This is a genomic window from Pantoea sp. MT58 (assembly GCF_014495885.1).
GTDB classification, from domain to species: Bacteria; Pseudomonadota; Gammaproteobacteria; order Enterobacterales; family Enterobacteriaceae; genus Pantoea; species Pantoea eucalypti.
The window spans coordinates 2,402,868-2,460,538 of the sequence record NZ_CP061083.1 but is presented as its reverse complement, the minus strand read 5'-3'; the positions used below and the strand labels follow the sequence as shown (position 1 = coordinate 2,460,538).

44 protein-coding genes and 3 pseudogenes (2 of these 47 cut by a window edge) are annotated in these 57,671 nt (G+C 51.1%); all 47 read left to right on the top strand.

Features of this window, described 5'->3' with window-relative positions:
• A protein-coding gene (locus IAI47_RS11600) for a type VI secretion system accessory protein TagJ (RefSeq protein WP_003853287.1) crosses the window boundary here: on the top strand, positions 1–72 show its final stretch. 756 nt of this gene lie to the left of the window's left edge; the window shows 72 of its 828 coding nt (coding positions 757–828); its start codon lies beyond the left edge, outside the window; its stop codon occupies positions 70–72.
• Positions 62–637, top strand: a complete 576-nt coding sequence (gene tssE, locus IAI47_RS11595) for a type VI secretion system baseplate subunit TssE (RefSeq protein ID WP_003853285.1) — start codon at positions 62–64, stop codon at positions 635–637. Before IAI47_RS11600 ends, tssE begins: the two co-directional genes overlap by 11 nt.
• A 2-nt stretch (positions 638–639) precedes the next feature.
• Positions 640–2,511, top strand: a complete 1,872-nt coding sequence (gene tssF / locus IAI47_RS11590) for a type VI secretion system baseplate subunit TssF (protein ID WP_003853283.1) — start codon at positions 640–642, stop codon at positions 2,509–2,511.
• Positions 2,508–3,554, top strand: coding sequence for a type VI secretion system baseplate subunit TssG (gene tssG, locus IAI47_RS11585; protein ID WP_003853282.1), 1,047 nt, complete (start codon positions 2,508–2,510; stop codon positions 3,552–3,554). The genes tssF and tssG overlap by 4 nt, the downstream gene beginning before the upstream one ends.
• Before the next feature lie 54 nt (positions 3,555–3,608).
• Entirely contained in the window at positions 3,609–6,218 is a 2,610-nt protein-coding gene (gene tssH / locus IAI47_RS11580) for a type VI secretion system ATPase TssH (RefSeq protein ID WP_008925986.1), read from the top strand.
• Between the two features lie 27 nt (positions 6,219–6,245).
• Complete coding sequence (locus tag IAI47_RS11575; protein ID WP_008925987.1) at positions 6,246–7,748, top strand: serine/threonine-protein kinase; 1,503 nt, start codon at positions 6,246–6,248, stop codon at positions 7,746–7,748.
• Between the two features lie 16 nt (positions 7,749–7,764).
• Positions 7,765–9,696 carry a type VI secretion system Vgr family protein gene (locus IAI47_RS11570; RefSeq protein WP_187961134.1) on the top strand — a complete coding sequence of 644 codons (1,932 nt, stop codon included), beginning with the start codon at positions 7,765–7,767 and terminating at the stop codon, positions 9,694–9,696.
• Positions 9,696–10,115 (top strand): DcrB-related protein, encoded by a 420-nt coding sequence (locus tag IAI47_RS11565; protein WP_003849020.1) that lies wholly within the window; start codon positions 9,696–9,698, stop codon positions 10,113–10,115. The genes IAI47_RS11570 and IAI47_RS11565 overlap by 1 nt, the downstream gene beginning before the upstream one ends.
• 2 nt (positions 10,116–10,117) lie before the next feature.
• Positions 10,118–14,641, top strand: a complete 4,524-nt coding sequence (locus tag IAI47_RS11560; protein ID WP_008927162.1) for an RHS repeat-associated core domain-containing protein — start codon at positions 10,118–10,120, stop codon at positions 14,639–14,641.
• Entirely contained in the window at positions 14,641–15,051 is a 411-nt protein-coding gene (locus tag IAI47_RS11555) for an immunity 22 family protein (protein WP_008927163.1), read from the top strand. Before IAI47_RS11560 ends, IAI47_RS11555 begins: the two co-directional genes overlap by 1 nt.
• Positions 15,052–15,263: 212 nt before the next feature.
• A complete protein-coding gene (locus tag IAI47_RS11550) occupies positions 15,264–15,575 on the top strand; it encodes a hypothetical protein (RefSeq protein WP_008927164.1) in 312 nt (103 codons plus the stop codon).
• 448 nt (positions 15,576–16,023) lie between these two features.
• Entirely contained in the window at positions 16,024–16,461 is a 438-nt protein-coding gene (locus tag IAI47_RS11545) for a hypothetical protein (protein ID WP_008927165.1), read from the top strand.
• A gap of 533 nt (positions 16,462–16,994) precedes the next feature.
• Complete coding sequence (locus IAI47_RS11540; protein WP_187961133.1) at positions 16,995–18,944, top strand: type VI secretion system Vgr family protein; 1,950 nt, start codon at positions 16,995–16,997, stop codon at positions 18,942–18,944.
• A 2-nt stretch (positions 18,945–18,946) separates the two neighbouring features.
• Complete coding sequence (locus IAI47_RS11535) at positions 18,947–19,741, top strand: DcrB-related protein (protein ID WP_187961132.1); 795 nt, start codon at positions 18,947–18,949, stop codon at positions 19,739–19,741.
• Between the two features lie 3 nt (positions 19,742–19,744).
• Positions 19,745–21,082 (top strand): PAAR domain-containing protein, encoded by a 1,338-nt coding sequence (locus tag IAI47_RS11530; RefSeq protein ID WP_008927181.1) that lies wholly within the window; start codon positions 19,745–19,747, stop codon positions 21,080–21,082.
• Positions 21,079–22,170, top strand: a complete 1,092-nt coding sequence (gene tri1, locus IAI47_RS11525) for an ADP-ribosylarginine hydrolase Tri1 (protein WP_008927182.1) — start codon at positions 21,079–21,081, stop codon at positions 22,168–22,170. The genes IAI47_RS11530 and tri1 overlap by 4 nt, the downstream gene beginning before the upstream one ends.
• 394 nt (positions 22,171–22,564) lie before the next feature.
• Positions 22,565–24,144: pseudogene (locus IAI47_RS11520) on the top strand (type VI secretion system Vgr family protein).
• Positions 24,145–24,261: 117 nt separating this feature from the next.
• Positions 24,262–24,606 carry a hypothetical protein gene (locus IAI47_RS11515; RefSeq protein WP_105100193.1) on the top strand — a complete coding sequence of 115 codons (345 nt, stop codon included), beginning with the start codon at positions 24,262–24,264 and terminating at the stop codon, positions 24,604–24,606.
• A gap of 55 nt (positions 24,607–24,661) precedes the next feature.
• Positions 24,662–25,027 carry a hypothetical protein gene (locus IAI47_RS11510; protein WP_003854915.1) on the top strand — a complete coding sequence of 122 codons (366 nt, stop codon included), beginning with the start codon at positions 24,662–24,664 and terminating at the stop codon, positions 25,025–25,027.
• 26 nt (positions 25,028–25,053) lie between these two features.
• Positions 25,054–25,434 carry a hypothetical protein gene (locus IAI47_RS11505; protein WP_003854912.1) on the top strand — a complete coding sequence of 127 codons (381 nt, stop codon included), beginning with the start codon at positions 25,054–25,056 and terminating at the stop codon, positions 25,432–25,434.
• Between the two features lie 346 nt (positions 25,435–25,780).
• Positions 25,781–27,730, top strand: a complete 1,950-nt coding sequence (locus IAI47_RS11500; protein WP_153574568.1) for a type VI secretion system Vgr family protein — start codon at positions 25,781–25,783, stop codon at positions 27,728–27,730.
• Between the two features lie 2 nt (positions 27,731–27,732).
• Positions 27,733–28,527: a DcrB-related protein gene (locus IAI47_RS11495; RefSeq protein WP_153574567.1), complete on the top strand. Its 795-nt coding sequence runs from the start codon at positions 27,733–27,735 to the stop codon at positions 28,525–28,527.
• 3 nt (positions 28,528–28,530) lie between these two features.
• Positions 28,531–29,790: a PAAR domain-containing protein gene (locus tag IAI47_RS22055; protein WP_008927175.1), complete on the top strand. Its 1,260-nt coding sequence runs from the start codon at positions 28,531–28,533 to the stop codon at positions 29,788–29,790.
• Entirely contained in the window at positions 29,790–30,047 is a 258-nt protein-coding gene (locus tag IAI47_RS11485) for a hypothetical protein (RefSeq protein ID WP_008927176.1), read from the top strand. Before IAI47_RS22055 ends, IAI47_RS11485 begins: the two co-directional genes overlap by 1 nt.
• A gap of 140 nt (positions 30,048–30,187) precedes the next feature.
• Positions 30,188–30,544 carry an immunity protein Tsi6 family protein gene (locus IAI47_RS11480; RefSeq protein WP_008927177.1) on the top strand — a complete coding sequence of 119 codons (357 nt, stop codon included), beginning with the start codon at positions 30,188–30,190 and terminating at the stop codon, positions 30,542–30,544.
• Between the two features lie 95 nt (positions 30,545–30,639).
• Positions 30,640–30,960 (top strand): hypothetical protein, encoded by a 321-nt coding sequence (locus tag IAI47_RS11475; RefSeq protein ID WP_008927178.1) that lies wholly within the window; start codon positions 30,640–30,642, stop codon positions 30,958–30,960.
• A 184-nt stretch (positions 30,961–31,144) separates the two neighbouring features.
• A pseudogene (locus IAI47_RS11470) lies at positions 31,145–31,524 on the top strand (IS1-like element transposase); the annotation flags it as partial.
• Between the two features lie 381 nt (positions 31,525–31,905).
• Positions 31,906–34,053: a type VI secretion system Vgr family protein gene (locus IAI47_RS11465; RefSeq protein ID WP_187961131.1), complete on the top strand. Its 2,148-nt coding sequence runs from the start codon at positions 31,906–31,908 to the stop codon at positions 34,051–34,053.
• Positions 34,054–34,055: 2 nt separating this feature from the next.
• Positions 34,056–35,210: a DUF2169 domain-containing protein gene (locus IAI47_RS11460; RefSeq protein WP_008927152.1), complete on the top strand. Its 1,155-nt coding sequence runs from the start codon at positions 34,056–34,058 to the stop codon at positions 35,208–35,210.
• Positions 35,203–36,501 (top strand): DUF4150 domain-containing protein, encoded by a 1,299-nt coding sequence (locus IAI47_RS11455; RefSeq protein WP_003852271.1) that lies wholly within the window; start codon positions 35,203–35,205, stop codon positions 36,499–36,501. Before IAI47_RS11460 ends, IAI47_RS11455 begins: the two co-directional genes overlap by 8 nt.
• Before the next feature lie 9 nt (positions 36,502–36,510).
• Complete coding sequence (locus tag IAI47_RS11450) at positions 36,511–37,257, top strand: ankyrin repeat domain-containing protein (RefSeq protein ID WP_003852272.1); 747 nt, start codon at positions 36,511–36,513, stop codon at positions 37,255–37,257.
• A 786-nt stretch (positions 37,258–38,043) separates the two neighbouring features.
• A complete protein-coding gene (locus IAI47_RS11445; RefSeq protein ID WP_008927154.1) occupies positions 38,044–38,697 on the top strand; it encodes an ankyrin repeat domain-containing protein in 654 nt (217 codons plus the stop codon).
• Positions 38,698–39,238: 541 nt separating this feature from the next.
• Entirely contained in the window at positions 39,239–43,276 is a 4,038-nt protein-coding gene (locus tag IAI47_RS11440) for an RHS repeat-associated core domain-containing protein (RefSeq protein WP_008927155.1), read from the top strand.
• A gap of 1 nt (position 43,277) precedes the next feature.
• Positions 43,278–43,634 carry a hypothetical protein gene (locus tag IAI47_RS11435; RefSeq protein WP_008927156.1) on the top strand — a complete coding sequence of 119 codons (357 nt, stop codon included), beginning with the start codon at positions 43,278–43,280 and terminating at the stop codon, positions 43,632–43,634.
• A 236-nt stretch (positions 43,635–43,870) separates the two neighbouring features.
• Positions 43,871–44,563: pseudogene (locus IAI47_RS11430) on the top strand (RHS repeat-associated core domain-containing protein); the annotation flags it as partial.
• Between the two features lie 292 nt (positions 44,564–44,855).
• Positions 44,856–45,449 (top strand): hypothetical protein, encoded by a 594-nt coding sequence (locus IAI47_RS11425; RefSeq protein ID WP_008927158.1) that lies wholly within the window; start codon positions 44,856–44,858, stop codon positions 45,447–45,449.
• 10 nt (positions 45,450–45,459) lie between these two features.
• Positions 45,460–45,624 carry a hypothetical protein gene (locus tag IAI47_RS11420; RefSeq protein ID WP_187961130.1) on the top strand — a complete coding sequence of 55 codons (165 nt, stop codon included), beginning with the start codon at positions 45,460–45,462 and terminating at the stop codon, positions 45,622–45,624.
• Between the two features lie 23 nt (positions 45,625–45,647).
• Complete coding sequence (locus IAI47_RS11415; RefSeq protein WP_223296470.1) at positions 45,648–46,085, top strand: hypothetical protein; 438 nt, start codon at positions 45,648–45,650, stop codon at positions 46,083–46,085.
• A gap of 285 nt (positions 46,086–46,370) precedes the next feature.
• Positions 46,371–47,168, top strand: a complete 798-nt coding sequence (locus IAI47_RS11410; protein ID WP_008927160.1) for a hypothetical protein — start codon at positions 46,371–46,373, stop codon at positions 47,166–47,168.
• A 191-nt stretch (positions 47,169–47,359) separates the two neighbouring features.
• A complete protein-coding gene (gene tssI, locus IAI47_RS11405; protein ID WP_187961129.1) occupies positions 47,360–50,077 on the top strand; it encodes a type VI secretion system tip protein TssI/VgrG in 2,718 nt (905 codons plus the stop codon).
• Positions 50,055–50,651, top strand: a complete 597-nt coding sequence (locus tag IAI47_RS11400; protein WP_223296451.1) for a hypothetical protein — start codon at positions 50,055–50,057, stop codon at positions 50,649–50,651. The genes tssI and IAI47_RS11400 overlap by 23 nt, the downstream gene beginning before the upstream one ends.
• A 17-nt stretch (positions 50,652–50,668) precedes the next feature.
• Entirely contained in the window at positions 50,669–51,100 is a 432-nt protein-coding gene (locus IAI47_RS11395) for a hypothetical protein (protein ID WP_223296452.1), read from the top strand.
• A gap of 58 nt (positions 51,101–51,158) precedes the next feature.
• Positions 51,159–51,599 carry a DcrB-related protein gene (locus tag IAI47_RS11390; protein WP_008926136.1) on the top strand — a complete coding sequence of 147 codons (441 nt, stop codon included), beginning with the start codon at positions 51,159–51,161 and terminating at the stop codon, positions 51,597–51,599.
• 3 nt (positions 51,600–51,602) lie between these two features.
• Positions 51,603–55,994: an RHS repeat-associated core domain-containing protein gene (locus IAI47_RS11385; protein ID WP_187961128.1), complete on the top strand. Its 4,392-nt coding sequence runs from the start codon at positions 51,603–51,605 to the stop codon at positions 55,992–55,994.
• A gap of 14 nt (positions 55,995–56,008) precedes the next feature.
• The gene (locus IAI47_RS11380) at positions 56,009–56,278 is read left to right on the top strand and encodes a hypothetical protein (protein WP_008926138.1); all 270 of its coding nucleotides are present in this window, start codon (positions 56,009–56,011) and stop codon (positions 56,276–56,278) included.
• A gap of 350 nt (positions 56,279–56,628) precedes the next feature.
• A complete protein-coding gene (locus IAI47_RS11375) occupies positions 56,629–56,877 on the top strand; it encodes a hypothetical protein (protein WP_008926139.1) in 249 nt (82 codons plus the stop codon).
• 310 nt (positions 56,878–57,187) lie between these two features.
• A protein-coding gene (locus IAI47_RS11370) for a hypothetical protein (protein ID WP_008926140.1) crosses the window boundary here: on the top strand, positions 57,188–57,671 show its 5' portion. Its footprint extends 479 nt past the window's final position; 484 of the gene's 963 nt are visible here — the first part of the coding sequence; its start codon is at positions 57,188–57,190; the stop codon falls past the right edge of the window.

Below are 57,671 nucleotides of genomic sequence, written 5' to 3'. Positions count from 1 at the left end.
AGCGCGGAATTCTCGCTGCTGAGCCTGCAGCAGGTCACGTTCGACAATACAGAGTCTGCCGATGAGTCATGATTCAGGCGCGCACAATGATGGCTATGCCCAGCTGCACGGCGGCTTTCGCGCGCGCAAAAAGCGCGATGCGTTGACCGCCCGCGACAAGCTGCAATCCTCATTGCTGGATCGCCTGACCGACAACGCGCCGGACAAGCAGCAGGAGGCGGAGAACAGCATGCTGATCAGCCACAGCACGCTGCGTCGCCACGTCCTGCGCGATCTGCAGTGGCTGTTCAACACTATTAATAACGAAGCGCAGCAGGATCTCAGTGGTTTCGATCAGGTGCAGCGCTCGGTCTGGAATTTCGGCGTTGCGCCGCTGGCCGGGCAGAACGTCTCCGATATTGAATGGCAGGATATGCAGCGCAAAATGACCAACGCCATTCTGCACTTCGAGCCGCGTATTCTGCCGCAGGGGCTGCAGGTGCGCTGCGTCAGCGATCTCGGCTCGCTCAGCCTGCACAACGTGCTGTCGATTGAGATCAAAGGGCGGCTCTGGTGTGTGCCTTATCCACTGGCGTTTCTGTTCCGCACTCAGGTTGATCTGGAGAGCGGCCATTTCGAACTTCAGGATGCAGGATAACCATGGACAGCAATCTGCTCGACTACTACAACCGTGAACTGGCCTACCTGCGCGAGATGGGGGCAGAGTTTGCGACGCGCTACCCGAAAGTGGCGGGACGTCTTGGCATGCATGGTATTGACGTGGCGGATCCCTATGTGGAACGGCTGATGGAGGGGTTTGCCTTCCTGACGTCGCGCGTGCAGCTGAAGATGGATGCGGAGTTTCCGCGCTTCTCACAGCGTCTGCTGGAGATGATTGCGCCATCTTATCTCTCGCCAACGCCCTCCATGGCGATTGCGCAGCTGACGCCGGACAGCCGCAAAGGTGATATCACTCAGGGTTTCCGGGTGCCGCGCGGCACCATGATGGAGAGCCAGAACCTGAAAAAAACCGGGGTGACCTGCAGCTACTCCACCGCACACGATGTGGTGCTGCATCCGCTGCGCATCACTGAAGCCAGCCTCGGCGGCGTGCCAGGTGATCTGCCTTCTGGCGAGCTGAAACTCACGGGCCTGGGCGCGGCAAGTGCGCTGCGCATCCGTATCACCTGTGAAGGGATCTCCTCGCTGAGTCAGCTCAACGTCGAGGACCTGATGCTGTTCCTCAGCGGCCCGGATATTCAGGCGCTGAAGCTGCTTGAGCTGCTGATGCAGCATCGGGTAGGTATCGTGCTGCAGTCGGTAGAGAAACGGCCACAGCGTCAGGTGCTGACAGATGACGCCCTGCAGCAGGAGGGTTTTGCGCCAGAGCAGGCGCTGCTGCCCGACGACCTGCGCAACTTCGACGGCTATCGTCTGTTGCAGGAATATTTCGCTTTTCCGGCACGCTTTCAGTTTATCAGCCTGAGTCAGCTCGGCCCGTTTTTGCGCCGCTGCGACAACGCCACAGCGTTCGACATTATCATCCTGCTCGACAAAGCGGACAGCGCGCTGGAAAGCGTGGTCGATCACAGCCATCTGGCGCTGCACTGCACGCCGGTCATTAACCTCTTCCCGAAAACCGCCGAGCGTCTGAAGGTCAGCGACAGTCAGCATGAATATCATCTGGTAGTGGATAACATCCGGCCGCTGGATTATGAGGTGCATTCGGTGCAGCGGCTGTTTGCCACCGTAGAGGGCAAGCGGGAAGAGCAGGTATTCCGCCCGTTCTGGAGCACCTTCAGCGGCGATCAGGGTGACTATGGCGCCTACTTCTCGCTGCGCCGCGAACAGCGCACCCTGTCAGAGCAGGCACAACGTTATGGCACGCGCACCGGCTACATCGGTTCAGAAGTGTTTCTGTCGCTGGTGGATGAGCATCATGCGCCGTGGCGCGACGACGTGCGCTATCTCTCTGCCGAGGTGATGTGTACCAGCCGCGATCTGCCGCTGATGCTGCAGCAGGATCAGGGCAATTTCGTGATGCCGGATTCCATTCCGGTGTCGGAGCTGAAGCTGTGCAAAGGACCGACGCCACCACGTCCGGCGCTGGCAGAAGGCCTTTCAGCGTGGCGGCTGATCAGCCATCTGCAGATGAACTATCTCAGTCTGATGGACAGCAGCGACGGGGAAGGTGCGGCGGCGCTGCGCCAGTTGCTGAGTCTCTACGCTAATCTCGCCGAAGCGCCAGTTGCCCGCCAGATTGACGGCATTCGTCACTGTACGCTCAGCGCGGTAAACCGCCGTGTGCCTGAGCCAGGGCCGGTGGTGTTTGCGCGCGGTGTCAGCATCACGCTGGAAGTGGATGAGCAGGCGTTTTCGGGTGCCAGCCCATGGCTGTTTGGCAGCGTACTGGAGCGGGTTTGTGGCCGGCTGGTGGCACTTAACAGCTTCACAGAGTTCACCCTGAACAGCCAGCAGCGCGGGGAAGTGGGCTACTGGCCGCCGCGCATGGGCAGGAAAGCGCTGATATGAGTGGCGAAAAAGTCATTACGCTGCCGCGTCTGACCCGACTGCCGGATGATTTCTGGCAGAAAGTCATGGCCGCGCCGTGGCGCTACGATCTGTTTCAGCTGCTGCGACGGCTGGACGCGCAGGGCGGTCAGCGTTATCCGCTGGGCCGTGCGCCGCTGCCGAAGTTCGAATCGGTACGCATCGGTCAGACGCCGTCACTGGCGTTTGCACCGGCCACCGTCGCCAGTGCCACCCCGCGTGAGGGTTCGGAGCGTCATGAGCTGTCGATCTACAGCTTTGGCCTGTTTGGCCCCAACGGCCCGCTGCCAACCCATCTGACCGAATATGTGCATGAACGCATCGTGCATCATCAGGATCACAGCCTGTCGGCGTTTGCTGACCTGTTTCACCACCGCGCCACGCTGCTGTTCTATCGTGCCTGGGCGGATGCGCAGCCGACCGTGTCGCTGGATCGTCCCGACGACAGTCGCTTCCTGAACTATCTCGCCTGTCTGGCGGGCATCGGTTTGCCGGCCCAGCAGCAGGCCAGCTCGCTGAGTCTCCATGCCCGACTGATGCTGGTGGGCCATCTCAGCCGTCACGGTCATGATGCGGAAGGGCTGGTGCGCATTCTGCGCCACTACTTTGGCGTACCGGTCCGGCTCACGCAGAACCTGCCGCACTGGCTGACGCTGGACAGCCGCGATCAGGCCCGACTGGGCGCGGGACGTCACATGCCCCGGCTGGGCGCCTCCGCGTTTCTCGGTGTGGCGGTACGTGATGTGCAGCACCGTTTTCGCCTGCACCTGGGCCCGCTCAACGCCGCGCAGTATGCCCATTTTCTGCCGGATGCGCCCGGCGCGCAGGAAGTGCGCGACTGGGTGCGTCACTACCTTGGCATCGAAATGCAATGGGATCTCAGTCTGATCCTGGCCGCTGACGAGGTGCAGGGTGTGGCGCTGGGCGGCACTGCCCGACTCGGCTACACCAGCTGGCTGGGGCAGATGCCGCAGCCGCACGATCGTGAAGATTTCATGTTTGAGGTTGAGGCTGCTTCACGCTAGCCCAGCCGCTTTCCCTGTTACACAGCCTGCGTCTTTCATTGAAGAGAGCCCCCTATGTCAGAAATCAGCCGTGCCGTGCTATTCGGCAAACTGGATACGCTGTTATTTACCTCGCTGGAAAGCGCCACCGCCTTTTGCAAACTGCGCGGCAATCCCTATGTCGAACTGGTGCACTGGCTGCATCAACTGATGCAGCAGCAGGATGGCGACTTACAGCAGGTCATCACACATTTTTCACTGGATGAAAAGGCCCTGACTCAGGACATCGTTGCCGCGCTGGATCGCCTGCCTCGCGGTGCCAGTGCGGTCTCCGACCTCTCTGAGCATATCGACAGCGCCGTTGAGCGGGCGTGGGTTTATGCCTCGCTGAAATATGGCGCGACCCGCATTCGCGGCGGTCATCTGCTGATTGGTATGCTGAAAACCTTCAACCTGGCCAGCGTACTGAAAGGCATCTCCGGCCAGTTCAGCCGGGTTAATGCCGATGCGCTGCTGGCGGATTTCGACACGCTACTCAGTAACAGCAAAGAAGCGCAGCAGGCGATGAGCGCACCGGCGGACGCGGCGGGCGCACCGCCTGCGGCCGGTGGCACGACGCTGGAACAATATGGACAGGATCTGACCGCGCGCGCCCGTGAAGGCCGCATCGATCCGGTAACCGGGCGTGACGATGAGATCCGCCAGATGGTCGATATCCTGATGCGTCGTCGTCAGAACAACCCGTTGCTGACCGGTGAAGCAGGCGTCGGCAAAACCGCGGTGGTCGAAGGCCTCGCGCTGCGTATTGCAGCGGGAGATGTGCCTGCGCCGCTGCGCGATGTGCAGCTCTGGCTGCTGGATATCGGCCTGCTGCAGGCGGGTGCCGGGATGAAAGGGGAGTTCGAAGCGCGACTGCAGGCGCTAATCAATGAGGTGCAGTCCAGCCCGACGCCGATCGTGCTGTTTGTCGATGAGATCCACACTCTGGTTGGCGCGGGTGGTCAGCAGGGCACCGGCGATGCCGCCAACCTGCTGAAACCGGCGCTGGCGCGCGGCCAGCTTCGCACTATCGGCGCGACCACCTGGGCCGAATACAAAAAGTACATTGAGAAAGATCCGGCGCTGACCCGCCGCTTCCAGACCGTGCAGGTGCAGGAGCCGGATGAAGCCAAAGCGATTCTGATGCTGCGCAGCACCGTCAGCGCGCTGGAGAAACACCATCGGGTGCTGTTGCTGGATGATGCAGTCACTGCGGCAGTGAAACTATCCCATCGCTACATTCCGGCGCGTCAGCTGCCCGATAAAGCGGTGGCGCTGCTGGATACTGCCTGCGCGCGCGTGGCGGTCAGTCAGGGCGCACAGCCTGCGGCGCTGGAAGATTGTCTGCATCGTCTGGCCGCGCTGGAGATTGAAGCGGAGATCATTGAACGTGAAATCCGCGTCGGCCTTGGCGATGTGACCCGCCAGCAGGCGATTGCCGCAGAGCGCACGGCCCTGGAAACTGAACGTGATGCACTGCAACAGCGCTGGCTGCAGGAGCGCGAACTGGTTGAAACGCTGATTGCGCTGCGCGCCCGCTGTGTAACCGAAGAGGATCCGGCGCTGCGTGAACAGCGCGATGCAACGCAGCAGCAACTCACGGCGCTGCAGGGCGACTCGCCGCTGCTGTTTGCCGCTGTCGATGCAGGCGTGGTGGCTGCCGTGGTCTCGGACTGGACCGGTATTCCACTGGGCCGGATGGTGAAGAATGAGATCGACGCCGTCCTGAATCTGGCTGACACCCTGAACCAGCGCGTCATCGGCCAGCGTCACGGTCTGGAGCTGATCGCCAAACGGGTTCGCACTACGCGCGCCCGCCTGGATAACCCCAACAAGCCCGCAGGCGTCTTTATGCTGTGCGGCCCGTCCGGTGTCGGTAAAACCGAGACCGCGCTGGCGCTGGCCGAGTCGCTGTATGGCGGCGAGCAGAACATCATCACCATCAACATGAGTGAGTTTCAGGAGGCGCACACTGTCTCGACGCTGAAAGGTGCTCCGCCGGGCTACGTCGGCTACGGCGAAGGCGGCGTGCTGACCGAAGCCGTTCGCCGTCGTCCCTACAGCGTGGTGCTGCTGGATGAGATTGAGAAAGCCCATCCAGATGTGCATGAGCTGTTCTTCCAGGTGTTTGATAAGGGCTGGATGGAGGATGGCGAAGGTCGCCACATCGATTTCCGCAACACCATCATCATTCTGACCTCGAACGTCGGCACGCAGTTGATCAGCGCGATGTGTGCTGATCCTGAACTGATGCCCGATCCGGATGCCCTGAGCACCGCGCTGCGTAAGCCGCTGCTGGAGGTGTTCCCGCCTGCGCTGCTGGGCCGTCTGCTGGTGGTGCCGTATTACCCGCTCAGCGATGAAATGCTGGCGGAGATTGTGCGGCTGCAGCTGGCGCGCATTGTGCGTCGTCTGGCCGACAACCATGGGATTGAGGCGCAGATCGACGAGTCGGTGGTGAGCCAGATCGTCCAGCGCTGTACCGAGGTGGAGTCGGGCGGTCGCATGGTGGATGCCATCCTCACTAACACGCTGTTGCCGCAGATGAGCCAGATATTGCTGAGTGCGCACGCCCGCGATGAACGCTATCGCCGCGTCGAAGTGCGTTGTGAGCAGGGCGAATTTGTCTGCCAGTTCGCTGTTTAAAGCTTAGTTATCAGAGAGTTTTCGAATATGTCGGAACATGATCAACCCCTGAATGTCCCCAACGCGCTGCCGCTGGGTTACCGCTTTAATGAGTTTGAAATCAAAGAGGTTATCGGCGGTGGTGGCTTTGGTATCGTCTATCGCGCCTGGGATCACCAGCTGGAACGTGATATCGCCATCAAAGAGTTTATGCCCGCGTCACTGGCGGTGCGCAGCGATGACCTTAATCTGGTGCTGCGCAGTGAACGTTTCAGCAAAACTTTTCACGCCGGACTGAACAGCTTTATTCAGGAGGCGCGTCTGCTGGCGCGCTTTAACCATCCGAACCTGCTGCACGTGCTGCGTTTCTGGGTGCAGAACGACACTGCCTACATGGGCACGGTGTTCTACAGCGGCACCACGCTCTCAAACTTCCGCGAACGCAATCCGCAGTCGGTAGATGAAACCTGGATCCGTCGCATGCTGCCGCCGCTGCTGGGCGCGATTAAAACCATCCATGAAGCGGGTTACCTGCATCGTGATATCTCGCTGGATAACATCCAGATTCAGAGCAGCGGCGAGCCGATCCTGCTGGACTTCGGGTCGGCGCGCAAAACCATCGGCAACCTGTCGGATGAGAGCGAGACCATGCTGCGTCCTGGCTATGCGCCGATAGAGCAATACAGCGACAACGACGAGAGCGAGCAGGGCGCGTGGACCGATATCTATGCGCTGGGCGCGGTGCTGCATACGCTGATTACCGGTGCACCGCCACCGGTCAGCGTGGTGCGGAGCATCGAAGATAATTATCAGCCGCTGGTGCAGCGTCGTCTGGCAGGATTTTCCACGGCGCTGCTCAGTGCGGTGGATCGCGCACTGGCGCTGAAGCCGGAAGATCGCCCGCAGAGCATTGATGATTTTGCTGTGCTGATGGCGCTGCCGGAACGCGAGTCAGAACCGCTGCTCAGCGCAAAAATGAGCGGGCCAGGTACGATGCTGGTGCCGATCACAGAAGAAGAGGAGGAGGTCAAACCCGCCTCGCCGCTGAAAACGCTGCTGGGACACCGGTTTGCACTGCCTGGCCTGGTGGCTGCGGGTGTGCTGGTCGGCCTGTGCGCCGGTCTGCTGATGTCACGTGGTAATGAGTCATCGCCGGCTGAGGTCGCGCAAAACAGCGCGCCTGCCGTCACCGTCGCACCGGTCAACCAGCCGGTGGCTGCGCCACCGACCCAGTCTGAGACTCCGCCGGATACCGTTGCCAGCGCCCCGGCTCAGACTGCTGAGCCTGCGCAGACCGCCGCACGTGAACCCGATCCACAACCCGCACCGCCACCCGCGCCGGTCGCTCAGGTTTATATCCGGTTGCAGCAGGGGGAACGCGTTCAGGTAAACGGTCAGCCGCAGGCGCTGGTGCCGGCGGTGAATGGCTTCGCGACGCTGCAGCTTGCACCTGGCAACTATACCTTTGCCATTAGCGGCCAGAGTGGCACCCGCCAGCAGACGCTGAACATCAGCGAAGAAGGCGTCTGGTTGCTCGATCCACACAGTTAATAGTCAGGGATTACTTATGTTCTCACGCATTACTGCACAGCTGCCGGCGGACGGCCTGCTGTTCCACACGCTCACCGGCACCGAGACGCTGTCCCGTCCGTTTGTGCTCACCGCCGAACTGCTGGCCACCGACGCGCGCATCGACCGTCACGCCCTGCTGGGCAAGCCGGTGACGTTTACGCTGCCCACCGACGGCCTGATGAACGCGCTGAGCCCGCGCTACCTCAACGGCAAAATCACCCGGGTGGCGGTGCGCAGCCAGGAGCTGAGCGGCACCCGCTACGCGGTCTACCAGCTTACGGTGGAGCCGGACCTGTGGCCGATGCAGCGCGACCGCAACCTGCGCATCTTCCAGAGCCAGACGGTGCCGCAGATTGTGCAGACGCTGCTGAAGGAGTACGCGGTCAGCGTGGAGACGCGCCTGGCGGGCAACTACCGGGTGTGGGAGTACTGCGTTCAGTATCAGGAGAGCAGCCTGGACTTCATCAGCCGCCTGATGGAGCTGGAGGGGATTTACTACTTCTTCCGCCACGAGGCGGACAAACATACGCTGGTGCTGTGCGACGCGCCGGACCAGCACCAGGCGTTTCCGGGCTATGAGACCATCGCCTATCACGTCACCCCGTCGGGCGGCGTGGTGACGGAAGAGGGCATCAGCCAGTGGTCGCTGGCGGAGAGCGTGACGCCGGGCATCTACAGCACCGACGACTACGACTTCCGCAAGCCGAACGCGTGGATGCTGCAGGCGCGGCAGAACCCGGCGTCGCCGGTGCCGGGCTCGGTGGACGTCTACGACTGGCCGGGTCACTTTGTCGACCACAGCCACGGCGAGTCCTACGCGCGCATCCGTCAGGAGGTGTGGCAGGCCGAGCACCACAGCGTCAGCGGGTCGGGCACCGCCACCGGCATCGCGCCTGGCTTCACCTTCGCCATCATCAACGCGCCGCACTTCAGCGACAACGGCGAATATCTGGTGACCTCGGCGACCTATGACTTCGCCGAGAACAGTTACGCCAGCGGCGACACCAGTGACAGCCGTCACAACATCAGCTTCACGGTGCTGCCGTCGTCGGTGACGTACCGCACGCCGCCGGAGACGCCGTGGCCGAAAACGCACGGTCCGCAGACCGCGAAGGTGGTGGGCCCCAAAGGCGAGTCGATCTGGACCGACCGCTACGGGCGGGTGAAGGTGAAGTTTCACTGGGACCGTCTGGCGAAGGGCGACGACACCAGCTCCTGCTGGGTGCGCGTCTCCAGCGCCTGGGCGGGTCAGGGGTTCGGCGGGGTGCAGATCCCGCGCGTTAACGACGAAGTGGTGGTGGACTTCATCAACGGCGATCCGGACCGTCCGCTGATTATCGGCCGCGTGTATAACGAGGCAAGCATGCCGCCGTGGGCGCTGCCTGCTGCGGCGACGCAGATGGGTTTTTTAAGCCGGTCGAAGGATGGCACGGCGGATACGGCGAACGCGCTGAGGTTTGAGGATAAGGCGGGTGAAGAACACCTGTGGATCCAGGCACAAAAGAACATGGATACCCATGTTAAAAATGATGAATCACATAGTGTTGGTGGCTCACAAACCGTCAGCATTAATCGAGACTACAAAGGTAAGGTGGCCGGTGCGCATGAGCAGGCAACACAGCTTTCACATACGGAGGTAATTGGTGGTGGTTTTTTACAACTAGTGCAGGGAGGCATTGTGCAAGCTTCTGATACCGGAATACGTCTGGTGGCTGGTCAATCCATTCTGGAATTAGGCGCTAACGGTCAGGTCAATCTGCAATGTATAAATTTCACAGTGAACGCGTCCGGGCAGGGTGAAATTAATACCGGCGGTACGCTGGATTTAAATATTAGTAAACCTGCCGCTGCTTCTGATACAGAGCCCACATCAGCACAAATTCAGAATGCTGTAAAAGCGGCATTTAATCAGGGAAGTAAAGAATAATGGAAATTAAATCATTTGCTCTTTCAGAGGGCACCCTCAACTTGTCTGATGCCTGGCAGGATCACAGCATCAATGTTCTGAAATTTCCTGCCAGTGATGCAACTTTAGTCATCACCCGCGCATGGGATATCTCACCTGAAGAAGAAAATGACTATTTCTCCCAGCAGCTGGCCAGGATTAAGCAGCGAATGAAGAAGGTTGTAATGGGTGAGCAGGTGACAAGCACTATTGCGGGCCAGTCTGCAAAAGAGGTCAAACTCTCTTTCGAGAACCAGCATGTCATGATGTATGAACAGCTAGCGATCGTGCGAATGGAAGATCATCTCCTTGTACTGACCTTTAGCCGAACGACCCCTTTTGATGCAGATACAGATGCGCTCTGGAACTCAGTCAAAGCGGGTATGCAACTGGGAGTCTGACGATGACGGATTTTATTGCAGCCCGTATCGACGACCCCCTGGTGCATAGCTCGGCGCTTGCCGATTTTGTGGGAGGCCTGGTAGAAGGTGCCATCGTTGCAGGAGTGATGCTGGCAGCGGGTACAGGAATTGGTGCGGTGATTGGCGGTGCAGCGATTGCCGGGCTGATTTTCAGCGGAAAACTTGAGGAAATCGGCGACGCTGCAGGCAAATTTGTCGACAGCGTAATTGATCCCGGACCGCCTGATGCGATCATCATCAGTGGGTCTGACGATGTGTTGATAATGGGGAAAAAGGCAGCGCGCGCAGCCGGCACTGTGGATCGTGGCTATCTTAATATGCCAGTTGCCCAAGATGAAGGCATTGACTGGGCGGGGATCGGTATGCTTGCGCTTACTGGCGTAGCAATGGCAATGAAAACAACACTGAATCCCGGTGCTGCGCTTATGTCAGTGGCTGAGAAGGCTAGCCACATTACGTCTGATGACATTAAAGATTGGGGAAAAAGCGTCTGGACCAGCCTGACTCAGCCTGTGGTGGAAAGTGCAAACCCTTATGCGGCACCCATGCCGCAGGATAAAGTCGCATGTGCTAAAGGCCATATGGTCACCAGCAGTAATTTTATCGCGCAGGGTTCAAAAAAAGTGTTAATCAATAACCAGCCTGCTGCGCGTAATGGTGACAAAAGCACTTGTGAAGCAGTTATTAAAATTAGCGAAAATCCCCGTGTACGCATCGGCGGCGATACCATTACAGTGCGTGACATCCACAGCGGTAAAAACATGCTGGCGTATATGGCTGGTAATTTACTGGGCGGGGCCCTGGCAGGGGTACTGCCACAGCTGATCAAGTTTGGTTACAGCCGTCTGATTCTGCGCGGCCTTGCTAAAGAAATCATTTGCCCGCTCGGCGGCATCGTCGCAACCGAAGCCGCTGCTCAGGCAGTCATTAAAGCCAGTAGTACGGCATTTCCTGTCAATATTGCTACTGGCGCTAAAATCCTTGCACAGGATGAAGACCTCGATTTTGTGCTACCGGATCGCATACCACTCAGATGGCAGCGTATTTACCACAGTCGCAACTTAGCAGCCGGGATATTAGGTACTGGCTGGATGCTGCCTTTTGAAACCCGCTTGTATCGTTTGCCGGATAATCAACTGATGTTTCGTGATATGACTGGCCGTGAGTTGGGCATGGGCAAGGTCAATACAGGAGACGTCATTGATTTTCAGGAAGAAGGTCTGAAACTGTTCTGTAGCCCGAACGGTGCGATGGTGATACAGCATCATGACGGCGAACACCAGCTTTACGAACCGGATCCCTTAAATATGGGCGAATGGCGCCTGCATCGTCTCTACGATCGCCATGAAAATGCTCAATATTTTGAATGGAATAAGCAGGGGCAGTTGGTACGCATCTTTAGTGATAATGAAGCACTTGATGTCGAGCTTGAGTATCAGGAGTGGGGACGGCTTAGCGCAGTATATCAGGTTTGTGGAAATACGCGCCGCTGCATGGTGTCTTACCGTTACAACGAGCAGAACCAGCTGATCATGGTGAGCGATGCGGACAACATCGTTTTGCGCCAGTATGGCTGGGATCGGGCTAGTGACATGCTGGCATGGCACAGTTTTTCAACCGGCCTGAAAGTTCAGTATCAGTGGCAACCCGCTCTGGACAGCAGGCACTGGCGAGTTTCTTCCTACCAGGTGCTGGATGAACAGGCAAGCGTGCTGGAAAACTGGCGTATTAATACTGACGAAAAAGAACGCATCGCCTATGTGAGTAACGATGAAGGTGTATCCAGTCAGCATCGCTGGGATATGTTGTACCGTATAACGGCTTATACCGATGAACATGGCGGTAGCTGGGCATTCAACTGGGCTGGGACCAGTGAACAGCTAAATGAGATGGTACAGCCCGACGGAGCCCGCTGGGAGTACGCTTTTGATGCGCGTGGAAATCTGACGATGGAGCGCGATCCGCTGGAGCGCACCACGCTTAAAACCTGGCATCCGTTATATGCGCTCCCGTTGAAAGAGGTGTTACCGAACGGTGCAGTATGGCAATACGAGTATAATCTAGCCGGTGATGTTGTGTCTCTGACCGATCCGGAAGGTGCAACCACACTTTTAAAATGGAATGAACAGGGAGATCTGGTTGAGCGCATAGATGCTCATTGTAACCGGCACTGTTTCTGGTGGGACAGTCGTGGCCAACTAATCCGCGAAGAAGACTGTTCCGGTTACCCTGCTCGCCGTCAGTATGATGATACAGGAAGGCTGGTAAGCATCACGGATGCGCTGGGCAATACACAGCGATTTGCATGGAGTCCGGCGGGGCGACTTGAAATTTTAACGCGTCCGGACGGACGTGAAACCCGATTCGAATACAATAAAGCCGGCTTACTATGCGGGCAAAGTATTGAAGGTATTCTGGCGCATAAAGTTACTTTAAATTCCCGTGGTCAGGTCATTGAGGCAGTTGATCCGGCGGGCCAGAAAACACAGTTTCGTTTCAATCGGGCTGGGCGACTGACAACATTAATTAACAGCAACATGCAGGAGTGGCATTTTAGCTATAGTTCGACTGGATTATTGCAGCAGCAGCAGGATTATGCAGGACGGAAGACCGAGTATCATTACAATGCGCTCCAGCAGGTAGAGTCGCTTATCCGCTATCCGGACAGCAGCAGCGAAATGCCGCCTCAAGTCACGAACTATGAATATGATGCGCTGGGGCGAATGACGGCGCGTGAAACATGTGAGCATCGGACCGAGTTCCGGCACAGTGCCCTGGCATTAGAGATTTGTCGCGCGCCATATCAGGAATGGCGTCAGGCTGCTATTGAGATGCGTGACCCGGAACATGCTGAATATCAGATATTTACCTATAATAAACTGGGCAGATTGATCAGCGAAAAAAATCATTCAGGGGAGTACTGTCATCAATATGATGCACTGAATAATCTGAGTGCAACGTCATACCCGGATGGACAGAAAATCGACTTTCTTCGTTACGGCAGTGGACATCTTCTGGAGATTCAACTCTCCTTCAACGCGAAAAAGTTGTCCCTGGCAGGATATCAGCGAGACCGTCTGCACCGGGAAACGAATCGCACGCAGGGCGTGCTAACGCAGGAGACATATTATGACGTGGCGGGACGGATTTCCCATCGGCGCTGTCTGGACAACCCGCGTAAAACGCTGATTGCAGAAAGACGTTACCAGTGGGATCAGGCCGATCAGATTATCCGTCAGATTTATACAGATGGCACACCGTCGTCGCCGCAGGAGAAATACCGACAGTTGCTATGGGGATACGATGCAGCTGGCAGGGTGACGCAAAGCATAATGCCGGGCTGTGATGAACAGTTTTTGTATGACGCTGCAGACAATCAGACAACACAGGATTTGCATCCGGTACGGAATAACATGCTGAGGCGTCTGGATGGTGTGCGCTGGGAATATGATGGCTTTGGTCGTATGACGGAGCGGCATGATAGCCACCGGGGTATTGTGCAGCGTTTTTTTTATGACAGTGAGCATCGTATCAGTGATGTTCAGATTGAGGGTGATATTGAATTCAGCCGCGCGCAATACTTGTACGATGCGCTGGGACGCCGTACGGAAAAACGCGTCTGGCGGCACCGTCAGGAGCAGCCGGAATGCACAAAATTTGCCTGGCTGGGCATGCAACTGGTTGGTGAAAGCAGCACTCACAGGCCAGACACAGGCGTACGCTATGTTTATGCAGAAAACAGCTACGAACCGCTGGCACGTATTGACAGCACAGGCGCGCATAGTGATATTTACTGGTACCACACCGAGATAAACGGCCTGCCGGACAGGCTGACTGATGAGGAAGGCAAAAGCGTCTGGCGCGGCAACTTCTCTGTCTGGGGGCGCACCCTGTCAGAACAGTGTAATGCGAGCTGGGGCGTGCCGCAGAACCTTCGTTTTCAGGGACAGTACCTTGACCGTGAAACCGGGCTGCACTATAACACGCTAAGATATTATGACCCGCGCGGCGGTCGCTATACGCAGCCGGACCCGATAGGGTTAAAGGGTGGATTGAATACTTACACCTATGTTAATGATCCAATGGTTTGGGTGGATCCATTAGGCTTGATTCCTTGGGAAAAAGGCACGTTTAACTCCTGGTTTAATGGCGCATCAGTTCAGGATATTATCGATAATAAATCAGCTGTTGAGAGTGCTCTTCGAAGTCCCGGTGGTATGCATGAAATGTTCCCTGTATCGATAGCATCTAAAGCGAAAGAGTTAGGGTTTAGCGCAGAAGAGCTTAAAGCAATGACAGTTCCGACTAGCGAAATTACATTTATTAATGTCACTGATAGAAATGGAATGCCTGTCCCAAATGGTCCTCATCATGGAAGTAAAGCAGGGCGGCATTTCCATAACAAACTTATCAGTGATTTAAAAAGTGCTGAAACTAAGATGCAAGCCATAGACATTATAGAAACACACCATTCGATCCACATGAAACGAACAGGATGCTTTTGATGAATACTAATTACGACGCGGATATTGTACATCTTTGGATAGGAAGTAATTATGATTCCGAAAAAGACTATTTGAAATATTTTGAGCTTGATTACTCAACTGAAGGGGATTTTGAGGATCCCTCCTATAAAGTTTGTGCATTTTGTCAGTATCTTGGCACAAAGTGGTACGATGAAGACTGTATAGGAATAATACCAAGAGAAGAAAAAGATGTTCCTCTTAATGAGATACTTGAGCAAGCAGCAGTTGATCTAAGCGAGATGGAAAAAATAAGAAATACATGCGCCAACTTGGGAATTGATAAAGCAAACGCCATTTTATGGTATTCAAATCTTGACGTTGATAATTTTCCTGCTATAGGTAGTGATTTTAAAGGATTAAAATATATTGGTTGCTTCAAAGGTGATTGATTTAACACTTTAAAAGTGATCTAACCTAGTTTCTTGGTATCTACCGGAGGCGGCTATTATGCTCATTCCGGTTTTTTATTCATAATTTCAACTCTCTGCTATTTTCTTAGAGATGCTCATATCCTTCAGTGAAAATTAACGATAATTTATATTTTATTATCTATTTTGACGAGTCTACTATTTTCATCGTGAGCTGGTCGCGAGGTTCAAGAATGCTTTCAAGTGGAACTATTTACTATTTAAATGAAGATGAAATTGTTTATTACAAGAAGAAATCCTTGGAGGTAAATAGCGATGCCTCTATTAAGCTATATCAGTATTATGCATTTTCAAATTTCATCAAGCCTGACATGATAAAATGGTTGAAAATATCTGCCTTACAAGGAAATGAGATTGCCAGGTACAATTATGCGGTTTATTTGATAAATAAAGGAGACATGATTGAAGCTTCGAGATTGATCGATGAGATTCAATCTTCTGGTGATGCTGCATCAGCTAATGAATTGAGAGAAAAGATTAGGTGAGTACATTTATGGGTATTTTATTAATCAATTTATAATTCTCTATGTTGCTTTTTAAAATTTCTCCAACTTAAGGGTAAATTTCACTGGGGTTATGATTAGGCTGGTAACTTAGCTCAGCTTTCTAAATTAATAGATCATCCGCAAGCGAGTCCTCAGGCATTAAATTTTCATTCTTCTATTTAAAGCCGCATTTTATCCGCATATTTGACCGCCCTGACTCAATCATCAAACTAATACGGAAACAACCAGCGTCAGATTTTCTTTATTATTAAGATTAACGGGTGAAGTTTATTTGTAACTTATCATAAATTCCGTGAGTGATTTTATTATTAGCAGTGTAGGATATTCGGATAATGTTGAGGGAGGTGGCCTTAGCAATATTGCTATAATTAGCGGCTACATAACGATTCTGGCTGCTAATTGATTTTTAAAAATGGATGGCAACAACATGGAGATTTTAGCATTTTTATTATTCTGGTCAGTGACGGTGTATTTTATCTGGAGCAGTAAGATGTCCTATGGGAAAAAAACGCTGGCTGGTATAGGGAAAGCTTTTGCTGGTGTTTTTATCGCCATTATTGCTATTGGGTTCGTGCTTAAAGGACTGGCAGTTATAATTCCGGGTTTTACCAGGGACGCCGCAGGGGACTTAATGGAGGCGTTAGGTGCATCATTATTTTTTATATGGGGTATGAAATTTATACTTGTCGGATTCTGCAATATGTTTGGCACTGTTATGGATTTTCACAAGAAATATAATGCAGACAATTACAGGCGGTTTTCACCGGCTATCAGTAAGCTGGCACCAGGGCTGTTCATTTTTTCAAAGGTCATTCTTTCTCTTGGAACTATAGTGATTTATTACGGCATCTGGCTGGCGAATTAAACTAAGAAGGGAAACAGGCTGTTAATATTAACAAGGAATATACTTTTCTTTTACGTCGGGCTTCTCCAGGGAAGCGATCTAACAGCGCTTCCGAAAATGCCTTTATACCCTGGCCAGAGAAGAAATCCTGTATTACCGTTGCGCTGCCAGGCAGCTTCCAGCCAAGGGACTGGAACCAGTTGCCTCCCTGATATCGGTTTAACTCACATCTGACGCTAATTAACCACGGATGACTCACCCTGCCTGGAAGTCTGGGCCGCGTATGAAGGCTGCCAGTGTGAGATAAATATGTCTGACTGGCTGTTTAAAAAGCCTGCCATGACGGGCTAAAAGTCCTGTAACACCACGGGAACTAAACCGGGACGGTGTGCTGCCTGTGTAGAGAGTTACAAACGGTAGGTGAAAGCAGCAGCGCGACACGCATTACCTGTCGACCGCGGATGGCTGGGAGCCACTGGTGCACATCGATACTCTGAATGACAGCGCCATGACGTACTGGTACCTAATCTCTAATATAAGCACGGAATCTGATTATGTTCTCACGCATTACTGCCCAGCTGCCGGCGGACGGCCTGCTGTTCCATACGCTCACGGGCACCGAGACGCTGTCCCGTCCGTTTGTGCTCACCGCCGAACTGCTGGCCACCGACGCGCGCATCGACCGTCACGCCCTGCTGGGCAAGCCGGTGACCTTTACGCTGCCGACCGACGGCCTGATGAACGCGCTGAGCCCGCGCTACCTCAACGGCAAAATCACCCGGCTGGCGGTGCGCAGCCAGGAGCTGAGCGGCACCCGCTACGCGGTCTACCAGCTGACGGTGGAGCCGGACCTGTGGCCGATGCGGCGCGACCGCAACCTGCGCATCTTCCAGAGCCAGACGGTGCCGCAGATTGTGCAGACGCTGCTGAAGGAGTATGCGGTTAACGTGGAGACGCGCCTGGCGGGCAGCTACCGGGTGTGGGAGTACTGCGTGCAGTATCAGGAGAGCAGCCTGGACTTTATCAGCCGCCTGATGGAGCTGGAGGGGATTTACTACTTCTTCCGCCACGAGGCGGACAGGCACACGCTGGTGCTGTGCGACGCGCCGGACCAGCATCAGGCGTTTCCGGGCTATGAGACCATCGCCTATCACGTCACCCCGTCGGGCGGCGTGGTGACGGAAGAGGGCATCAGCCAGTGGTCGCTGGCGGAGAGCGTGACGCCGGGCATCTACAGCACCGACGACTACGACTTCCGCAAGCCGAACGCGTGGATGCTGCAGGCGCGGCAGAACCCGGCGTCGCCGGTGCCGGGCTCGGTGGACGTCTACGACTGGCCGGGACACTTTGTCGACCACAGCCACGGCGAGTCCTACGCGCGCATCCGTCAGGAGGTGTGGCAGGCCGAGCACCACAGCGTCAGCGGGTCGGGCACCGCCACCGGCATCGCGCCGGGCTTCACCTTCGCCATCATCAACGCGCCGCACTTCAGCGACAACGGCGAATATCTGGTGACCTCGGCGACCTATGACTTCGCCGAGAACAGTTACGCCAGCGGCGACACCGGCGAGAGCCGGCACAACATCAGCTTCACGGTGCTGCCGTCGTCGGTGACGTACCGCACGCCGCCGGAGACGCCGTGGCCGAAAACGCACGGTCCGCAGACGGCGAAGGTGGTGGGGCCGAAAGGCGAGTCGATCTGGACCGACCGCTACGGGCGGGTGAAGGTGAAGTTTCACTGGGACCGTCTGGCGAAGGGCGACGACACCAGCTCCTGCTGGGTGCGCGTCTCCAGCGCCTGGGCGGGCCAGGGATTCGGCGGCGTGCAGATCCCGCGTGTTAACGACGAAGTGGTGGTGGACTTTATCAACGGCGATCCGGACCGTCCGCTGATCATCGGCCGGGTGTACAACGAGGCGAGCATGCCGCCGTGGGCGCTGCCGGCAGCAGCGACGCAGATGGGCTTTTTAAGCCGGTCGAAGGATGGCACGGCGGATACGGCGAACGCGCTGAGGTTTGAGGATAAGGCGGGTGAGGAACACCTGTGGATCCAGGCGCAGAAGAACATGGATACGCATGTTAAAAATGATGAATCACACAGTGTTCTGAACAATAGGACAGTTTCGGTGGGCGCTAATAATGAGACGCGAGTGGATGGTGACCATGCTCTCGGCACTCAGGGAAATAGTAAAACGCTGACAACGGGCAATCGTACTGAACAGGCCTTTGCTTCTTACACCATTGCAGCCGGAGACACTGTAAGGATCGAGTGTGGTCTGAGCGCGATTGAGTTAACTAAGGAAGGTGCGATTAATTTTATTGGTAAAAATTTTAACATTACCGTCGATGGTAATGGAGAGATTAATACCAAAGGTGGTGATTTACATTTAAATCCGGAAGGAGGAAGCGCTGCAATAATTGCACCGGGTAGTGGACATAAAAATAAAATAAAAAGTGAAATTGAAAACTACTTTTCTTCATCAGCAAAAAATACCAAAGGATAAAAATGGCCACCTATACTCTTCAGGAAGCTTCAATTGAACTGCCCGACATATTTAAAGACAGGACAATGAATCTTTTTACGCTCAGCGAAAATAATGCGAGTGAGTTTACGTTCGTAGTGTCTCGTGCATCTGCTTTTCATGACGATACAGTGCAAAAAGTGGCCGCTAGAATTATCAATGAGATGAGTGTCACTGTTCCCGCTTTTGTAAACGTAACATCACAACTGATCGAGATAGATAATCTGCCTGCAGTTGAGATTTTTTATCATTTTGAAAATGATGGCGCTGAGATCTGGCAAAAACAATCGATTGTTTTATTTGATGATGACGCCGGGGGTAAAAAGATTGTTTGTTATATTGGAACATGCCCAGGACGTTTTAATGATTATTATACTAAGCAATATCATGAGATTATTAACAGTATAAAATTTAATTCTCGTGATTCTGATGATGAGCCGGTACCCGTGGCAACTGATGCGTCGGGGATTTTCTTTTCTTTTGATAACGATACTAAAGTGCTTACCGCACATGAAACGGTGACATTACTTTATCAGAATGTTGATTTGAAAAGAGCTCTGAATGGCAGTTATTTGTTCTTTGACTCAGCGGGAAGCCCATTACATATCGCCGCCTTAAATAATGAAGAGCCGTTGCGCTATGCACTATGGACATCACCACACAGAAAAAACTCATCTGTAAGAGATATTCTTGGCATGGCAAAAGCCTTTAAAGGACCAGAAGATCTCGCCAGCGAATCACAAATCCTTGCGTTTCTTCAGAGACATAAGGATGTATAAATCATGGCTGAATTCAATGCTGCCAGAGAGCAGGACGAGATAGCCCACACAGCTTCTAAAGGCTGGATGATCGCCGGGTTAATTGGCGGTGCCATTTTAGGTGCAGCGGCCGTTGTTGTAACTGGTGGAGCGGCTCTGGTTGTCGTATCTGCAGCAGCAGCCGGTGCCTGTGCTGCCGGAGGGGTGGGTGAAGTGCTAGGGAGCATGTCATGGGCTCCGCGGCATAACACGGGCAAACTGTTATCCGGCTCACCGAATGTTTTCACTAACAGCAGAGCAGCGATACGTGCACATTTGTCCAAAGGCGACTGCGATGAGCACAGCGGCTCATCGCAACGGGTTGCCGAAGGTTCAGATAAGGTTTTTATTAATAATTTTCCTGCCGCCCGTATTGGAGACCGTTTGACCTGCAGTGCGGAGATATCTGGCGGTTCCACCAATGTCTTTATTGGCGGAGGCAAACTTCAGACCGACGATATCAACCCCGAAATCCCTGGCTGGGTAAACTGGGTGATGATGGGAGTGGGCACTGCTGCCGTTGCGGTCCTGGCTTCACCTGCTATAGCCCTGTTAGGATTAGCAGGCGCAATGGGTGGTGGTTACGCTGGCAGCTGGGTCGGTGGCAGACTGTTCGGGGAAGACTCTGACGGACAAAAATGGTCTATGCTGGCAGGCAGTTTTGCCGGTGGGGCATTGGGTGGCAAAGGGGGAATGAAGTTTGATGCCTGGCGTGCTGTCAAAACGGGTGAGAACGTTGAGGTTGTGCCTGAAGTTGTAGCTGAACCTGTTGTTCCGAAAATGTCTTTGTCTGAGGCTGTTGGAAAGGCCCAGGCGGATGAATGGATTGCAGCAGGACGTGCAAACGCATTGAGCAATAATGCGGTGAAGTCTGCAATGCTTACGGATGACCAAGTGGGAGCTTTATATGGCTATACCACGAATGAGGGTTACACAGCATTAAATCCAGCATTAAGAGGTCAAACTCCATTAACTCCAGAATTAGAAGCCTTTGCCGCACATGCTAAGGATGGCCTTTCCAAGCTCCCTCCTAATAAAGGACTTTCATATCGAGGGATAAATTCCCTTCCTGAAGAAATACTTGCTAAAAATCAGCCTGGTAACATTGTTTCAGATGGTGCATTTATGAGTACATCCTCAAATGAACCATTTCAAGGTAACATATTGATTAAAGTCAATGGTGCTTCCGGGCGAGACGTGGCATTTTTATCAGAGTATCCTCTTGAAGCGGAAGTTTTATACCCTCCAGACACACAATTTAAAGTTATCGAAAGAATTGATGATGGCGGGAATATTACATTGACTTATAAGGAGTTTTTATGATTGATCTTAGGGCTGATGATGATGCGCTTTTCATTTATGCCAGACGTTACGCTCATTTAATACCCCAGGCATCACGGCAGTTGATGAACAGAATGTCTTATGAGCAAAAACCTTTACGCGCTAAACCTGAGGACGCTCTCAAGCCAGAATGGGCGAAATCCTTACCTCAGAAAATTACTGATGAACAGGCATTAGATAAATGTCAGGGCGCTTTGATGGGGTTGGCGGTTGGAGACGCTATCGGCACAACGCTAGAATTTATGCCAAGAGATAAAGCTCGCGTTGATGATATGGTTGGCGGGGGACCTTTTTCTCTTAAACCCGGTGAGTGGACTGATGACACCTCGATGGCGCTGTGTCTCGCTGAAACTTATATTGAAAGCCATAAATGTGATATTACATTGTTCCGACAAAAGTTACTTAACTGGTATAAGAATGGGACAAATAGTTCTAATGGCGTATGCTTTGATATAGGTAATACAACGCGCTATGCGCTTGAGCAGTTTGTACTTCATGGACCAACCTGGATGGGGAATACTTCTCCTGAGACTGCAGGAAATGCAGCATTAATCCGCCATGCACCTACTGCTATTTTCAGAAGGAAATCGTTTATTGACGGTTGGCGAGATGCGATATTACAGAGTGAGGCTACACATTGTGCCGCAGAGTCTATAGATAGCTGTCGCTTTTTTAATGTCATGCTTCATTACATCTTAAATGGTTACAGTAAGAGTGAGAGCTTTGCTCCTCATCTTATGGGATCAACATTACGTGTATTGATCATCAATGCCGGTGAATATAAAGAAAAGCATCGGGATCAAATTCGCTCCTCGGGCTATGTTATCGACACCCTTGAGGCCGCATTATGGGCCGTCTGGCATACAGACAATTTTAAAGATGCCATTTTGCTGGCGGCAAATCTTGCTGATGACGCTGATAGTGTGGCAGCAACGGCTGGTCAGTTAGCGGGCGCATTGTATGGACTGTCAGGCATTCCTCAGGAGTGGGTTAATAAAATAGTCGATAAAGACAGAATTCTTGCGCTGGCCGAAAAGCTGTTTCACTTAGCACCTGAAGAGAAAGATTGATGATAAGATCCCATATCTGAAGTATGGGATTTTTTTTATAAATAAAAAGATTGAAGTTGAAGTGGTTTCTAATCACATTCACTAAACTGTAAAGACATTTCGATGAACTTGATCTGAGTAATAATGCATTGTTTGTTATTTATAAATTAAAATTATTCAAAAAAGAATTTTCTCCTTGTGTTTTCTGGTTGACATCCAAAAAACATGTTGACTAAAAAATTATTGCGATGACCATTTTCATAAATGTTTCTCGTTTTTAATCGGAATTTTTGATAAATAATTTCATCCTGAAATCCATTACTTCTAATCAGAAGATGCTTTAAATAAAAAAATCATTTCCCTTCCACTTTTACTGACCCGCTTCATCGTCAGTTCTGTCTGTACGGAAAAAACCATGTTCTCACGCATTACTGCACAGCTGCCGGCGGACGGCCTGCTGTTCCATACGCTCACGGGCACCGAGACGCTGTCCCGTCCGTTTGTGCTCACCGCCGAACTGCTGGCCACCGACGCGCGCATCGACCGCCACGCCCTGCTGGGCAAGCCGGTGACCTTTACGCTGCCGACCGACGGCCTGATGAACGCGCTGAGCCCGCGCTACCTCAACGGTAAAATCACCCGCGTGGCGGTGCGCAGCCAGGAGCTGAGCGGCACCCGCTATGCGGTCTACCAGCTGACGGTGGAGCCGGACCTGTGGCCGATGCGGCGCGACCGCAACCTGCGCATCTTCCAGAGCCAGACGGTGCCGCAGATTGTGCAGACGCTGCTGAAGGAGTATGCGGTTACGTGGAGACGCGCCTGGCGGGCAGCTACCGGGTGTGGGAGTACTGCGTGCAGTATCAGGAGAGCAGCCTGGACTTTATCAGCCGCCTGATGGAGCTGGAGGGGATTTACTACTTCTTCCGCCACGAGGCGGACAGGCACACGCTGGTGCTGTGCGACGCGCCGGACCAGCATCAGGCGTTTCCGGGCTATGAGACCATCGCCTATCACGTCACCCCGTCGGGCGGCGTGGTCACGGAAGAGGGCATCAGCCAGTGGTCGCTGGCGGAGAGCGTGACGCCGGGCATCTACAGCACCGACGACTACGACTTCCGCAAGCCGAACGCGTGGATGCTGCAGGCGCGGCAGAACCCGGCGTCGCCGGTGCCGGGCTCGGTGGACGTCTACGACTGGCCGGGCCACTTTGTCGACCACAGCCACGGCGAGTCCTACGCGCGCATCCGTCAGGAGGTGTGGCAGGCCGAGCACCACAGCGTCAGCGGGTCGGGCACCGCCACCGGCATCGCGCCGGGCTTCACCTTCTCCATCATCAACGCGCCGCACTTCAGCGACAACGGCGAGTATCTGGTAACCTCGGCCACCTATGACTTCGCCGAGAACAGTTACGCCAGCGGCGACACCGGCGACAGCCGTCACAACATCAGCTTCACGGTGCTGCCGTCGTCGGTGACGTACCGCACGCCGCCGGAGACGCCGTGGCCGAAAACGCACGGCCCGCAGACGGCGAAGGTGGTGGGGCCGAAAGGCGAGTCCATCTGGACCGACCGCTACGGCCGGGTAAAGGTGAAGTTTCACTGGGACCGGCTGGCGAAGGGCGACGACACCAGCTCCTGCTGGGTGCGCGTCTCCAGCGCCTGGGCGGGTCAGGGGTTCGGCGGGGTGCAGATCCCCAGGGTCAACGACGAGGTGGTGGTGGACTTCATCAACGGCGATCCGGATCGTCCGCTGATCATCGGCCGGGTGTATAACGAGGCGAGCATGCCGCCGTGGGCGCTGCCGGCGGCGGCGACGCAGATGGGCTTTTTAAGCCGGTCGAAGGACGGCACGGCGGACACGGCGAACGCGCTGAGGTTTGAGGATAAGGCGGGTGAGGAACAGGTCTGGCTGCATGCTGAAAAGAACATGGACACTGAGGTGGAAAACAATGAAACCCACAGCGTCGGCAGCAACCGGACTAAAATTTATAACTAATGCCAGCAAATGCGGAGGTGCTGATGCTCCAGTGAGTAAAACATTTATGGTGAAAGATACTAAGCACGAACGTGTGGATATTGAGATTATTTCTGGTAAAGCATTTTTGGAGTAGATATGTTTAATAACTACCTTAATGATGAAAAGGTTTATTTAGAGTTAGAGTCTTTTTTAAAAAATTTCTTCTTAAATTTTATAAATTGCAAGGAATCAGTTGACTGTCCATATTACAATACTACGTTTTCAAATGGAAAGCCGTTTATGGATGGCAATCCAATATTTTCAGCACGAAAAAAAAATAATGGCACCATCATAAAAGTTGTTTTAGATGAAGATGCTAATTCATTAAGTGAGTTTGATAAAGAGGTCGACGGCTTTCCTATTCATGTCATAGTTGCTAATGCTTCTTCTTTAGACTCTATTAAAGAGAAGATTATCTCTTGGTACGAAAAATATAATTAATATATATCCGTAATTATCAATGCAGCAAATAGAAAATAATTACTAAGCACCAAGATTGACGCACAATATCTTACCGGACGGGCGGGAACTGAAGCAGTTCCACTATGGCAGCGGGCAGCGGGTGCAGGTCAACTTTGGTACCCGTGTCATCAGCGAAAGCGAACGTGGCGTCCTGCACCGTGAAGTGCGCCGCACTCAGGGTGCAATCACCAGTGAATATCGCGTTACTGAATTAGCATGGAATCTACTTATATTCGCACGCATTACCGGACAGCTGCCGGCGCACGGTCTGCTGTTTCATACGCCGAATGACACTGAGGTGCTGTCACGCCCATTTGTGCTTGCCGCTAAGCTGCTCTCCACCGACGCGCGCATCGACCGCCACGCCCTGCTGGGCCACAATTTACATACACATTGTTGAAGCGATAAAGTGATAAGAAGGTGAAAATGCATTTTTTAACTGAAATACCCTTCATTATCGGTATTACTATGACGGTTATGGGTTTGTTAGTGATGTTTTTACTGTTCAAACCAGATAAAAATGAGTTGATAGAAATAAAAAACTGGAAAGCCAGAGATGAGTGGCAGGGTTATATAATAACTACCGAGCCTGTCAGCTGGTCGCAAACAAATACCCAATATGATGACGGTTTTTTTTATAACTTCAATGTGCGGCTTACCCTTTCTGGTAAAGAGACTATATGCACCGGAAAAGGGTTGGTAATTAAAGGTAAGATCCATAAGTTAAAGAAAGGTATTAAAGTCATTGTAAAGTATAGCGACGAAATCCCATCAAAAGTCGCTATACTTGATGTGTTATATGAGTAAGTTATAATAATTCATCCTGCGGAAAATTTTTCTTGCTTGAAGATATGTTAACTATTTTTCATAGAAAACCTTGCTCAGGTTGCATTAAGGATATTTATACAAGTAAAGATATTTATACAAGTAAGGATATTTATACAAGTAATAATGTCGAACACTATGGTAAGCCTATCGCTTCATTTTCCCTATTTCTGAAAGGCATGCCCGCAATCCTTTTGCCTGGCAGGAGCCTTCAAAACTCTACCAATGCGAGTGCCATACATACCGTGCCTGATCAGCTCAACGTACTGATGCTGGTACCCAAAGCTAGTGCCTTTTGCCGAATTATCATCTTACAGGGATGAAAACCATGTTCTCACGCATTACTGCTCAGCTGCCGGCGGACGGCCTGCTGTTCCATACGCTCACCGGCACCGAGACGCTGTCCCGTCCCTTTGTGCTCACCGCCGAACTGCTGGCCACCGACGCGCGTATCGACCGTCACGCCCTGCTGGGCAAGCCGGTGACCTTTACGCTGCCGACCGACGGCCTGATGAACGCGCTGAGCCCGCGCTACCTCAACGGCAAAATCACCCGGGTGGCGGTGCGCAGCCAGGAGCTGAGCGGCACCCGCTACGCGGTCTACCAGCTGACGGTGGAGCCGGACCTGTGGCCGATGCGGCGCGACCGCAACCTGCGCATCTTCCAGAGCCAGACGGTGCCGCAGATTGTGCAGACGCTGCTGAAGGAGTACGCGGTCAGCGTGGAGACGCGCCTGGCGGGCAGCTACCGGGTGTGGGAGTACTGCGTGCAGTATCAGGAGAGCAGCCTGGACTTCATCAGCCGCCTGATGGAGCTGGAGGGGATTTACTACTTCTTCCGCCACGAGGCGGACAGGCATACGCTGGTGCTGTGCGACGCGCCGGACCAGCATCAGGCGTTTCCGGGCTATGAGACCATCGCCTATCACGTCACCCCGTCGGGCGGCGTGGTGACGGAAGAGGGCATCAGCCAGTGGTCGCTGGCGGAGAGCGTGACGCCGGGCATCTACAGCACCGACGACTACGACTTCCGCAAGCCGAACGCGTGGATGCTGCAGGCGCGGCAGAACCCGGCGTCGCCGGTGCCGGGCTCGGTGGACGTCTACGACTGGCCGGGCCACTTTGTCGACCACAGCCACGGCGAGTCCTACGCGCGCATCCGTCAGGAGGTGTGGCAGGCCGAGCACCACAGCGTCAGCGGGTCGGGCACCGCCACCGGCATCGCGCCGGGCTTCACCTTCGCCATCATCAACGCGCCGCACTTCAGCGACAACGGCGAATATCTGGTGACCTCGGCGACCTATGACTTCGCCGAGAACAGTTACGCCAGCGGCGACACCGGCGAGAGCCGGCACAACATCAGCTTCACGGTGCTGCCGTCGTCGGTGACGTACCGCACGCCGCCGGAGACGCCGTGGCCGAAAACGCACGGTCCGCAGACCGCGAAGGTGGTCGGACCGAAAGGCGAGTCCATCTGGACCGACCGCTACGGCCGGGTGAAGGTGAAGTTTCACTGGGACCGTCTGGCGAAGGGCGACGACACCAGCTCCTGCTGGGTGCGCGTCTCCAGCGCCTGGGCGGGCCAGGGATTCGGCGGGGTGCAGATCCCGCGGGTCAACGACGAAGTGGTGGTGGACTTTATCAATGGCGATCCGGACCGTCCGCTGATCATCGGCCGGGTGTACAACGAGGCGAGCATGCCGCCGTGGGCGCTGCCGGCGGCGGCGACGCAGATGGGTTTTCTGAGCCGGTCGAAGGATGGCACGGCGGACACGGCGAACGCGCTGAGGTTTGAGGATAAGGCGGGTGAGGAACACCTGTGGATCCAGGCGCAGAAGAACATGGATACGCATGTTAAAAATGATGAATCACACAGTGTTCTGAACAATAGGACAGTTTCGGTGGGCGCTAATAATGAGACGCGAGTGGATGGTGACCATGCTCTCGGCACTCAGGGAAATAGTAAAACGCTGACAACGGGCAATCGTACTGAACAGGCCTTTGCTTCTTACACCATTGCAGCCGGAGATACCGTAAGAATCGAGTGTGGTCTCAGCGCGATTGAGTTAACTAAAGAAGGTGCGATTAATTTTATTGGTAAAAATTTTAACATTACCGTCGATGGTAATGGAGAGATTAATACCAAAGGTGGTGAGTTACATTTAAATCCGGAAGGAGGAAGCGCTGCAATAATTGCACCGGGTAGTGGACATAAAAATAAAATAAAAAGTGAAATTGAAAACTACTTTTCTTCATCAGCAAAAAATACCAAAGGATAAAAATGGCCACCTATACTCTTCAGGAAGCTTCAATTGAACTGCCCGACATATTTAAAGACAGGACAATGAATCTTTTTACGCTCAGCGAAAATAATGCGAGTGAGTTTACGTTCGTAGTGTCTCGTGCATCTGCTTTTCATGACGATACAGTGCAAAAAGTGGCCGCTAGAATTATCAATGAGATGAGTGTCACTGTTCCCGCTTTTGTAAACGTAACATCACAACTGATCGAGATAGATAATCTGCCTGCAGTTGAGATTTTTTATCATTTTGAAAATGATGGCGCTGAGATCTGGCAAAAACAATCGATTGTTTTATTTGATGATGACGCCGGGGGTAAAAAGATTGTTTGTTATATTGGAACATGCCCAGGACGTTTTAATGATTATTATACTAAGCAATATCATGAGATTATTAACAGTATAAAATTTAATTCTCGTGATTCTGATGATGAGCCGGTACCCGTGGCAACTGATGCGTCGGGGATTTTCTTTTCTTTTGATAACGATACTAAAGTGCTTACCGCACATGAAACGGTGACATTACTTTATCAGAATGTTGATTTGAAAAGAGCGCTGAATGGCAGTTATTTGTTCTTTGACTCAGCGGGAAGCCCATTACATATCGCCGCCTTAAATAATGAAGAGCCGTTGCGCTATGCACTATGGACATCACCACACAGAAAAAACTCATCTGTAAGAGATATTCTTGGCATGGCAAAAGCATTTAAAGGACCAGCAGATCTCGCCAGCGAATCACAAATCCTTGCGTTTCTTCAGAGACATGAGGATGTATAAATCATGGCTGACTTCAATGCTGCCAGAGAGCAGGACGAGATAGCCCACACAGCCTCTAAAGGCTGGATGATCGCCGGGTTAATTGGCGGCGCGATATTAGGTGCAGCAGCCGTTGTTGTTACCGGTGGAGCAGCACTGGTTGTTGTATCCGCAGCAGCAGCCGGTGCCTGTGCTGCCGGAGGTGTGGGTGAAGTGCTTGGCAGCATGTCATGGGCTCCGCGGCATAACACGGGCAAACTGTTATCCGGATCGCCGAATGTTTTCACTAACAGCAGAGCAGCGATACGTGCACATTTGTCCAAAGGCGACTGCGATGAGCACAGCGGCTCATCGCAACGGGTTGCTGAAGGTTCGGACAAAGTTTTTATTAACAACTTTCCTGCCGCCCGTATCGGAGACCGTTTGACCTGCAGCGCTGAGATATCTGGCGGTTCAACCAATGTCTTTATTGGCGGAGGCAAACTTCAGACTGACGACATCAACCCCGAAGTCCCCGGCTGGGTAAACTGGGTGATGATGGGAGTAGGCACTGCTGCCGTTGCGGTCCTGGCTTCACCTGCTATAGCCCTGCTAGGATTAGCAGGCGCAATGGGTGGTGGTTACGCTGGCAGCTGGGTCGGTGGCAGACTTTTCGGTGAAGGCTCTGACGGTCAAAAATGGTCTATGCTGGCAGGCAGTTTTGCCGGTGGGGCATTGGGTGGTAAAGGGGGTATGAAGTTTGACGGTTGGCGTGGTCGTAATAATATTAATGCTAACAAACTTCCGTTAAATGATGAAAAAATCGCCGAAATACAAAGTATCGAAAAAACATTTAGGCCAGACCCCGAAACATATTTACCTAAGGATTATATTGATTCTCATGCAAAATCCTTTGAAAATGGCGCATCTAGAATAGTCACTAGAAAAAGTTTTGAAGATTATGGTATTGGTAAACCTGATCCAGGGAGGACGGAATTTGTTCTAACCAAGGAGCGCGCTGGACAAATGATTTCTGAATCAAAAGGAGATGTAGGAGTGATTGCAGATAAATTAGGCATCCCACAGGAACAATTGAAAAACGATAGTCTTGTTTTGATTGAATTTGAACCTACAGAGTTGTACTCTCCAAAAATGCCTACTGGTAATGAATGGGGAGCTAATAAGCAATGGATTCCGGGTGGCAAACTACCACAAGGTGATCTTGAGGCTGTAGTAAAAACCGAAGGAATGGTTAAAGGCAGAGATTATACCGTGACCGATTTATTAACAGGAGAGAAATTATAATGAGTAAAAATAAAATAGCAATGAATCCTTGGGATTTTACTCTGTATGAGTGTGACGATAGCTCATATGTAATGAAGGTTATGTTTAGTGAAGGTGATTACAAAGTTGATGTCGAAAGGTTCTTCATTGTAACTCCATATATTGATATCCGTTCTATCGATAGTGAAATGTTAAAAGATCTATCAAAAAAAATAAGAGAAGCCCCAGAGCAGTACGTAATAAATGAAATTAGCAAGGAGAATTTTGAATTAATATAGTTTTAGTTTTTTCTATTTGGTGAATAAAAAGGTTTGTCTTTAGCTTACTTTATACATTCCGTTTGTAATAAGGTTGGCCTGGTGATTTTTAATTCAAGATCTGCCTTTGCTCTCAAACAAGAAGAGTGCATATTGGGTTTATGATGAAGAAAGAAAAATATACTGCTTTAGACTACATCAATGATGCTATTGATATCACTAATCAAAGAGCGATGGAAAAACCGGATTTTAGAGTTTTTCAGGTTGCTCTGAAACAGCTTATGTACGTAAAAAAAATATTAACTGGTGAAGAAAAAGATAAAAGTGTCCTGCATAGCATGAATCTGGGGAGTTTGGCTTCCAAAGAGTTTGATACAACTGACCCAGAGCTTGCCAAACATCTTTCAAACGCAAATTATATTGCATCTCAAATAGGCGCGGGACTCAAAGTCATTCTTCCTCATCAAATCGATCCTGAATATGAAAAACGGAAAAAAAGATATTTAAAAGTACAGTAGTAGATAAATATTGAGGCTTTAATGTATAAAGGATAACGCAAATAAAATTCCCTGGTGGTAAATCACCAACTGGTGATTATGAAACTGTTATTTCCATGAAAAATTTAGATAAAGAGATAGACTATCAAGTTTATGACTTAAAGAAGGGGCGATTTATTATTGAAGCTAAGATTGTTAAGTCACGTCAAGGTGACTTTAATTTACTGCGTTCGGATAGTAAATGGTTTATAGGTGTTCTTATTCCAAATTTCTATCCAAACTCGCATTTTGACATTAGTAAGGTGTTTGTATTAGATGAAAATGATCTTCTTCATAGAGATGACTTTGACTATCTAATCAGTTTGGCCGGGACTATTCGTAAGGATTGGACCAACTTTTGTGATAGAGAGGTTAAAGATATTAAGGTTGTGAAGTGATTTATTATAAGTGAATAAAAATAATTCCCTCTCACTAGAAAAAGGTTTTTTTAGAGAGTTAATCCTATCACTTTTTATATTAAGTTACTATAGTGTAGGGTTTTGGGTAGACACTGTATTTAAATATAGGGTGATGCCTCTAATTGGTTTAATCTGATGTATAATGCACGCTTTTAAGATTCTCATGGCCAGCGTTAACGTTCATTGCCTCCATTGTCAGTCTGCTCACGTTTACCGCCATGGTCAGAACCCTAAAGGCTATGACAGATTTCGCAGCCGTCACTGCCACCGCGTGTTTCAACTCACTTACGCTTATGAAGCCCGTAAGCCGTGCATTAAAGAACAGATCACTGAAATGGCCTTCATCAATGGTGCCTGGGTTCGTGATACCGCCAGAAAACTGAACATTGGCATTAACACCGTCATCCGGAGTTTAAAAAAATTAGGCCAAAGCGGTTAACCTCTTCACCCGTCGCCCATGCTGATGTGGCGCTTATCTGCGAACTTTATGAGCAGTGTAGCTTTGTTGGCAGTAAAGCCCGGCAGCATTGTTCCTTTTTTTCGTGTGTTTTGATTTTCGCTAACATGCATAATGAAATAATCAAGAAGTAGTTAGTCAGTGAAATAAATGGGGATGTTAAATGTGCATGCATCACGATGGTTTGTAATGTATATTATATTTCCTTATTTTAATTTAAAATTATTTAAAAAATAATTTCCTCTTTGTGTTTCCTGGTTGATATCCAAAATACATATTGACTGAAAAAAATATTATATTGATCATTTTCATAAATGTTTATTTTTTAATCGGGGTTTTGTTTTAAAAAATAATTTCGCCCTGATATCCATTACTTCTAATCAGAAGATGCTTTAAATAAAAAAATCATTTCCCTTCCACTTTTACTGACCCGCTTCATCGTCAGTTCTGTCTGTACGGAAAAAACCATGTTCTCACGCATTACTGCTCAGCTGCCGGCGGACGGCCTGCTGTTCCACACGCTCACGGGCACCGAGACGCTGTCCCGTCCGTTTGTGCTCACCGCCGAACTGCTGGCCACCGACGCGCGCATCGACCGTCACGCCCTGCTGGGCAAGCCGGTCACTTTTACGCTGCCGACCGACGGCCTGATGAACGCGCTGAGCCCGCGCTACCTCAACGGCAAAATCACCCGGGTGGCGGTGCGCAGCCAGGAGCTGAGCGGCACCCGCTACGCGGTCTATCAGCTGACGGTGGAGCCGGACCTGTGGCCGATGCGGCGCGACCGCAACCTGCGCATCTTCCAGAGCCAGACGGTGCCGCAGATTGTGCAGACGCTGCTGAAGGAGTATGCGGTTAACGTGGAGACGCGCCTGGCGGGCAGCTACCGGGTGTGGGAGTACTGCGTGCAGTATCAGGAGAGCAGCCTGGACTTCATCAGCCGCCTGATGGAGCTGGAGGGGATTTACTACTTCTTCCGCCACGCGGCGGACAGACACACGCTGGTGCTGTGCGACGCGCCGGACCAGCATAAGGCGTTTCCGGGCTATGAGACCATCGCCTATCACGTCACCCCGTCGGGCGGCGTGGTGACGGAAGAGGGCATCAGCCAGTGGTCGCTGGCGGAGAGCGTGACGCCGGGCATCTACAGCACCGACGACTACGACTTCCGCAAGCCGAACGCGTGGATGCTGCAGGCGCGGCAGAACCCGGCGTCGCCGGTGCCGGGCTCGGTGGACGTCTACGACTGGCCGGGCCACTTTGTCGACCACAGCCACGGCGAGTCCTACGCGCGCATCCGTCAGGAGGTGTGGCAGGCCGAGCACCACAGCGTCAGCGGGTCGGGCACCGCCACCGGCATCGCGCCTGGCTTCACCTTCGCCATCATCAACGCGCCGCACTTCAGCGACAACGGCGAATACCTGGTGACCTCGGCGACCTATGACTTCGCCGAGAACAGTTACGCCAGCGGCGACACCGGCGAGAGCCGTCACAACATCAGCTTCACGGTGCTGCCGTCGTCGGTGACGTACCGCACCCCGCCGGAGACGCCGTGGCCGAAAACGCACGGTCCGCAGACGGCGAAGGTGGTGGGGCCGAAAGGCGAGTCCATCTGGACCGACCGCTACGGCCGGGTGAAGGTGAAGTTTCACTGGGACCGTCTGGCGAAGGGCGACGACACCAGCTCCTGCTGGGTGCGCGTCTCCAGCGCCTGGGCGGGTCAGGGGTTCGGCGGGGTGCAGATCCCGCGCGTTAACGACGAAGTGGTGGTGGACTTCATCAACGGCGATCCGGACCGTCCGCTGATCATCGGCCGGGTGTATAACGAGGCGAGCATGCCGCCGTGGGCGCTGCCGGCGGCGGCGACGCAGATGGGCTTTTTAAGCCGGTCGAAGGATGGCACGGCGGATACGGCGAACGCGCTGAGGTTTGAGGATAAGGCGGGTGAGGAACAGGTCTGGCTGCATGCCGAGAAGAACATGGACACTGAGGTTGACAACAATGAAACCCACAGCGTCGGCAGCAACCGGACCAAAACCATCGGCGGCAATGAAACCACCGAGGTGAAGAAAAATCGTACAGAAACGGTTGATCAAAATGAAACCATTACCGTTCATCAGAATCGTACTGAAACGGTGGATGGTAATGAAACCATCACTGTACACAGTAATCGCACTGAAACAGTCGATCAGAATGAGAAAGTGCGTATTGGTCAGAATCAGTCGGTAACGATTAATGGCAACCAGACACTAAAAGTGGATAGGGCGAAAGCTGAAACCATTGCACTGGCTTCAATGCTCAATGTCGGTCTGGCTCAGAACACCAATATTGGCGCGGCATACATGCTAAACGTTGGTGGCGGCTGGATGACCAATGTCGGCGGAATGCAGGCACACCATGTCGGCATGAAATATTCGCTCAATACCGGACGGGATATGGCATTGACTGCCGGGACTACTGCGGAGTTCAGTGCTGAAGACAAAATCACCCTGGTATGTGGCGAATCGATGATTGTGCTTGAGCATAATGGCACCATCACCATCAGCGCGAACAAGATCAAGCTGGTCGGTGAGAAGGTGATTGATATCGACGGAACACAGATAGACATCAACTGATTATGGAAAATTTTGCTAACTATAGCGCTTTTCCAGCGCTGCTGTTTGAGTCGCTTGACCAACATGATCATGGCTTTAACGTCCTGGTGGCTCGCGTCAGTTACGATCTTGATATCATCACCGGTAAGCTGACCTTGTGTGAAGATCAGGGCGAACTCTTCGAGCAGGATTACTATTACGATGAACCGGGTACCAGCAGTGTGCGTTTTGAAAGCGACCTTGCGCCTTATAAACCCAGACTGGATGTGGTGATCAATGGCACTGCGTGGGCACCCGAAGATAAGCCCGTGCGGCATTTCACTGTAGGCGCTCGAATCGGTGATTTCACCCGTCTGCTAAATGTTTATGGCCCGCGCGAGTGGCGAAAAATGGTTGCCACTTGGCAGCTCACTAACGGGAAGCCTGTTACGCATGTTGATTTACGCTATGAATTTGCTCAGGGAGGCTTTTACCGACTGGAAAAAGGTGAGGAACTGGCATCATCTTTTAATAGTGTTGGCATAGGTTGGTTACCGGCTAAGGCTCAGAAAGAGCTAAAACTTCAGCATCTTCCGGCACCCCAGTTTGAACTACTGCCCAACCCTGTTAAGAATATTGAAGATGAAAATCTGCCTGCCGGTTTTGGTTTCTATGGTAGAGGCTGGCATCCTCGTATTACGTTTGCCGGTACCTATGATGAAGCATGGAAACAGCATCGGCATCCGTTTCTGCCCGCTGATTTTAAGTTTGACTACTGGTGTGGCGCGCATCCCTGGATGCAATTCCCCTTGCCGAAACCTATGACAAGCATTCCCGTCACACTCAAAAATCTGATATCGCATCAGGAAAAGAGTGGGCAGCAGCTCGATTTTTCTGTACCGGTTGAAACACTTTTTGCTTTTGTTACCACGCAGCAGGGCGCCGGGTTGACGTATGATTTGCAACTCGACACGCTGGTTATCGATCTACCCACGCGCAAAGTGCATTGCAGCTATCGCGTGGTATTTTCTGAACAACTGGAACCCGCAATGACCGAGTTACGCTTTATCGCTATGGATGAGCGGAAAGTGATGGTACAACGTGCGCAGCAACAGCTTACCGACAGTCAGGCTGACAGTTTTATCCCCCTACCACCTTCGCTCTTGGCTCTTATCAACAAGGAGCAACGCCATGGCTGATAACTATGCCGCACGTAAAGACGGCGTATATAAAGTTGTCGGTTTAGCACCGGATCTCTGTTTTACCCCCGGTATTCAGCCACCGGTTCCTTATCCGGTAACGGCTACGCTGGCGCCTTCAAAAAGCACTGTCGATAGCGTGAAATTTAATGGTCATCCGGCGTTTGTTTATAAATCAAGCTACGTCCCTACCACTATTGGTGATGCAGCAGGGCGCAATAAAGGTGTGGTGAGTGGAACGGTTGAGGGTGACTGCTGGTCAATAGAGCACAGCCCGGACACCTATATTGGTGGTTATCCCTTAAACCGTGTGCAGGATCTTTTTGCCATGAATGGCAAAGCGCTTGGCGGACGTGGTGGAAACCTGACAAAAAAAGAGACGTGGGAAAGGCGTAAGGCTCTGATAGAAAAAGGGAAGAAAAGTAAGGACCCTAAAGTGGTGCAGGCGGCTTTGCGGCTTGAGCAGAATAATACTGGCATGGAAAAGGCGAGGTTAGCGGACTATGTTTATGAGCCCCGCGATCCCACCAGACCTATGCCTGAAATACCTGAAGGCTGGAAAGATATCAGTGACGACCCTGAGGCGCTGGCAAAATATAACCTTACGCCAAAATCACTAAGAATCGCTAAAGACCCGGGTTTCCGTGCAAGGGTATATGAGCCCGACGAAGCTGTTTTTGGAAAAGATATGTCTGCATCCGTCGTATTTAGAGGTACGCGAATGAGGGAAACCGCTGACTGGAAAAACAATGTTCAGCAGGGCATGGGTGTAGACTCAAATTATTACAAGCAGGCTGTTTCAATAGGCACATCGGTTCGACGCTCCACAGCGCCAATTGATATGACAGGACATTCTCTGGGAGGCGGAATGGCTTCATCAGCTTCACGGGCAAGCGGAAAAACGGGCTGGACATTCAACTCTGCTGGATTGAAATCATCAACCGTTAAAAAGTACAGCGGCGAAGTACCTGTCACTGAAACGGCAGAAAATATCTCTGCTTATCGTGTCAAAGGTGAAATTCTTACTATGATACAGGAGCCTGGATTCTGGGCAGGGGCTGCAGTGATTGGTGGACTAGGACTTACTGGACTGAAAACTCTGGGGCCATGGGGTGCAGTTGCATTTAGTGCGTTAGGAGTGGCGTTGGTAGCGTCTCCTTCTGCAGTTGGCAACAAGCATCCTATGGATGGCGGAGAGGGAAGTGCAATTGATATGCATGGGATGGACCAGGTAAAACACTGTATTGAACTGGAGAAAGATAATGACGAGAAGTTGTTATCTTCAATTTAAGGAGAAAAAATGGTTAAGTCTCTTATAAAAAAAGTAGCCCGCTATGGTGGTCTGATATTTTTAATTTCGATTTCAGGATGTAATGCAATGAGTAAATATCCTCCAGAACAATTTTTCCATGGTACACAATTGAGCCTTGCCCAGGCTATCGCCAGTGAGAATATCGCTGATGTCAGGAAGCTAACCCCTGACACCTCTCTTAATAAGCCAGGTAAGCAGGACATGACATTGCTCTATTTTGCTTTACAGCAAGCAAAAAATAGAAAAAGCCAGCAATTAGAAATCATCAGTCAGCTTGTCAAAGCCGGTGCCGACCCTCTTCAGGATGTGCCTGATATGGGCAGTGTCGCTGAATTAGTCGCCACATCGCCGCACCCGGAGTTTATGGCTGCGTTAATTGATGGTGGCATGGACGTGAATGTTAAAGTCCAGGGGCAACCCTTGCTGCATGATGCCGCTTCAGATGGTACCTTAAAAACTCTGGCGCTGATGGTAAATCGCGGCGCAAATGTTAATGCGACAGACTCGCTGGGAAAATCAACAGTTATGGCTGCGTTGGATGGAATGCAGTTAGATACCGTCGAGTGGTTACTGAATCACGGAGCCAATCCTAATGCGGTTGAAAAAAACACCGGATGGTCATTTATGCGTCAACTTGACGATGTGATCAAACGCAATAATGGTGAGAAAGGTTCTACACAGGACAAGTTAATGGAAATTCATAAGCTTGCTAAACAAAAAGGTGGACGTGCTTAATTTTGATTCCTGCTGATGAAGTTATGGCTGCTTTCGTCAGTGAAAAGACAAGGATGTCATAATGGCTTTAAGGAAAAATCAATAGATTTATTATTATTCAATATCAGTATGCCAGATTACTTAAATATAATAAATCAGTTGCCACTGAGGATGATGCCATTTGTTTTAACTGTGATTGGTTTATTTTCTTGATTGGAAAAGAAAGTTATAAGATTATTCCATGGGCCAGAAGGTTGAGCTGGCATAAGCGATGCTAAAGCCAACATAAGAGAATCTTGTTTAGTTCTGTTAGATAACAAATTAGATTGGCTTAAAAGCAGCGTATAGAAATACTTTTCTATTTTATTGAATGTAGATTGTGAAGGCAGATACAAAAGCTAAGGAGTGGTTTTTATCTTTAGTGCGGGTTCTGATCGCAATTGAAAGGTTATGCAATATTTTTGGTAACGTGATGAAATAAATAATCGCTCCCCAGTATGTAAGGGTCTGCTTATCAGGGTCTTGCCAGAAATGTAGTGGGATAGTTGTATATGGTTGATAAGGCATGATGCCGCTCCACGTATTAAAAATGAAAATGCTGAGGGGTTTAATATTATTCTGAATAAAATTATTAAGCGCCAGGGTATGAGGTTTTTTTAAAGTATGGGTCAGATGATTTATTTTCAGGAGTTAGAAAATAACATTGATATAAAAGCAACTCGCCGGAGGTGAATTTTGGGTTTTATAAGGAAAGTAATCTTATTGCCGTTAATATTTTCTTTGTTAACTTTACAGGCTTGTGATGATATGAAGAAAATCCATCCGGAGGATTACTTTTCAGGAAGCCAGTTACAACTGGCACAGGCAATTGAAGATGGCAATGTTGATGAGGTGGAAAAATTATCAACTCAAACTGATCTTAATAAACCTGGCGAGAAGGATTTGACCCTTTTGTATTATGCCCTCAGTGAAGCTTCAAATAAGGACGTTAACAGACTCAATGTAATGAGTGTTCTGGTAAAGCATGGCGCCGATCCTGTTCAATACGTTGCCGATATGGGTTCTGTGGCAAGTAACACAGCGGGATATTCAGATCCTGCTTTTGTCAAAGCATTAATCAAAGGAGGGATGGATAAAAACGCGAAATTTGACAGCACGCCGATAATATTTTATGCAACTAATGAAAAAGCCTTCCCTACTCTAAAGTATTTTGTTGAAATAGGTGCTGATGTCAATGCGAAAGATAGCTTAGGACAAACAGCAATTTTTGAGGGGATGTATGGTCGACAATATGATCAGGTTGAATACCTTCTTCATCATGGTGCGCATGCAAATGTTACTGATGTGAATAATGTAACTTTTAATCAACTGTTGGATAAAATTATTAGTAATACAAATAAAGATAATACAAAGGCCCTTAATAAGCTAGAAGATATAAGAAAATTAACGCAAAAAAATTAATAGATGTTTGGGCTAAATTGAAAATCAGCATCTTATGAATGCTTGAATTTTCGATTAATGTAGACTGAGATGAACCTGTCATAGTTATACTCAGTGACAGGTTCAGATTGCATAAAGGCCTGCTTATGCAGGTTTTCTCGTGATTTAACAGATGTTCAGAAGTGCTGGCTGGGGTGTCAGAAACATAGTGATAATAAACCTTAACTGCATCACTTTCTGGCGTGATAGCGAGACGGTCCAGTACTGGTATGATTCCTCGTACCTAAATGATGGGGCATGATGATTACTACTCTGACATTGCAATTATTATATGCCTGATTTTAAGTATATGTTCTGGCCTCACTAATTTATTCTGCATCTAAACCCTTTTTGACAAGATTTGACTGCTTCATCTTTTTTCACCTCAATTCATAAATGATTAAACGGTATCAGGTGAAACTATTCACCTGAACTGCATGGCATGCCTCAGATCTTATTCCTGAGTAAACAAGTTTAATAAATAATTCCTTCTTTAACCTGTACAGTTTCGCACGGAGCTCCAATGGCAACCGGAAATACGATTGGTAAATTACAATATGCGCCTGCGCCACAAGGCCATGTGGCGGCGGGCAGTGCCAACCCGCCGAAAAAGAAAAGCTGGTGGAGCAGTTATGGCGACTGGGTGCATACCGGTCTGGACGTGTTAGGCGCAGTTCCTGTTGTCGGCGCGGTAGCTGACGGCGCGAACGCCGCGATTTACACCGCAGAAGGGGATTATGGTAACGCTGCACTTTCAGCCGCTTCGGCGGCAGCTAACTTTGTACCCGGTGGCGGGGCGGCGTTTAAAGCCGGTAAGCTGGCAGCAAAAGCGGGTAAAGCGGTAGAAGCCGCGAAAGTGGGCAAAGGCATTGCAAAAGAAGGGGCTGAACTGGCTGAAAAAGCAGCCGTCAAAGCTGAAACGACCGCTGCTAAAGCCGAAGCTAAAGCCGCTAAAAAAGAAGCTGATGAAGTTATCAGCGCTAAAAAAGCGGGCAGCGAAAAGGGAGGCAGTGACAAAGGGCATGCGCAGAAAAAGACTGAGCCGTGCAAAATTCCGGCAAGGCCTCTGCCGCAGGTGGATATGGCGATTGGTAGTCCGGTTAACCCTGTACTGGGTATCAAACTGCTGTTCGGCCCTGAAGATAATGATTTCTCTTTCCCGGCATCAGTTCCCCTTAACTGGCAGCGCTACTATTTTTCTGATGAAATCGGCAATGGCTGGCTGGGACAGGGCTGGTCACTGCCCATTTCACAGGAAGTACGTAAGAAAGCGGGTCTGCTGGTCTTAATGGATGAACAGGGTCGCGAAATTGAGTTCCCCTATCCGGAAGCGGGCCGCCAGCCTCAGCTTCATCGCTATGAGCAACTCTACCTCTCGCAGCCGCAGCCTGAGGAATTTTGTATTTCGGCCGGGGATGAAAGCCAGCACTGGCACTTCAGTCATAAAGTTGAATCTGACCGCTGGCTGTTGTCTGCCATCAGCGATCGTCATGGCAACCGGCTGACGCTCCGTTATGATATCCGGCATCTGCCGGTGCAGATTGAAGATAGCGCTGGTCGTCGATTTAATATCAACTTCTCTCAGTTTGAATCGGACACGGGGAGTGCTTTTTTCCGTATCACCAGCGTCAGCGTCTGTTATCCGTCTGATCCTCTGAATGCCGAAATTCTGTGCCGCTACGATTATTCACCTCAGGGTGACCTGATTGCCGTGCGTAATGAGCTCAACGAGGTGCTGCGTGAATTCCGTTACCGTAACCATATTATGGTGGCGCATCGTCGTGCGGGCGAAATGGAGTGTTTTTATCATTACGATAAATATTCCCCTGAAGGAAAAGTTCTGGCACATCGTGACAGCCTCGGCGGGGAATGGCGTTTTGAGTATGGCGGTCAGACCACAACGGTTGTTGACGCTCTGGGGCGCGTGACACGTTACGACTTTGACGATAATCAGGAACTTATCGGCTATCGGGATGCGATGGAAGGAACCATTCGTATCAAACGTAATGTCCGCGGTCAGATGACACAACTTACTGATCAGTGTGGCCGATTTACACGCTACCGCTATGATGAACGCGGCAACTGTACGGCCATCATTGAGCCAGATGGTCAGACTACACGTTTTGATTATCACGAACGCTGGAACACGCCGGTTCGTGTGACCAACATGCTGGGCGGCTCGCGTGAATTTATCTACGACACAGCAGGAAACTTAATCCGTTTTTCGGATGAGATAGGACGCATTACAGAATACAACCATGATGACCGTGGCAATCTGGTCAGGGTGCGTGATGCTGCGGCGGGCGTACAAACGTTATGCTGGAACCAGGCCAACTTTCTGATCAGTCATACCGATTGCTCAGGGCGCACAGCGACATTTGACTATGACAAATATGGCTGGATGAAGCAGCAGACGGATGCCGCAGGCAACCAGACGCTGTTTTATAACCGATGGAATGGCCTGCCCCAGCGTATTGTGCATGCCGATGGTGGAACGGAAAGCTTTGAGTTTGACCGCTGGAGGCGTCTGATTGCCTGGCAGGATCCTCAGGGGCAGGTTACGCGCTGGACGCTGGCTGCTGATGGCTTGCCGCTATCACGCACTGATGCACTCGGCCACAGTATTGGCTATGAATACGATCTGGCCCGTCGCCTGACCGCACTGATTAATGAGAACGGTGCACGATATACATTCCGCTACGACGCCCGGGATAACCAGGTCGAGGAGCGCGGGTTTGATGGTTGCAAAACGCGTTATGAATATGATGACAGTGGCTGGCTGCTGGTTCGTATTGAAGAAGGCGATGGCAGCGGTCAGGTAATCCACTCGCACTATCAACGGGATCCCGCCGGACGATTGCTGGAAAAGCTGGTGTCGCGCGGTGGAGATGCCACATGGCAACGTACCCGCTATCGTTACGATGCGCTGGGACGCCTCACAGCCGGTGTCAATCACGGCGGACGCTCTGAACTCGAATGGGATGATGCCGGACAACTGCTCGCAGAGCGGACGCTGGTTCGGGGTCACCGTTATGAACTGCGCCACAGCTATGACGAGCTGGGTAACCGGACGCACACTATCTTACCGGATGGGCGGGAACTGAAGCAGCTCTACTACGGCAGCGGGCATCGGGTGCAGGTCAACTTGGGTAACCGTATTATCAGTGAAAGCGAACGTGACGTTATGCACCGTGAAGTGCGCCGTACCCAGGGTGCAATCACAAGTGAATATCTTCACGACGAAATGGGACGGCTGATAAGCCAGCGTGCGGGCCGTGGCGCGCAGTCAGCGGTGGCACGCGAGTATGTCTGGCGTCGCGATGGCCAGCTGACGCAGATTACGGATAAATACACGGGTGATTATCGTTACGAATATGACGCGCTGGGACGGATGACGCGGGCGCGTGATGAGCATTTCGCCTTTGATCCGGCGCACAATCTGCTGAGTGAAACTCAGACGCAGCCATTACAGGATAACTGGCTCAGGGTTTATGAAGATAAACGCTGGACCTATGACGGCTTCGGTAATGTGACGCGCAAACAGAGCGGCCGCCACACAGACCAGCAGTTTATCTGGAACGCTGAACATCAGCTGACCGAATCGGTGAGCATCCGCAACGGGACCGAGCAGCGAACCACCTACGGCTATGATGCGTTTGGACGTCGAAGCTGGAAACGCGATGCTTTTGGTATCACGCGCTTTATCTGGGAAGGCAATCGCCTGCTGAGTGAGGTGAGAGGCTCGCGCCAGCACCTCTGGATTTACGAGGATGACAGCTTTGCTCCGCTGGCGCAGATCAGTCTGCAGCAGGGCGAGACGGAGCATGAAGCGCAGGTTAACTGGTATCATAACGACGTGTCAGGTCTGCCACGAGAGCTGACTGGTGCTGATGGCAGTGTGGTCTGGCGTGCCGTCTATCGTGCCTGGGGCAATACGCTGCGTATAGAGCAGGCAGCCGGAGAGAATGCAGAGCCGGTTTATCAGCCGCTGCGCTATCAGGGTCAGTATTTCGATGCGGAAACAGGTTTGCACTATAACCGCTTTCGCTATTATGATCCGGATGCGGGCAGGTTTGTGAGCCAGGATCCAATAGGGCTTGCCGGTGGGGGTAACCTTTATCAGTATGCGCCGAATCCGCTGAGTTGGGTGGATCCGCTGGGGTTGAATCGGGCGAAATGTAAACCCGAAGCTGTTGAGTTAGATCCCAAAACGATTCGTTTTAGCCAAAGTTCTGTAAATGGTGCTGCTGATTTAACTCATAGTATGAGAAAGAATGGGTGGACTGGAGACCCCATTGATGTTGTTAGAATGAGCGATGGAAAATTAACAACTATTGATAATACCAGAGTACTTGCAGCATCCAGAGCAGGGATAAATGTCAAAGCAAGAATTCATGATGGTTCATCATCTTTGCCAAATGAATTTATTGAACGCTTTACTACTAAAAAAGGAACGCCTTCTTCCTGGGAAGATGCAATACAATTACGAATTGGTAAACAAGCTTCTAAATACAAAAATGGTTATCCTAACGGGTCAAATATAATAGGGTCATTGGACTAATATGGAACAGCTTCTACTTGAAAAAGAACTACCAGTAGGGTTTTCTTATCCTGATGAGTTTAAAAGAATAGTATTACAAGGCTTACTGGATTTTGATCCGTGGCTCATTCTTCAGGGCGAGAGACTGAGAATTCGCTTTAATGGAATAAAAAGCCGTTATCCATCACGTGAATTAATACCTTTTGCAAGAAGAGAGGATAACGATGATGTTGCTTGTTGGGAAGTTAATAAGCCAGGTAAGGTTATAATTATTCATGACTTCGCCAGCGAAGGTTACGAAAATGTCCAGGAAATTGACAGCTTCTGGGACTGGTTAAGAAGCGCTCTTGAAGCTACGATTGAATACGATGGAGAGTAAAGTTTAAAAAGCCGGAAGCGATCTTAACGATCCTTCCGGCTTGTTCTGTTTAGCTGTCCGCTGTCAGAATCAGTCAGTCCTGTACAACCTTTACCGTTTACTTTTGATCGACCTCAAATCTCAACTCAGCCAGCTACTTCCCGGTAATATATCGCGTCTCTTCTGAACATAGCAGACCATTTCCTCATGCGATAAGGCCACGCAGCGAGCTTTGAGGATCAGCAGCATCACGACACCAGAATAACCGGCTCAGGGTTTATGAAGATAAACGCTGGACCTATGACGGCTTCGGTAATGTGACGCGCAAACAGAGTGGCCGCCACACAGATCAGCTCTTTATCTGGAACGCTGAACATCATCTGACCGAATCAGTGAGCACCCGCAACGGGACTGAGCAGCGAACCACCTACGGCTATGATGCGTTTGGACGTCGAAGCTGGAAACGCGATGCGTTTGGCATCACGCGCTTTATCTGGGAAGGCAATCGCCTGCTGAGTGAGGTGAGAGGCTCGCGCCAGCACCTCTGGATGTACGAGGATGACAGCTTTGCGCCGCTGGCGCAGATCAGTCTGCAGCAGGGCGGGACGGAGCATGAAGCGCAGGTTAACTGGTATCACAATGATGTGTCTGGTCTGCTATGCGAGCTGACTGGTGCTGATGGCAGTGTGGTCTGGTGTGCCGTCTATCGTGCCAGGGGCAATACGCTGCGTATAGAGCAGGCAGCCGGAGAGAATGCAGAGCCGGTTTATCAGCCGCTGCGCTATCAGGGTCAGTATTTCGGTGCGGAAACGGGTTTACTCTATAACCGCTTTCGCGATTATGATCCGGATGCGGGCAGGTTTGTGAGCCAGGATCCAATAGGTCTTGCCGGTGGGGTTAACCTTTGAGTTGGGTGGATCCGCTGGGGCTGAGTAAATGTTCTTTAGTTAAAGCTAAAAGCAGAAGTGATGCTTTGAAACGGGCTAAGGAACACGCTCAGGTGCCTAGGGGGAGACGCAATATTAGTATTGATGAACTTAACCCTACGAGCCGGGGTAGAACTTGGGCGAAAATGAAATCTGACGGAGAAAAATCACTGGGAAGAGAAAATCGGTATGGCAAAAATAAATGGTTTGAGCATCCAGACGGACATCCTGATGCTGGGCAGTCTGGTGTGCCCAAACATCATGAGTCAGGTCATATACATTCAGTAAATCCTAAGTGTGAAGAGGTAATATTTACATGGTAGCTAACGAAAGATTAATCAAAATTCCCGTTCCTAATTTTAACGAAATTATTGAAATCAAAAAAGACTCAGAAGCTTTTTGTTTATGCTACCAATTTAATGTTGATGACTACGGGTATGGTCCATATGGTTTTGATACGGATAAAGCTAAAGATTTACTCAAGGTTCTATTTTCTGAAATATATTACTATGACAATCAGGTTAGAGGGTTGGTAAAAAAAACGGTACTCGACTCTGAAGGTCTGTACTTTTTTAAACGTTGGGAGAAGTTAAAGTCTGACTTGGATAGTTATAAGTTGACGATTAAGAAAAATGAAATTTTAGCTAGGAAAGGTGTTGCTGTAGAGGTCTTGAATGAAAAGCCTGAGTTGTATGACGTTTATGAGAATGGTAAGTTATCATCCCGGGTGCTAAATGATTTAAGCCGCCTGGGGTGCGAATTTTTCATTGTCAATAACTACATGCCACAAGGCGGTAAATGCCTTATCTTCACAGATTCATCATGCTTGAATAAGGTAAAGTCACTCGCTAAAGATCTTGAAATAAAATTCGACTCATTTCCTTCTATAGATTCGTTGAAAGCATGGTAATTTATTATGAATGATGATTGCAATGTTGACAGGCGATATTAATGTAAAAATTGCATTAAAACCCCTCCGCGACCTGTTTTTTGGTGAAAGGGATAGTACAGAAAAATCTGGAAGCAATGGTGGTGCAGATGGTGCTATCATCAACGGTTGCGCAACGGTTTTAGTTGGCGGTTAAATAAAGATATGATTGATTCTAACATGAAATTTATAGCATTTTTATTTTTCTGGATTGTAACGGTTTATTATGTCTGGAACGGAAAGGATTTTTATAATAAAAAAGAATGGGCAGGATTTGGTAAGAAGTTTGTAGGTGTGCTGGTTGGTATTGTAGTACTTGCCTTTGCGCTCAAAGGATTAGTGTTAGCTATTCCCGGGTTTAGTAATGATTTTGCTGGAGATTTAATGGAAGAAATAGGCATTTCTTTTATATTTATTCTTGGCATAAAGTTTATGATTATCATGATTTGCACTTTATTTATTGGGGTTGTGGGTTTTCAAAAAAAATATAATGCTGATAATTATGCCCGAATTTCACCTACTGCCAGTAAGTTAGTGCCTGGCATGCTCATCTTTGCAAAATGCGTGGTTTCTCTTGGCTCTATAGTGATTTATTACGGCATCTGGCTAGCGAATTAAATTAAGAAGGGAAACAGGCTATGAATTTTGAAACGGACTATACTTTCCCCTTACGCCGGGTTTCTCTAAAGAAGAAATCGAACAACGCTTCTGGAAATGCCTTTATACATCGGCCAGAGAAGAAATGCTCATTACTGGGTTGTGCTTCCTTAAAGCCTCAAACCTGCGGAACTGGAGCCGGTTGCGTTCCCTGGTGTCGGTTTAACCAATATCGGTCGCTACTTAACCACGGATGACTCACCTTATCTGGAAGTTTGGGCCGCGTATGAACGCTGCCAGTGGGAGATGAATGCGTCTGACTGGCTGTTTAAAAAACTCGCCATGATGGGCGAAAAAATTCTGCACCGCCGTCTTGTCGGTAAGGCCTCAGAAAACGGTATTTTTGCAGATGTATTGACCCTAAAAACGCACGCTTCCGGTGACGAAGTGATCTCACGATACACTGTTCAAAAAGATTACAATCGGGAGATCGGCGGTGGGAACTACCTCTTATTAAAAGCGTCCTGTGCAGCACGCGACTATCCTTCGCTTGCCAATGAAATCTATTTTACAGTGGTTAACTGGAATCTGCTGCATCGCAGTAACTTGGCCATGGCGGAGTTGCTGACCTCGGTTAACCTGGATGGGGAAAACGCTTTTAAAATACCTGCTTCCTGGCATGCCAGCGTTATTGCTGAGAACAGGCTTATCGTCGATCACACTATAGATGGTGTGAATTACGGGGTCATTAATTTTTGCTTTTATTCCGGTACCGTATGCCATTCCGCAGAGGATGCTTTTGAAAAGTCGACGCAACGTTTCCGGGACCATGAGCATTCGGTCACGCTGGTGGCAAACGAGCTGGAACCCATTCCTAATGATATCAATGCTGCGCTGGGATCATTATCGACCTGTACAGGTGAATTCTACAGCGACGAAGAGAAAATGCGCGCCTTTTATCAGAGTTATATATTCAATTGTTCAGGCTTGTGGTGCTACGTTGAATTGGTAGGGCAGCACAGAAATGATAAAAGTTATCACTTCGAAGCGAATAAACGCTGCGTAGAAATTATTCTGGCGACCCTGAATATCAACGTGAAATAATAGTAATCTTGCCAGTTACACATCTTTAGCTGGCATTCCGCCTCGTAGCAATGAGTATTGAGGCATCTATTTTTAACTCGTCATATGATCCGCTGCAATAATAAAAGACGCTTGTCTGACCCTCTGGTATTGCCTGACTTCGGGCAATACCCGGGTTAATTCACCGATTACCATCTGTCCGGGAAATCATCATGTTCTCACGCATTACTGCTCAGCTGCCGGCGGACGGCCTGCTGTTCCATACGCTCACCGGCACCGAGACGCTGTCCCGTCCCTTTGTGCTCACCGCCGAACTGCTGGCCACCGACGCGCGCATCGACCGTCACGCCCTGCTGGGCAAGCCGGTGACGTTTACGCTGCCCACCGACGGCCTGATGAACGCGCTGAGCCCGCGCTACCTCAACGGCAAAATCACCCGGGTGGCGGTGCGCAGCCAGGAGCTGAGCGGCACCCGCTACGCGGTCTACCAGCTTACGGTGGAGCCGGACCTGTGGCCGATGCAGCGCGACCGCAACCTGCGCATCTTCCAGAGCCAGACGGTGCCGCAGATTGTGCAGACGCTGCTGAAGGAGTACGCGGTCAGCGTGGAGACGCGCCTGGCGGGCAACTACCGGGTGTGGGAGTACTGCGTTCAGTATCAGGAGAGCAGCCTGGACTTCATCAGCCGCCTGATGGAGCTGGAGGGGATTTACTACTTCTTCCGCCACGAGGCGGACAAACATACGCTGGTGCTGTGCGACGCGCCGGACCAGCACCAGGCGTTTCCGGGCTATGAGACCATCGCCTATCACGTCACCCCGTCGGGCGGCGTGGTGACGGAAGAGGGCATCAGCCAGTGGTCGCTGGCGGAGAGCGTGACGCCGGGCATCTACAGCACCGACGACTACGACTTCCGCAAGCCGAACGCGTGGATGCTGCAGGCGCGGCAGAACCCGGCGTCGCCGGTGCCGGGCTCGGTGGACGTCTACGACTGGCCGGGTCACTTTGTCGACCACAGCCACGGCGAGTCCTACGCGCGCATCCGTCAGGAGGTGTGGCAGGCCGAGCACCACAGCGTCAGCGGGTCGGGCACCGCCACCGGCATCGCGCCTGGCTTCACCTTCGCCATCATCAACGCGCCGCACTTCAGCGACAACGGCGAATATCTGGTGACCTCGGCGACCTATGACTTCGCCGAGAACAGTTACGCCAGCGGCGACACCAGTGACAGCCGTCACAACATCAGCTTCACGGTGCTGCCGTCGTCGGTGACGTACCGCACGCCGCCGGAGACGCCGTGGCCGAAAACGCACGGCCCGCAGACCGCGAAGGTGGTGGGGCCGAAAGGCGAGTCGATCTGGACCGACCGCTACGGCCGGGTGAAGGTGAAGTTTCACTGGGACCGGCTGGCGAAGGGCGACGACACCAGCTCCTGCTGGGTGCGCGTCTCCAGCGCCTGGGCGGGTCAGGGGTTCGGCGGGGTGCAGATCCCGCGGGTCAACGACGAGGTGGTGGTGGACTTCATCAACGGCGATCCGGACCGTCCGCTGATCATCGGCCGGGTGTATAACGAGGCGAGCATGCCGCCGTGGGCGCTGCCGGCGGCGGCGACGCAGATGGGCTTTTTAAGCCGGTCGAAGGATGGCACGGCGGACACCGCGAACGCGCTGAGGTTTGAGGATAAGGCGGGTGAGGAACACCTGTGGATCCAGGCGCAGAAGAACATGGATACCCATGTTAAAAATGACGCCAGCCATTCCGTCGCCAACAATCACAGCCATTATGCGGGCGGCAATGAGTTGTATCGGGTCGAAACCAATCGTGTTCACGGTGTTAAAGGGGGCGAAGAGCGGCTGACCGGTAAAGGCAAACTTGATGCGGTAGTCGATACCTATGTTGTGGGCTCGGGCACTAAACTTCGCCTTGAATGCGGAGAGAGCGCTATCGAACTCAATGCGAATGGCCAGATTAATATTGTGGGTAAAGGCTTCAATATTTTCGTGCAGGGCGATGGTCATATCACCACCTCTGGCGGCAAACTTAACCTGAACACAGATGGTGCGAAGCCAGGCACTAGCGCACCGGGCTCCAGTCATAAACAGAACATCAGCCAGGCGGTGGAGAACCTATTCCCGCCGAAGCAAAAAGGCCAGGCCGCGCCCGCTGCACCAAAGGCTGCGGCGGCACCGGCGAAAGGGGCGGCTGCACCGTTGGCCAATTCTGCTTCTGGCGATAAGAAGAGCAAATATGACTACTCGGTAGATGAAATGGTCAAAAAGCAAAAAGGACTTAAAGCCACGCCAGTGAAATGGGATAAAACCAAAAAAGGCTTTGTAAACGCAACCGAGGATGATATTAAAAAATATGTCGATCCTGCCAACCACATGGAAGGCAAAGACAAATATCAGTTTGTGGATCTTTCCTCCTCAGCCGGAATTAGCAAAGAGGATATGAGCACTTTCCTTAAAGATAAAGGCACGCTGTCCGGTCAGGAACAAACTTACCTGGATGCAGCTAAAAAATATAATGTCAATGAGGCATACCTGGCCGCGCATTCCGCGCTGGAGACGGGAAATGGCACCAGTGAGTTAGCTAAAGGTGTCATGGTTAATGGAACCAAAGTTTACAATATGTATGGTATCGGCGCGCTTGATGGCAATGCGGTAAAAACCGGTGCTAACTATGCCTATAAGCAGGGCTGGACAACGCCGGAAAAGGCGATTGACGGCGGCGCTAAATGGATATCTGATAAGTTTGTTGGCTCTGGTCAGAATACTTTGTATAAAATGCGCTGGAATCCGGCCTCGCCGGGTACACATCAGTATGCGACAGATGTTAACTGGGCTACTGCTCAGACAACCAGCATGAAGAAAATGTTCGACAGTTTTCCGAATGCGAATCTTTCTTATGACATACCTGAGTTTAAATAAGGGACTGATAAAAATGATTTTTTCTATGAGAAAGGCAGTGTTGTCGTTTGCGCTGCTGTTCCCTGCCGTTCAGGTAAATCTGGCTACTGCGGCTGCAAGCCTTACGGCCCCTGCAGCCTTAACAGCCGCTGACTTTAGCGTGAAAATCAATAATCATCCTTTTACATTAGGTGATAAATGGAGCGATGAAACTCAGAAGCAGGTGGGCGCGCAGATTAGTGAAAACTTTGTTGGCGATGTGCCTGCCGGTGACATCAGCTATAAGTACTACCAGCACAAATATGATGGTTTTGAAATCTACACTGCAAACCTGTTCTGGCAAAAAGAGCAGCGTGATATCGACAGCTATCTTATTGCACAGATCACCATCAACACGCCTGCGATCAAAACAGCCAGAGGTGTAGAAATTGGTGACAGTCAGGATGTGCTGGTCAGTAAATATGGTCAGGGCACAGTGGATGACAGTGATAACCAGCACTGGTTATATTATGACGCTGATCACAAACGCATGTCATTTCAGTTAGAGCATAAAAAAGTCAGTCATATTATGATGACGATTAATACGGATGATTGAAAGGGGTTCTGCGTGATATGTTGCGCGGAATTGAATTATGTTATATCTCTGATGTGATCATTATTGTTAAAAATGACAGAGTAGTTATGGTTAAATTTTTACCTTTAATAGTTTTTTCATTGCCTTTGACCGTGCTTGCCAATAACGCATGCCCGATGTTGAGTGATTCTGCCAACGCAAAAGGCGTGCGTTTCGACAATACAGATAATGTCTACAAGGTTGGCGGGTCAGGACGGCTGCAGTTTTATTCTGCGCCTGATAGCCGTTGTGCAGAAAAAGATGTTTTTGTGGTGCCTGGCAATGAATTATATGCTTACGTCGAATATGGAAAGTATTACAGCGTAATGTATGTGGCCAATGACGGAAACCAGGTTAATGGCTGGGTCGAGAAATTCAGATTAGTTGAAACACATACTGGTATCGCACCCAATTATGATGAAAATAAATAGTTAATTCCTCTGCTGTTAATAACATCCCGTTTTTACTTTCCCCATATGGAAATCTATTATGAATTACCAATTCAATGAGGGCGCCTTTGCGCTTTTTCCTGCTGTCTGGCAGGACACCACCATGAATATTCTCCGCGACGAAGCCAGTGGGCTGGCATGGGTTGTAAGCCGTGGTGTTATTTCTGAGGGCAGTGATGCGGAAAAAGAATTCCAGCGTCAGTGGGACACGTTGCGGAGTCAGATGGGTCACATCCAGCAGAGTGAGTTTGTACGCGTGATGGCGGGTGTAGATAACACCTTACACGCAATTGAAGTTGAAAATATGTTTGACCGTAATGGGCAGGCCGTGTGGCAGAAACAGCTGGCTACGCAGGTGCCGGACTCGAACACCTTAATGATTTTTACGCTCTCCGCGATGCGTCCATTCAATGAAGAAGACGGACAGCGCTGGAGTGCTTTTAAACAAAGCCTGACTCTGAACACGCCACGGAAAGCATAACTTATGGATAATCCTGCGGCCCGCGTGGGCGATGAGATCATTCACTCCAGCATTTTTGCTGATATCACCAGCATTGTGGCAGAAGGTGCGGCGTATGCCGTCATTGGTGCCGCAGTGGGTGCTGCTATCGTCTCGGCAGCGCCCCTGCTGGGTACAGGGGCGGCAGCGGCGAGTGTCGCTGCCGTGGGTAACAGTTGCCTGCTCAGCGGTATTCTTGGCGGTATACTGGCCAATGCCGTGGGTCTGTCACAGGAGATCAGCAAAGCGGCCGATGGCCTGGGAAACATGATATTCCCGCCGTCACCCGCCGGTGTGATATCCAGCGGTTCAGACAACGTTTACGTAAATGGTCTTTTAGCCGTGCGCGCGGCCGGGATGCTCACGCCCGGCGAGACACCGCCACCGGAACCGCAATCACCGAAGAGCTTTGCCGACTACGGCGGCATGCTGCTCTCTGCGGTGGGCCAGTTTGGCAGTGCAATGTGGCAACCTACGGTCGCCTCCGCCGATGCGGGCACCTCTCCGCTGGAGCAGGACAAAGTGGCCTGTGAAAAACACAGTGGACCGCAATATCTGGCGCAGGGATCCAAAAGCGTCTTTATCAATGGCCAGCCTGCGGTGCGCGCAAAGGATAAAACCACCTGCGATGCAACTGTAAGCGACGATGTGTCCCCCAATGTCATCATTGGTGGTGAAACGGTCACGGTCAGAGAGATCAAAAGCGGCAAGGTGCCAGGCCTGGCTGTGATGATGATCGGCCTTTCTCTGATCCGTGGTCGCCCCAGTCAGATCCTCAAAAACATGCCCTGCGCGCTGGCCGGTGCCGTGGGCGGTATGGCAGCAGACATGGCCATCAACGCGGCTTTCTCGTCGCTGTTCCCGGTTCATGCGGCGACCGGCGTCAAAGTCCTGAATGATGATGCCGAGCGCGATTTTTCCCTTCCCGGACGTTTCCCGCTTAGTTTTCAGCGCAGCTATAACAGCCTGACTCAGCGCGCCGGCCTGTTCGGTCAGGGCTGGGCCACGGTGTTTGACAGTTACCTGACGCTGGAAGGGAATCGGGCGACCTGGTTTGATGACAACGGACGCGAGCTGAGCTTTGACGTTCCTGGTGAAAAAGAGGTGCTCTACAGCATCAGCGAAGGGTTGATGGTGCGGCGCAACGAGTCAGGCGATATCGCCATTGCCGATGACGACGGTGCGGTCTGGCGTCTATACCGACGCACGGCTGCTGATCCGCAGGTGCTGCGTCTGGCTTCACTGAGTGATGAGTACGGCAACGCCCTGGAGATGGGCTGGGATGAACAGGCTCGTCTGGTGCGTATTCATGACGCGCCGCTGGCGATCGACGTTACGCTGCACTACGACGACAAACATCACGCGCGGCGCCCGACATCAGCCAGCCATTTTGATGGCGATCAACACTGGCCTCTGACGCGCTGGACATACACTGAACAGGGCCAACTTGCCAGCGTTACTGATGCGGCTGGCGTTGTGTCGCGGCGCTTCCGGTACAACGACGACGGGTTAATGGTCTGGCATCAGCTGCCCGGCGGGCTGGAAAGCGAATATCGCTGGCAGAAGCTGGATCACTGGCGCGTGGTAGAGAACCGCACCAATACCGGTGATGGCTGCCACATGCATTACGATCTCGAGGCGGGCATCACGCGCGTGTCGACCTATGACGGCCAGCAGCGCGAACACCACTGGAATGCCGCGTGCCTCATCACCTGTTTTATCGACGAGCGGGGCGAGAAGTGGCGCTACGAGTGGGATGAAAACGAACTCCTGACGCGCCGCATCGATCCGCTGGGCAACGCGGTGAGCTTCACCTATGACGATCTGGGCAACCGCATTGAAGAGAAAGATGCTGACGGCGGTGTGCAGGCTGTGCAATGGCTGTCCCACCGTTCGCTGCCGACAGTGGTTGCCGGAGCAGACGGTTCCACCACGAAGTACTATTACGATCCCCATCATGGCCTTGAGCGCGTTGTTGATGCGCTCGGGCAAAGCACGCTCTATAAACGGGATGAATTCGGACTGGTTGTCGAGGAGATCGACGCAGCGGGTAACAGCTACCGCCGGGAGTTTAACGATGCCGGCCAGGTTATCCGTGAAACCGACTGTTCAGGATTGACCACGCGCTACCGTTATCATCCCCTGGGATGGCTCAGCTCTGTCATCGCGCCGGATGGTGAAGAAACCCGTTATCACTATGACGCAGCAGGCCGTCCTCTTCAGCTGGAACGCGCAGAAGGATGGGAAGAGCGGTTGCACTGGAGTGAAAGTGGACTGCCGCTGGCCTATGAATCGGCTGATGGCAAGCGCAGTGAATTCCGTTACGACAACGTCGGGCGACTGATCGCCAGCCGCAATGCAGAGGGTGAGACGGTTCAGCGAAGCTGGGACAGCCGTGGCCGATTGACGGCGCTGCAAAACGAGAACGGCGAGCAGTATCAGTTCGAGTGGGGCGCGGATTCTCTGTTGCTGGCTCAGATCGGGCTGGATGGCGTTGCAACGCGATATGATTATGACGCAGCGGGCCGCACGGTATCACGTACCTTTGCCGCCTGGCATCCTCAGTCCATCACCCATCGCTATCACTGGAGCCGTGCGGGACAACTGCTGGCGCGGACCACGCCGGAAGGCCAGACGCGTTATCACTACAGCGGTGGCGGTCAGCTGGGTAAAGTGTCGCAGCATCTGCCGCTTTCAGACACCGAGTGGAGCCAGCAGGCCGAGCAGGAGATCACCTTTAAATATGATGCGCTGGGCCGCATCGTTGCTGAACAGGGAGAGCAGGGCGAACTGGCATGGGAGTATGACGCGCTGGGTAACTGCACAGCCTTAACCCTGCCGGATGGTCGCAATCTCAGGCAGCTTTACTACGGCAGCGGTCATTTACTGAGCATCGCGTTAGACAACCTGCCGGTCACCGAGTTTACCCGTGACACGCTGCACCGGGAACTGAGCCGGACGCAGGGCGGCCTGACCATGCGCAGTGAGTATGATCGGTTAGGCAGGCTGCGCCACCGTGACGTGTTCAGGGGAGACGCACAGCGTCCTGCACCGCGCGTCTGGTCCCGTCGCCGTGACTTCGATTACGGCAACAACCTGGTCCGTGAAGAGCGCGACGATAATCCGTTCAGCCAGACATTATGGAACTACGATAACGCCGGCCGGCTCTTGTCTCAGGAGGGCGCGCAGCCGGGTAATGAGCAGTGGCGCTGGGATGGCGCAGGCAACCCGCTGGATCGCCATAGTGCCGCTCATGTCATGCATAACCGTGTCACAGAACTGAACGGTATCCGCTGGCAATATGATATTCATGGCCGTACCACTGAGAAGGATGATGGTCAGACCCGCTGGCGATATCGCTACGATGGTGAGCATCGCCTGACGGACGTCATCAGCGAGCCACGGGACCGTAATAAGCCGCGCACTAAGGTGAGTTTCCGCTACGATCCGCTGGGACGCCGCATCAGTAAAACCAGCCAGCAGCTGTTACAGGGAAGACCATCTGGCAACGTCGTAACGACGCGTTTTGTGTGGGAAGGCTACCGCCTGCTGCAGGAAATCCACGACGGCACTCCGCTGACCTATGTTTACAGCGACAGCCAGAGCTATGAACCGCTGGCCCGTATTGATGGTGTTGAAAGCCCGGAGATTTACTGGTTTCATAATGCGGCCAACGGGATGCCGGAGCTGCTGACCGACAGTGAAGGGCAAAAAGCCTGGGAAGGGATCAACAGCCCGTGGGGCAAACTGCTACGCGAGTCCAGCCAGCGGATGCCTATCATTCAGCAGAACCTGCGTATGCAGGGCCAGTACCTGGACCGGGAAACCGGACTGCACTACAATCTGTTTCGTTATTATGACCCGGACAGCGGCCGGTTCACCCAGCAGGACCCGATAGGGCTGGCGGGCGGGATTAACCTTTACCAGTATGCGCCGAATGCGCTGGGATGGGTGGATCCGTGGGGGTTGAGTAGGTGTAGTCTTAAAGGAAAGTATAAAGAAATTGATAAGGCAGAATTACCTGATTGGATAAGGGATTCTTTCAAAGATGGAGAATATAAAACAGTTTTAACAACTGAGGATGTGACCTTGTATCGCGTTTTTGGTGGTAATGCGAAAATAGATGGCTCATTTGTTGGTACATCTCCGGCGCTGAATAAAATTCAGGCGAAAATAGATGCTGCACTTTTACCGGAATGGAAAAATACCAGACAATTCGAGGCAACTTTAAAAATCCCGAAAGGAACGATTCTTCAGATTGGGAAAGTTGAGAAGCAGATTATGAAATCTGGTGCAGTTCTTGAGGGTGGGGTGGACCAGATACTGCTTCCGCACGGATATCCTGTCAGTTGGATAACTGATGTTAGATTTTTATAATTGAGAAATTAACTATGAACAAGCAACAACTATTGGTTGAAATAGATAAGACATCTTCTTACATAGAAGGAGTTATGAATGGCGAAAATAAAGGGAGGTTAATAGTATTTATTGATGAGTTGAAGTTGCTTAAAGTTAAAGTTATGAATAACAGTATTATGAATAATCCTTTAAGAGGTTTTCCGCGTCGCTATGCTGAGATGTATAACGATTACCTCCATGCAATAACGGATGTAATGAGCAAAATTGAAAAGTCTGTCGATGCATATTTGGATAGCAACTAATTCTTGCTTTAGTATTAATGGCTTTGCCTTAATGAAAAGAGGTGGGCGAATCCTGTGGTTGCGCTTATACCTTTTTATATTGTTGTATACTTAGTAAAATAAGAGAGTGCTTTAACTAAGTTTTATTGGCTTTGTTTCTTTTTACTGACTAGAATGTGATAGTTGTCACTTTATTCTAATTAGATTGGAAATTGTTATTCTTAAATTAAATATAATTATAAATAATCTTACATCCATTGTTTACTACAGTATGATCAGCTTCCATGATATGGTGCTGTAAATATCCAACAGATGTATGCTGGTCATAGGGCAATAGAGTTCGATAAAATCGATATTTTACCGGAGAGAGAATGATAGATTTTTTTTCCTACAGTGAGGTTTTAGATTTTCTTGAAACATTTTTCCAAAAAAGGATTAAAAATGAAGAGTATCGTGAGGAGATGAACGCTATCATTGATGGTAGTCGTAAAAATAAAACAGTTTCAATACGGGCTATAGATGTTTGTTTTATGAATTATCGTAAGGTTATGGGTGATTTTAGTCTTCCTACAGATGAGGAGATGGAAATCTGGAAGCAGTTATTTAATTTTTGGCAGTGATGCTTGAATTAATTCAAGTGAATGTCGAGTTGTGCTTCGCTTTACAGTGGGTATTTAATTGCCATGTTTAGATGATGATTATTTTTAAAATATTTTCTTCATATGGAATGCAAGTCCTCTATTAGGGCTTTTGAGTCAAAGTTGAGTAATGGAATGGCTGTTTTTTTGTGCAATCAAAAAAGGTAAGCTTGTTATTATATCACCTGCATAATGATATGAAGTTTTGGTGCGGTAACAATGGTTTTTCCATTTCGCATTTCAATATCTAAAAAACTCTCTTTTTACCCTGTTGAGCCTATAAGGAGATAAAATGAACCTGCCAGGAATGAATCCCGAAAATAACTTACCGGGTTATGACATCGCGAGACTAACCGGTTATGGGGCACCTGATTTTGATTTCAAAGCGCTGGGTGCAGCAATGGATTGTACCCGGGAGTTTTATCAGGCTGGCATCATCTATGCAGATGGCGCACAGCGTTATCTTGTCCGGCCTGGTCAGCGTCATCCTAATGGCCAAAGTGGTATCGTCACACATCTTATTGTGACCAAAACGCCTAAGCAAGCCACAGCGTCTGATACGGGCAAGTCACTGAGTGAAGCAGTCAGCGCGACCTCAATGGGCACGGAGATTGCCTCGACCGTTCTTTCCTGTGGTGCCATGATTATCACCGCTGGCGTGGCGGTTATCGGTGCTTCAGCAACGCCGATAACGGCTGGCAGTAGCGGCGTGCTTGTCGCCATTGGTTATGCCGGTGCTGCGGCAACAGGTGTGCAGTGTATTAATGGTATCTACC

Bases quoted from the DNA above. Each gene is read 5' to 3' on its own strand.
- IAI47_RS11385 (WP_187961128.1), top strand. From the start codon at position 51,603: ATGGATAATCCTGCGGCCCGCGTGGGCGATGAGATCATTCACTCCAGC.
- IAI47_RS11485 (WP_008927176.1), top strand. From the start codon at position 29,790: ATGAGTAAAAATAAAATAGCAATGAATCCTTGGGATTTTACTCTGTAT.
- IAI47_RS11505 (WP_003854912.1), top strand. From the start codon at position 25,054: ATGCATTTTTTAACTGAAATACCCTTCATTATCGGTATTACTATGACG.
- tssG (WP_003853282.1), top strand. From the start codon at position 2,508: ATGAGTGGCGAAAAAGTCATTACGCTGCCGCGTCTGACCCGACTGCCG.
- IAI47_RS11540 (WP_187961133.1), top strand. From the start codon at position 16,995: ATGTTCTCACGCATTACTGCCCAGCTGCCGGCGGACGGCCTGCTGTTC.
- IAI47_RS11415 (WP_223296470.1), top strand. From the start codon at position 45,648: ATGAAATTTATAGCATTTTTATTTTTCTGGATTGTAACGGTTTATTAT.
- tssF (WP_003853283.1), top strand. From the start codon at position 640: ATGGACAGCAATCTGCTCGACTACTACAACCGTGAACTGGCCTACCTG.
- IAI47_RS11570 (WP_187961134.1), top strand. From the start codon at position 7,765: ATGTTCTCACGCATTACTGCACAGCTGCCGGCGGACGGCCTGCTGTTC.
- IAI47_RS11380 (WP_008926138.1), top strand. From the start codon at position 56,009: ATGAACAAGCAACAACTATTGGTTGAAATAGATAAGACATCTTCTTAC.
- IAI47_RS11535 (WP_187961132.1), top strand. From the start codon at position 18,947: ATGGCCACCTATACTCTTCAGGAAGCTTCAATTGAACTGCCCGACATA.
- IAI47_RS11480 (WP_008927177.1), top strand. From the start codon at position 30,188: ATGATGAAGAAAGAAAAATATACTGCTTTAGACTACATCAATGATGCT.
- IAI47_RS11555 (WP_008927163.1), top strand. From the start codon at position 14,641: ATGAATACTAATTACGACGCGGATATTGTACATCTTTGGATAGGAAGT.
- IAI47_RS11460 (WP_008927152.1), top strand. From the start codon at position 34,056: ATGGAAAATTTTGCTAACTATAGCGCTTTTCCAGCGCTGCTGTTTGAG.
- IAI47_RS11465 (WP_187961131.1), top strand. From the start codon at position 31,906: ATGTTCTCACGCATTACTGCTCAGCTGCCGGCGGACGGCCTGCTGTTC.
- IAI47_RS22055 (WP_008927175.1), top strand. From the start codon at position 28,531: ATGGCTGACTTCAATGCTGCCAGAGAGCAGGACGAGATAGCCCACACA.
- IAI47_RS11400 (WP_223296451.1), top strand. From the start codon at position 50,055: ATGACATACCTGAGTTTAAATAAGGGACTGATAAAAATGATTTTTTCT.
- IAI47_RS11545 (WP_008927165.1), top strand. From the start codon at position 16,024: ATGGAGATTTTAGCATTTTTATTATTCTGGTCAGTGACGGTGTATTTT.
- tssE (WP_003853285.1), top strand. From the start codon at position 62: ATGAGTCATGATTCAGGCGCGCACAATGATGGCTATGCCCAGCTGCAC.
- IAI47_RS11575 (WP_008925987.1), top strand. From the start codon at position 6,246: ATGTCGGAACATGATCAACCCCTGAATGTCCCCAACGCGCTGCCGCTG.
- IAI47_RS11455 (WP_003852271.1), top strand. From the start codon at position 35,203: ATGGCTGATAACTATGCCGCACGTAAAGACGGCGTATATAAAGTTGTC.
- tssI (WP_187961129.1), top strand. From the start codon at position 47,360: ATGTTCTCACGCATTACTGCTCAGCTGCCGGCGGACGGCCTGCTGTTC.
- IAI47_RS11435 (WP_008927156.1), top strand. From the start codon at position 43,278: ATGGAACAGCTTCTACTTGAAAAAGAACTACCAGTAGGGTTTTCTTAT.
- IAI47_RS11475 (WP_008927178.1), top strand. From the start codon at position 30,640: ATGAAAAATTTAGATAAAGAGATAGACTATCAAGTTTATGACTTAAAG.
- IAI47_RS11395 (WP_223296452.1), top strand. From the start codon at position 50,669: ATGTTGCGCGGAATTGAATTATGTTATATCTCTGATGTGATCATTATT.
- IAI47_RS11565 (WP_003849020.1), top strand. From the start codon at position 9,696: ATGGAAATTAAATCATTTGCTCTTTCAGAGGGCACCCTCAACTTGTCT.
- tri1 (WP_008927182.1), top strand. From the start codon at position 21,079: ATGATTGATCTTAGGGCTGATGATGATGCGCTTTTCATTTATGCCAGA.
- IAI47_RS11495 (WP_153574567.1), top strand. From the start codon at position 27,733: ATGGCCACCTATACTCTTCAGGAAGCTTCAATTGAACTGCCCGACATA.
- IAI47_RS11375 (WP_008926139.1), top strand. From the start codon at position 56,629: ATGATAGATTTTTTTTCCTACAGTGAGGTTTTAGATTTTCTTGAAACA.
- IAI47_RS11450 (WP_003852272.1), top strand. From the start codon at position 36,511: ATGGTTAAGTCTCTTATAAAAAAAGTAGCCCGCTATGGTGGTCTGATA.
- IAI47_RS11550 (WP_008927164.1), top strand. From the start codon at position 15,264: ATGCTTTCAAGTGGAACTATTTACTATTTAAATGAAGATGAAATTGTT.
- tssH (WP_008925986.1), top strand. From the start codon at position 3,609: ATGTCAGAAATCAGCCGTGCCGTGCTATTCGGCAAACTGGATACGCTG.
- IAI47_RS11440 (WP_008927155.1), top strand. From the start codon at position 39,239: ATGGCAACCGGAAATACGATTGGTAAATTACAATATGCGCCTGCGCCA.
- IAI47_RS11410 (WP_008927160.1), top strand. From the start codon at position 46,371: ATGAATGCGTCTGACTGGCTGTTTAAAAAACTCGCCATGATGGGCGAA.
- IAI47_RS11425 (WP_008927158.1), top strand. From the start codon at position 44,856: ATGGTAGCTAACGAAAGATTAATCAAAATTCCCGTTCCTAATTTTAAC.
- IAI47_RS11420 (WP_187961130.1), top strand. From the start codon at position 45,460: ATGATGATTGCAATGTTGACAGGCGATATTAATGTAAAAATTGCATTA.
- IAI47_RS11530 (WP_008927181.1), top strand. From the start codon at position 19,745: ATGGCTGAATTCAATGCTGCCAGAGAGCAGGACGAGATAGCCCACACA.
- IAI47_RS11390 (WP_008926136.1), top strand. From the start codon at position 51,159: ATGAATTACCAATTCAATGAGGGCGCCTTTGCGCTTTTTCCTGCTGTC.
- IAI47_RS11560 (WP_008927162.1), top strand. From the start codon at position 10,118: ATGACGGATTTTATTGCAGCCCGTATCGACGACCCCCTGGTGCATAGC.
- IAI47_RS11500 (WP_153574568.1), top strand. From the start codon at position 25,781: ATGTTCTCACGCATTACTGCTCAGCTGCCGGCGGACGGCCTGCTGTTC.
- IAI47_RS11515 (WP_105100193.1), top strand. From the start codon at position 24,262: ATGTTTAATAACTACCTTAATGATGAAAAGGTTTATTTAGAGTTAGAG.
- IAI47_RS11445 (WP_008927154.1), top strand. From the start codon at position 38,044: ATGAAGAAAATCCATCCGGAGGATTACTTTTCAGGAAGCCAGTTACAA.